Origin of the sequence: Hymenobacter psoromatis (assembly GCF_020012125.1) — a bacterium.
GTDB classification, from domain to species: Bacteria; Bacteroidota; Bacteroidia; order Cytophagales; family Hymenobacteraceae; genus Hymenobacter; species Hymenobacter psoromatis.
The window spans coordinates 2575427-2633097 of sequence record NZ_JAIFAG010000001.1 but is presented as its reverse complement, the minus strand read 5'-3'; the positions used below and the strand labels follow the sequence as shown (position 1 = coordinate 2633097).

General features: G+C 62.4%; 49 protein-coding genes and 1 pseudogene (2 of these 50 running past the window's edge). 22 read left to right on the top strand and 28 right to left on the bottom strand.

The window, feature by feature from the left end; translation table 11 throughout:
- Positions 1–814: the start of a TonB-dependent receptor gene (locus LC531_RS11480; protein ID WP_223650433.1), read on the bottom strand. It extends 1661 nt beyond the left edge of the window; only the first 814 of its 2475 coding nucleotides appear in the window; its start codon is at positions 812–814; the stop codon falls past the left edge of the window.
- 208 nt (positions 815–1022) lie between these two features.
- A complete protein-coding gene (locus LC531_RS11475; protein ID WP_223650432.1) occupies positions 1023–2072 on the bottom strand; it encodes an LLM class flavin-dependent oxidoreductase in 1050 nt (349 codons plus the stop codon).
- Between the two features lie 156 nt (positions 2073–2228).
- Between LC531_RS11475 and LC531_RS11470 the strand changes: the two genes are divergently transcribed.
- Positions 2229–2936, top strand: coding sequence for a dienelactone hydrolase family protein (locus LC531_RS11470; RefSeq protein WP_223650431.1), 708 nt, complete (start codon positions 2229–2231; stop codon positions 2934–2936).
- 137 nt (positions 2937–3073) lie between these two features.
- Positions 3074–4111, top strand: a complete 1038-nt coding sequence (locus LC531_RS11465; RefSeq protein ID WP_223650430.1) for an SDR family NAD(P)-dependent oxidoreductase — start codon at positions 3074–3076, stop codon at positions 4109–4111.
- 80 nt (positions 4112–4191) lie between these two features.
- Here LC531_RS11465 and LC531_RS11460 read toward each other — a convergent pair whose 3' ends face one another.
- From LC531_RS11460 to LC531_RS11450, 3 genes are all read right to left on the bottom strand, one after another.
- On the bottom strand, positions 4192–7863 hold the full coding sequence (locus tag LC531_RS11460; RefSeq protein ID WP_223650429.1) for an ABC transporter permease/M1 family aminopeptidase: 3672 nt from the start codon (positions 7861–7863) through the stop codon (positions 4192–4194).
- A 92-nt stretch (positions 7864–7955) separates the two neighbouring features.
- The gene (locus LC531_RS11455; RefSeq protein WP_223650428.1) at positions 7956–8843 is read right to left on the bottom strand and encodes an ABC transporter ATP-binding protein; all 888 of its coding nucleotides are present in this window, start codon (positions 8841–8843) and stop codon (positions 7956–7958) included.
- A gap of 248 nt (positions 8844–9091) precedes the next feature.
- Positions 9092–10699 (bottom strand): FAD-dependent monooxygenase, encoded by a 1608-nt coding sequence (locus LC531_RS11450; RefSeq protein ID WP_223650427.1) that lies wholly within the window; start codon positions 10697–10699, stop codon positions 9092–9094.
- Positions 10700–10812: 113 nt separating this feature from the next.
- Here LC531_RS11450 and LC531_RS11445 point away from each other — a divergent pair, with 113 nt between their 5' ends.
- Positions 10813–11766 (top strand): helix-turn-helix transcriptional regulator, encoded by a 954-nt coding sequence (locus LC531_RS11445; protein WP_223650426.1) that lies wholly within the window; start codon positions 10813–10815, stop codon positions 11764–11766.
- A gap of 123 nt (positions 11767–11889) precedes the next feature.
- Here the strand turns inward: LC531_RS11445 and LC531_RS11440 are convergent, their stop codons facing one another.
- The 3 genes from LC531_RS11440 to LC531_RS11430 form a co-directional block, all read right to left on the bottom strand.
- Positions 11890–13215, bottom strand: coding sequence for a TolC family protein (locus tag LC531_RS11440; protein ID WP_223650425.1), 1326 nt, complete (start codon positions 13213–13215; stop codon positions 11890–11892).
- 72 nt (positions 13216–13287) lie between these two features.
- On the bottom strand, positions 13288–16404 hold the full coding sequence (locus tag LC531_RS11435; RefSeq protein ID WP_223650424.1) for an efflux RND transporter permease subunit: 3117 nt from the start codon (positions 16402–16404) through the stop codon (positions 13288–13290).
- A gap of 129 nt (positions 16405–16533) precedes the next feature.
- Positions 16534–17601 (bottom strand): efflux RND transporter periplasmic adaptor subunit, encoded by a 1068-nt coding sequence (locus LC531_RS11430; protein ID WP_223650423.1) that lies wholly within the window; start codon positions 17599–17601, stop codon positions 16534–16536.
- A 159-nt stretch (positions 17602–17760) separates the two neighbouring features.
- Here LC531_RS11430 and LC531_RS11425 point away from each other — a divergent pair, with 159 nt between their 5' ends.
- A complete protein-coding gene (locus LC531_RS11425; protein ID WP_223650422.1) occupies positions 17761–18147 on the top strand; it encodes an MGMT family protein in 387 nt (128 codons plus the stop codon).
- 389 nt (positions 18148–18536) lie between these two features.
- On the opposite strand, the gene LC531_RS11420 is transcribed toward LC531_RS11425, so the two are convergent.
- A complete protein-coding gene (locus LC531_RS11420) occupies positions 18537–19487 on the bottom strand; it encodes a zinc-dependent peptidase (RefSeq protein WP_223650421.1) in 951 nt (316 codons plus the stop codon).
- A gap of 108 nt (positions 19488–19595) precedes the next feature.
- Here LC531_RS11420 and LC531_RS11415 point away from each other — a divergent pair, with 108 nt between their 5' ends.
- The 3 genes from LC531_RS11415 (at position 19596) to LC531_RS11405 (ending at position 21164) form a co-directional block, all read left to right on the top strand.
- Entirely contained in the window at positions 19596–19973 is a 378-nt protein-coding gene (locus tag LC531_RS11415; protein WP_223650420.1) for a hypothetical protein, read from the top strand.
- 200 nt (positions 19974–20173) lie between these two features.
- Positions 20174–20314 carry a hypothetical protein gene (locus LC531_RS11410; RefSeq protein WP_223650419.1) on the top strand — a complete coding sequence of 47 codons (141 nt, stop codon included), beginning with the start codon at positions 20174–20176 and terminating at the stop codon, positions 20312–20314.
- Positions 20315–20450: 136 nt separating this feature from the next.
- Entirely contained in the window at positions 20451–21164 is a 714-nt protein-coding gene (locus LC531_RS11405) for a DUF4396 domain-containing protein (protein WP_223650418.1), read from the top strand.
- Positions 21165–21295: 131 nt separating this feature from the next.
- On the opposite strand, the gene LC531_RS11400 is transcribed toward LC531_RS11405, so the two are convergent.
- Positions 21296–21502, bottom strand: coding sequence for a PID-CTERM protein-sorting domain-containing protein (locus LC531_RS11400; RefSeq protein ID WP_223650417.1), 207 nt, complete (start codon positions 21500–21502; stop codon positions 21296–21298).
- Between the two features lie 57 nt (positions 21503–21559).
- On the bottom strand, positions 21560–21748 hold the full coding sequence (locus LC531_RS11395; RefSeq protein WP_223650416.1) for a T9SS type A sorting domain-containing protein: 189 nt from the start codon (positions 21746–21748) through the stop codon (positions 21560–21562).
- Positions 21749–21813: 65 nt separating this feature from the next.
- Here LC531_RS11395 and LC531_RS11390 point away from each other — a divergent pair, with 65 nt between their 5' ends.
- On the top strand, positions 21814–22242 hold the full coding sequence (locus LC531_RS11390; RefSeq protein ID WP_223650415.1) for a hypothetical protein: 429 nt from the start codon (positions 21814–21816) through the stop codon (positions 22240–22242).
- 110 nt (positions 22243–22352) lie between these two features.
- Here LC531_RS11390 and LC531_RS11385 read toward each other — a convergent pair whose 3' ends face one another.
- Positions 22353–24269 carry an ABC-F family ATP-binding cassette domain-containing protein gene (locus LC531_RS11385; protein ID WP_223650414.1) on the bottom strand — a complete coding sequence of 639 codons (1917 nt, stop codon included), beginning with the start codon at positions 24267–24269 and terminating at the stop codon, positions 22353–22355.
- Positions 24270–24427: 158 nt separating this feature from the next.
- Between LC531_RS11385 and LC531_RS11380 the strand changes: the two are divergent.
- From LC531_RS11380 to LC531_RS11370, 3 genes and pseudogenes are all read left to right on the top strand, one after another.
- Positions 24428–25235: pseudogene (locus LC531_RS11380) on the top strand (serine hydrolase domain-containing protein).
- 72 nt (positions 25236–25307) lie between these two features.
- The gene (locus LC531_RS11375; RefSeq protein WP_223650413.1) at positions 25308–25880 is read left to right on the top strand and encodes a hypothetical protein; all 573 of its coding nucleotides are present in this window, start codon (positions 25308–25310) and stop codon (positions 25878–25880) included.
- A gap of 108 nt (positions 25881–25988) precedes the next feature.
- On the top strand, positions 25989–26297 hold the full coding sequence (locus tag LC531_RS11370) for a hypothetical protein (protein ID WP_223650412.1): 309 nt from the start codon (positions 25989–25991) through the stop codon (positions 26295–26297).
- A gap of 131 nt (positions 26298–26428) precedes the next feature.
- On the opposite strand, the gene LC531_RS11365 is transcribed toward LC531_RS11370, so the two are convergent.
- The gene (locus LC531_RS11365) at positions 26429–27667 is read right to left on the bottom strand and encodes a pyridoxal phosphate-dependent aminotransferase (protein WP_223650411.1); all 1239 of its coding nucleotides are present in this window, start codon (positions 27665–27667) and stop codon (positions 26429–26431) included.
- A 152-nt stretch (positions 27668–27819) separates the two neighbouring features.
- Here LC531_RS11365 and LC531_RS11360 point away from each other — a divergent pair, with 152 nt between their 5' ends.
- Positions 27820–28056, top strand: a complete 237-nt coding sequence (locus tag LC531_RS11360; RefSeq protein ID WP_223650410.1) for a hypothetical protein — start codon at positions 27820–27822, stop codon at positions 28054–28056.
- Positions 28057–28080: 24 nt separating this feature from the next.
- Here LC531_RS11360 and LC531_RS11355 read toward each other — a convergent pair whose 3' ends face one another.
- From LC531_RS11355 to LC531_RS11340, 4 genes are all read right to left on the bottom strand, one after another.
- Positions 28081–30051 (bottom strand): glycosyltransferase, encoded by a 1971-nt coding sequence (locus LC531_RS11355; RefSeq protein ID WP_223650409.1) that lies wholly within the window; start codon positions 30049–30051, stop codon positions 28081–28083.
- Positions 30052–30148: 97 nt separating this feature from the next.
- Positions 30149–30763: a recombination mediator RecR gene (recR, locus tag LC531_RS11350; protein WP_223650408.1), complete on the bottom strand. Its 615-nt coding sequence runs from the start codon at positions 30761–30763 to the stop codon at positions 30149–30151.
- 33 nt (positions 30764–30796) lie between these two features.
- The gene (locus LC531_RS11345) at positions 30797–31087 is read right to left on the bottom strand and encodes an ATP-dependent Clp protease adaptor ClpS (protein ID WP_223650407.1); all 291 of its coding nucleotides are present in this window, start codon (positions 31085–31087) and stop codon (positions 30797–30799) included.
- 157 nt (positions 31088–31244) lie between these two features.
- Positions 31245–32267 (bottom strand): aldo/keto reductase, encoded by a 1023-nt coding sequence (locus LC531_RS11340; RefSeq protein ID WP_223650406.1) that lies wholly within the window; start codon positions 32265–32267, stop codon positions 31245–31247.
- A 259-nt stretch (positions 32268–32526) separates the two neighbouring features.
- Here LC531_RS11340 and LC531_RS11335 point away from each other — a divergent pair, with 259 nt between their 5' ends.
- Both LC531_RS11335 and LC531_RS11330 read left to right on the top strand, forming a co-directional pair.
- On the top strand, positions 32527–33084 hold the full coding sequence (locus LC531_RS11335; RefSeq protein ID WP_223650405.1) for a hypothetical protein: 558 nt from the start codon (positions 32527–32529) through the stop codon (positions 33082–33084).
- Positions 33085–33224: 140 nt separating this feature from the next.
- A complete protein-coding gene (locus LC531_RS11330; protein ID WP_223650404.1) occupies positions 33225–34622 on the top strand; it encodes a cytochrome P450 in 1398 nt (465 codons plus the stop codon).
- 18 nt (positions 34623–34640) lie between these two features.
- Here LC531_RS11330 and LC531_RS11325 read toward each other — a convergent pair whose 3' ends face one another.
- The 9 genes from LC531_RS11325 to LC531_RS11285 form a co-directional block, all read right to left on the bottom strand.
- Positions 34641–34988 (bottom strand): hypothetical protein, encoded by a 348-nt coding sequence (locus LC531_RS11325; protein WP_223650403.1) that lies wholly within the window; start codon positions 34986–34988, stop codon positions 34641–34643.
- 373 nt (positions 34989–35361) lie between these two features.
- A complete protein-coding gene (locus LC531_RS11320) occupies positions 35362–35502 on the bottom strand; it encodes a hypothetical protein (RefSeq protein WP_223650402.1) in 141 nt (46 codons plus the stop codon).
- 57 nt (positions 35503–35559) lie between these two features.
- A complete protein-coding gene (locus tag LC531_RS11315) occupies positions 35560–37104 on the bottom strand; it encodes an aldehyde dehydrogenase family protein (RefSeq protein ID WP_223650401.1) in 1545 nt (514 codons plus the stop codon).
- A gap of 103 nt (positions 37105–37207) precedes the next feature.
- The gene (locus tag LC531_RS11310) at positions 37208–38575 is read right to left on the bottom strand and encodes an MFS transporter (protein ID WP_223650400.1); all 1368 of its coding nucleotides are present in this window, start codon (positions 38573–38575) and stop codon (positions 37208–37210) included.
- A 141-nt stretch (positions 38576–38716) separates the two neighbouring features.
- Complete coding sequence (locus LC531_RS11305; protein WP_223650399.1) at positions 38717–39376, bottom strand: beta/alpha barrel domain-containing protein; 660 nt, start codon at positions 39374–39376, stop codon at positions 38717–38719.
- A gap of 164 nt (positions 39377–39540) precedes the next feature.
- Complete coding sequence (locus tag LC531_RS11300) at positions 39541–40554, bottom strand: sugar kinase (RefSeq protein WP_223650398.1); 1014 nt, start codon at positions 40552–40554, stop codon at positions 39541–39543.
- Between the two features lie 194 nt (positions 40555–40748).
- The gene (gene uxaC / locus LC531_RS11295) at positions 40749–42194 is read right to left on the bottom strand and encodes a glucuronate isomerase (RefSeq protein ID WP_223650397.1); all 1446 of its coding nucleotides are present in this window, start codon (positions 42192–42194) and stop codon (positions 40749–40751) included.
- Positions 42195–42363: 169 nt separating this feature from the next.
- On the bottom strand, positions 42364–44013 hold the full coding sequence (locus tag LC531_RS11290; RefSeq protein ID WP_223650396.1) for a UxaA family hydrolase: 1650 nt from the start codon (positions 44011–44013) through the stop codon (positions 42364–42366).
- Positions 44014–44134: 121 nt separating this feature from the next.
- Entirely contained in the window at positions 44135–45667 is a 1533-nt protein-coding gene (locus LC531_RS11285) for a tagaturonate reductase (protein WP_223650395.1), read from the bottom strand.
- A gap of 420 nt (positions 45668–46087) precedes the next feature.
- On the opposite strand from LC531_RS11285, the gene LC531_RS11280 reads away from it, so the two are divergent.
- Positions 46088–47119 (top strand): LacI family DNA-binding transcriptional regulator, encoded by a 1032-nt coding sequence (locus tag LC531_RS11280; RefSeq protein ID WP_223650394.1) that lies wholly within the window; start codon positions 46088–46090, stop codon positions 47117–47119.
- A 173-nt stretch (positions 47120–47292) separates the two neighbouring features.
- On the opposite strand, the gene LC531_RS11275 is transcribed toward LC531_RS11280, so the two are convergent.
- Positions 47293–48156: a fumarylacetoacetate hydrolase family protein gene (locus LC531_RS11275; protein ID WP_223650393.1), complete on the bottom strand. Its 864-nt coding sequence runs from the start codon at positions 48154–48156 to the stop codon at positions 47293–47295.
- 191 nt (positions 48157–48347) lie between these two features.
- On the opposite strand from LC531_RS11275, the gene LC531_RS11270 reads away from it, so the two are divergent.
- Entirely contained in the window at positions 48348–49157 is an 810-nt protein-coding gene (locus LC531_RS11270) for a phosphatase PAP2 family protein (protein ID WP_223650392.1), read from the top strand.
- Between the two features lie 100 nt (positions 49158–49257).
- Here LC531_RS11270 and LC531_RS11265 read toward each other — a convergent pair whose 3' ends face one another.
- Positions 49258–49557: a hypothetical protein gene (locus LC531_RS11265; RefSeq protein ID WP_223650391.1), complete on the bottom strand. Its 300-nt coding sequence runs from the start codon at positions 49555–49557 to the stop codon at positions 49258–49260.
- Positions 49558–49868: 311 nt separating this feature from the next.
- Here LC531_RS11265 and LC531_RS11260 point away from each other — a divergent pair, with 311 nt between their 5' ends.
- The 6 genes from LC531_RS11260 to LC531_RS11230 form a co-directional block, all read left to right on the top strand.
- A complete protein-coding gene (locus LC531_RS11260; RefSeq protein ID WP_223650390.1) occupies positions 49869–50789 on the top strand; it encodes a DUF3078 domain-containing protein in 921 nt (306 codons plus the stop codon).
- Between the two features lie 110 nt (positions 50790–50899).
- Positions 50900–52879 carry a TonB-dependent receptor plug domain-containing protein gene (locus LC531_RS11255; RefSeq protein WP_223650389.1) on the top strand — a complete coding sequence of 660 codons (1980 nt, stop codon included), beginning with the start codon at positions 50900–50902 and terminating at the stop codon, positions 52877–52879.
- Positions 52880–53019: 140 nt separating this feature from the next.
- A complete protein-coding gene (locus LC531_RS22705) occupies positions 53020–53925 on the top strand; it encodes an EamA family transporter (RefSeq protein WP_262903279.1) in 906 nt (301 codons plus the stop codon).
- 179 nt (positions 53926–54104) lie between these two features.
- Positions 54105–54611, top strand: coding sequence for a hypothetical protein (locus LC531_RS11240; RefSeq protein WP_223650388.1), 507 nt, complete (start codon positions 54105–54107; stop codon positions 54609–54611).
- A gap of 520 nt (positions 54612–55131) precedes the next feature.
- Positions 55132–55575 (top strand): hypothetical protein, encoded by a 444-nt coding sequence (locus tag LC531_RS11235; protein ID WP_223650387.1) that lies wholly within the window; start codon positions 55132–55134, stop codon positions 55573–55575.
- Positions 55576–55684: 109 nt separating this feature from the next.
- Positions 55685–57671: the 5' portion of a type IA DNA topoisomerase gene (locus tag LC531_RS11230; protein WP_223650386.1), read on the top strand. Its footprint extends 584 nt past the window's final position; 1987 of the gene's 2571 nt are visible here — the first part of the coding sequence; its start codon is at positions 55685–55687; its stop codon lies beyond the right edge, outside the window.

Below are 57671 nucleotides of genomic sequence, written 5' to 3'. Positions count from 1 at the left end.
AGCCGTAGCTACCGGCGCGCATCTCCACCGAGCCGCCCCAGTTATAGCGCGGCTTCTTGGTTACCAGGTTGATAATCAAGCCGCCCGATACATTGCCGTAGAGCAGCGCCGCCGCGCCCTTCAGCACCTCCACCGACTCCAGGGTGCTGGCATCGGGAAAGCCCTGGGTATTGGAAAGCAGCCCGTTTTTGAAGATGCTACCCCCCCCGCCGCCGATGCCGATGCTGTAGCCCCGCGCCGAAAACGTTTCGGCCACGCCGCCGCGCTGTTGCGTCAGCGACACGCCGCTCACGTTGCGCAGCGCGTCGCCGAGGCGGTTTAGCTGCTGGTCGGCAATCACGGTGCTCGTCACCACGCCCACGCTCTGGGGCTGGTCGAGGGGCGCAATGTCGGCCTTGCTGGCCGTGGCCAGGCGGTTGATAGTGGTGGTGCCCGTCACGATTACCTCGCTCAGGTCGGCGGCGCTCTCGCTCAGGGTAAAATCGGCCCTGGTCGTCTGGCCGGCGGCTACCGTCACAGTCTGGCGTTGCGGCTGCAAGCCCACGTAGGACACTTGCAGCTCGTGCGTGCCCGGCTCCACGCCCGCGATGGTAAAAGAGCCGTCTTCGGCCGTATTGGCCCCTTTGCCGAGCGTCGGAATACCCACGCTCACGAACGCCGCCGGCTGCCCGTCGCTGGTGCGAATAACGCCCCGAATTTTCCCTGTGCGCTGGTTCGCCTGATTATTAGCAGCCAGGATAGGCAGCTCCTGCGCCTGGCCAAGTGCGGGCAGGACCACGCTGGCCAGCAGCAGAAAAGTAGAAAGTCGGAGCATTGTCTTATTTAGAATTGTTCAACATAGCGCAAAGGTCACGCTAGTGTTAGATGAATTCCAAATAAATTATGAATTTCAGGTGTGATTTAAAAACACATTTTATCCTCTGTTATTCAGTAAGTATTTAAGTGTGAGAAGGATAAAAATAAAAGAAGGCTTCATCTGAAACCTCCTTTTATTTAGAATCATACCAGATAGCACCCGCCAGCTAATCCATCTCCACCATCTCGGCCACTACTTGGGCGGTAGGTGCGAGGTTAAAGGATTCGGCTAGCAGCTCATACGAGCGCAGACGGTCGGCAAAATCGGCGGTGATGCTGGTCAGGATAAGCTCGTCTACTTCGTAGGCGGCGGCCAGCGCGGTGAGCTGCTGGTGCACTTGCGCGGGCGTGCCGCTCACCACGCGGCCCTGGTGGTGGCGCAGGCGCGCCAGCTCCTCAGGGGCAAACTGGTAGGCCATTGCCTCGGCGGCGGTGGGGTAGGGGCCGCGCACCCCCTGCTCGAAGCGCAGGAGCTGGATTTGCATGGCCTTGGCCAGGGCGTTGGCCTTTTCCTCGGTATCGGCGCAGAGCACGAACAGCGCCACGCTGGCGGTGGGCACCGCCAGCTCGGGCGAGGGCCGGAACTGCTGGCGGTACTGGCGCACGGCCGCCGGCCCGCCGTTGGGGTTGATAAACTGCGCAAACGTGAAGCCCATGCCCAGCCGCGCCGCGAAGTGCCCGCTCTGCCCGCTGCTGCTAAGCAGCCACAGCTCGGGCTGCGTATCAATCTGCGGAATGGCCTGCACGCGCTCGTGAATGGTTTCGGGCGTGCGGTCGTCGCGCAGATACGCCTGCAAGTCAATCAATTGCTCGATAAAATCTTCTTCCTTAAACTGGTTGCTGGGGTTGAGGGCATAGGCCGTGAGGCGGTCGGCCCCCGGCGCGCGGCCAATGCCCAGGTCGATGCGGCCGGGGTGCAGCGCCTCCAGCATCTTGAAGTTTTCGGCCACCTTCAGGGCCGAGTAGTGGGGTAGCATCACGCCGCCCGAGCCCAGCCGGATGTGCTGCGTGTGCGCGCCCAGATGGGCCAGCAGCACCTCGGGCGTGGGGCCGGCCAGGGTGGTCGTGTTGTGGTGCTCGCTCACCCAGAAGCGGGTGTAGCCGAGGCGGTCGGCAAGCTGGGCCAGCTCGGTGGTTTCGAGCAAAGCCTGGCGGGCGGTGGCACCGGGCCGCACCGGCGACTGGTCGAGCACGCTCAGGCGCAGGGAGGTTTTCATAAGCTTTTGATTTTCTGAAGGAAGGCCAGTTGTCATTGCGCGCAATACAGGCTTATCGGGACAGCCGGTTTTCGCAATGCCCAAAAAGCTAAAACATCGGCTTCCGCCGCCTTGTTTCCGGCCGTGGGCTTCTTTTCCCTACCCCCCTCTCTTTTTATGAGTACTCCTAATTTGCTGGTTCTAAACGTAGCCGACGGCACCCAGGCGCACGCCTACGTGGCCCAGCCCCAAAACCAGGCGGCCGCGCCCGGCATTATCCTCTTTCAGGAAGCCTTTGGCGTGAACCAGCACATCCGCGACGTGGCCGACCGCCTGGCCGCCGCCGGCTACGTGGTGGTGGCCCCCGAGTTGTTTCACCGCACCGCTGAGCCGGGCGCGGAGTTCGCATATGACAATTTCCCCAGCGTGATGCCGCACTACTCGGCCGTGACCCTGGAAACCATGACCCAGGATGCGCAGGCCGCCTACGACTGGCTACAAAGCCAGCCGAACGTGCAAAAGGATAAAATCGGCACTATTGGCTTTTGCCTGGGCGGGCAGGTGGCTTTCGTGGCCAATGCCAAGCTGCCGGTACAAGCCGGCGTGTCGTACTACGGCGGCGGCCTGCACACCCGCACCGACCTGGCGCCGGCTCTGCACGGGCCGCACCTTTTCTATTGGGGCGGGCTCGATGAGCACATCTCAAAGGACGACGTGAAGACGATAATCGATGCGGTGGATGCCACCGGCAAACCCTACGTCAGCACCGTTATTTCCTACGCCGACCACGGCTTCAACTGCGACGCCCGCCCGAGCTATAACAAGGATGCCGCCGCCGAAGCCTGGGCCATGACGCTGGCTTTCTTCAAAGAAAAGCTGGGGTAGGGAACGTAGAGACGCGACCCTTCGCGTTTCTCGTCGCTAGAACAATCGTTCGCGCGACGAGAGACGCAAAGGGTCGCATCTCTCGTAAATACAGGCCTAAACGCAACCTTTCGGCTCCCAAACGCATACAGAGGAGCATGAAAACTTCCCACCGTTCTTCTTCCTGGCTTTGGGCCGCCAGCTTTGGCGTAGCCGCCCTGGCCACCACCATTTGGCGCAATCGCCGGGGCTCGTATGAGCTGGCGGGGCGCACCGTGCTTATTACCGGCGGCTCGCGTGGGTTGGGCCTCGTACTGGCCCGCGCCGCCATGCGCGAAGGAGCCCGCGTCGCCATTTGCGCCCGCGATGAGCGCGAATTGGCCCGCGCCCGCCAAGACCTGCTAAACTACGGCGGCCCCGAAGCCAGCGTGCTCGCCCTGGCCCGCGACCTCACCAACGCCGCCGAGGTGCGCAGCATGGTGACCGAAGTCGAGAGTCGTCTGGGTAGCATCGACGTGCTGGTGAACAACGCAGGTATCATCATCGGCGGGCCGCTCGAAAACCTGGACGACCGCGACTTCGTGGACGCGATGGATACGCACTTCTGGGCCCCGTTTCACGCCATGCAGGCCGTGCTGCCGGGTATGCGGCAGCGCGGCGAAGGGCGCATTATTAATATCTCCTCGCTGGGTGGTAAGGTGGCCATTCCGCACCTGGCGGCGTACAGCGCCAGTAAGTTTGCCCTCACTGGCCTCTCCGAAGGCTTCCGGGCTGAGCTGAGCCAGTTCGGGATTTACGTCACCACCGTATGCCCCGGCCTGTTGCGCACCGGCAGCGTCGGCCACGTAGATGTGAAGGGCCAGCACGAGAAAGAATACGCCTGGTTCAGCATCGCCGACGCGCTGCCGGGCTTCACGATGAGCGCCGAGCAGGCCGCTCGCCGCATCTGGAACGCCTGCCGCCGCGGCGATGGCGAGCTGATTCTGTCCTTGCCCGCCAAGCTGCTGGCCGGTTTCCACGGCTTGATGCCCGGCATCACCACCGATGCCCTGGCCTGGGTCAACCGCGCCCTACCCGCCACCGGCGAAGGCGCTGCCGCCGACGAGCGCCGCCAGGGCTACGCGAGCGAAACGCCGATTACGCAGTCTTTTTTGACGAAGCTGAACCGGGAAGAAGCGGCACGGAATAACGAGTAAGGTGCGGGGCTTGCTCCCGCCCGGCGTTGAACGGAACAGGCGTAAATCGTTTAACGCCGGGCGGGGGCAAGCCCCGCACTCTACCGCACTGCTAGCGCCGGAGCGGCACCGGCCGTCACGGCCTTCACATTGTCTTGATAATGACGGTCAATGAGCTTATGATAAGGGTCAACGCCGGCTTTGGCGGGCTTTTCAGCTACCACAAAGTTGAGTACGGTGACGGGCTGAGTCAGCTTCACTTTCTGGAAAAATAGCGGCCTACCGCTGGCGTCGTAGTCCTCCGTTTTGGCTACCTGGTCGGGGCCGAAGATGCCGACGTCCACGTAGTCGCGCAGGGGTAGGGGCGTTTCGTTGCCGAGGCTGTCGGCGCGGGTTTTGGCGGCGCGAATGGTCAGGCGCACGTCGTATTTGCCATCGGAGCGCTTGGTGTACGTAGCCTCATCAAGCTGATTTTCAAAGAGCGTGATGGTCTCGAACATATCGTGCAGCAGGTACTGCATCGAGTCGGGCGTAGCCTTTCGGAGGTAAGTCATAAACTCGGCCGTGTTGGTATAAGGCCGGGTCTGGTAGCGGGTTTTAGCCAGAAACGCCTTAATGGCCCCGTTCAGCTTTTCCTCCCCGATGTAGTCCTGCAAGGCATAAAAGACCATGCCGCCCTTGAAATAATGGATGTAGGGCTGGTTTTCGACCAGCATCAGCGGTAGCTCCTTTTTGCGCTCGTCGCGGCGGCCCCGCAGGTAGCGTTCCAGCTCGGCGCGCATGGTTTTCTGCATTTGCGGGGCGGTGAATTCGTGCTGGCAGACCATCAGGGCCGAGTATTCGGCCAACGACTCGCTCAGCATGGACGAGCCCTGCACCTGGCCGCCCACCACCTGGTGGCCCCACCACTGGTGGCCCAGCTCGTGGTTAGTGATAAAGAATACGTTATCGGGCCGGCTGGCCTTCCGCAAATCCGTGATGAAGCCCGCGCCCTCCGAAGTCGGAATGGTGTTGGGGAAGCTCTGGGCGAAGTTCTTGTAGCGCGGAAACTCCTGGATGCGGACCTGCCGGTACTGGTAAGGGCCGAACTCCCGCGTGTAATACGTCAGGCCCTTTTTGAGGGCGTCGGCCATGCGCGGCACGTTGTAGGCGTGGGCGGGATGGTAGTAAATTTCGATGGCCACTTTCTGGCCGGTGGCGGGGTCCTGCCACTGGTCGCGCCGCACGGCGTAGCGGGCGCTCTGGATGGAGTAGAAGTTGAGCATCGGCGCATCCATGCGGTAGTGGAAGTAGCGCCGGCCGTTCGCTACCCACTCTTTTTGCAGGTAGCCGGGCACGATGGCCGTCTGGTCGGGGTCGGTGCTCACCGTGGCCTCGAAGCGGGCGTAATCGGCATCGTTGGTGAAGCCGCAGGTCATGAGCCCGCGCGGGTCGTTGAGGCGGGGCACGCGCTCCTTGGGCTTGAGCTGGTTGCGCTGGCGCACGTCGTCTTCTTCCAGTTCGCCATCGGGCTGGTAGCCGATGCGGATGCCGGTGCCGTCCAGGAAGGTGCCGTTGGCGGTGAGCCGGTCCTCGGGCGAGATGGTGGCCCAGCTGAACACTCCCTGGTCCTGGGGCCGCGAGCTGAAGCCGCGCGCCGCGTAGCTGACCCGCACGGCCAGGGGTAGGGAATCGCCGGGGGCCAGGGGCCGGGCCAGGCGGTAGAGGCGCACGCCGGCCACCGGGTCGTCGAGCAGCACCGTGGCCGGGCGGCCCGGCGTGAGGGTCGTTTGCACCGCCCGGCTCGGGTTGTAGTTCACGAAAAGCGTGTCGAGCGGCCGGCTTTCCTTGTTGAGCAGCATCAGCGCGGCCTGCATCTGGTAGTGGCGCGGGCTGGCGGTGGGGAAAATATTCATGGCCAGCTTGGTGGCGATAATCTTGGGTTGGGCCAAGTATTCGTAGCGCTTGTACTGGCGCTCGGCGCGGGCCGCGCGGGCCTCCAGGCCCTTCGGCGCGAAGTACTCGTTCAGCACGTTCGTATTATAATACACGTAGCCGCCCACCAGCACGGCCGCCAGCGCCGCGCCGCCCAGCGCCAGCCGCGCCCCGAGCCCGAAGCGCTGCCCGAACAAGCGCCCGCGCTGGTGCAGGCTGGTTTCGGCCCCGCGCACCCACAGCAGGTTGGTGAGCACGGCCAGCAGCAGCGCGCCAGCCATATAGTACAAATTAAGCCAGAAGAGCGGGGCCACGAAATGCCCGTAGCCGTTCATGTCGGAATAGGTGTAAGGAACGGTGCCGTCGTACTTCAGCAGCACATGATGCACGCCCAACGCGTCGGGCGCGATGTACACTACCACGTAGAAAAGTATCATTACCGTGTAGCCCACGTACTTGTTGTTAACAATGGTTTGCACGGCCATCGTAAGGGCGCACAACTGCACAATGTTGAGCAGTTGCAGCAGGAAATCCTTGCCGTAAAGCCCTAATTCTAAATGATGGTAGCCCCGGAAAAGCTGGATGCCCAGCCCTACCCCCACCAGCGCCGCGTAGAGCACCACCTGCGTGCCGATGAGCGCCAGCAGCTTGCTCACGAAGGGCACCCAGTTGGGCAGGGGTAGGGCGTCAAAAACCTGTTGCAGCTTGGTTTCACGCTCGCGCCATACCAGCTCGCCCGAGTATACGGTGATGATAATCAGCACGAACAGCCCGAAGCCGTTATTGACCAGGCTCAGCACCTCGTAGGTCACGGGCAGCTGCACCCGCTCGCCGGTGTAGCGGAAGTAGGCCGAAAACAGCACGTTTACGACCCCAAAAAAGACCAACGCCATAAAGGGCTTGGCCCGCACCACGTTCAGAAACTGCACCCGCGCCAGCTGCCCCAGCTGCCACAGCGCCGTGCCCGGCCCAAACACCACCGGCGAGCGCCGGATGCCTACCCCCGCCAGCGCCAGCGGGGCCGCCTCGGGCGCGGCCGCCCTACCCCGGCTTCGCGGTGCAGCCATGCGAAAAGTAGCGAAGCTCAGCGCCAGCAGCGCCAGCCCGACCCCCACCCACAGCAGACGGTTTTCGAGCATCGCGCCGCTGCCGAAGGGTAGGAGCTTGGTATTGCGCTCGGCAATGGACCAGTACTTGGTCACCACCGTGCGCGTATCGAGCCCAAACGGGTCGAGCAACGCCGCCAGGCGCTCGTTACTGAGGTTGGTGGTGACAACCAACGAAATCTGGTAGAGCAAAAACAGCACGATGCCGCCCAGGTACACCACCAGCGACGAGCGCGTGAGCGCATAGGCCGCGAAAAACACGCAGCCCGCGAAAAAGGCATTCACGAAGGCCCCGCCCAGCAGCGGCCCCAGGTAGGCATCGAGTCGAAACGGCCCGTACTTGGCCGGGTTCAGCCAGGGCATCACCGAACCGGCCATCGCGCCCAACGACATGCCGCTCATAATGAACCAGATAATCAAGAGCGAAGCCAGAAACCGCCCACCCAGATACGCCGACTTGCGCAGCGGCGTAGTGTAGAGCAAACCCGTAATCCCTTCTTTATCATCGCGATAAATGGGCGTGCCCATGATGGCCGCCGTGATGAATAAGGCCAGAAACGAGCCGCCCAGGTGGAAATTAGCCAGCGTATCGGGGGCATTTTTGAACACCTTGCCCCCGGTGCTGGGCCCAAAAAACGTTTCCTCGACGGCCAGAAACAGGAAGCCAATCAGGAAGAGAATACCAAAGTAGATATACGTGCTCGGCTGCCGCAACCGGTAGCGCAGCTCGAAGGTGAAGACATTGCGAAACATGGCGGAAGGGAATTAAAAATTATGAATTAAAAATTTACCGGGTGTCGCGCTGTCCCGGTGGAGATTGGCCGAGCACAATCCCTTTTTAATTTTTAATTCGTAATTTTTAATTCCCTTCTGGCCAAGCGGTGGAAATACACGTCCTCCAAAGTGGCCTCGGTGGGCTGAAACTGGCCGTTGATGGGCGCGTCGCTGAACACGCGCACGACCGGCTGGCCGGCTACAAGCTTCGAGGAAATTACCTCGTATTCGCTTTTGAGCTGCGCCAGGGCAGCTTTTTCGGTTTTGGTGCGGTACACTTTGCCGCGTAATTCGCCGATGACGTCGGCGGGCTGGCCGGTAGCTACTACTTCGCCGCCCGCGATGATGGCCATGTTGGAGCACAGCTCGGTCACGTCTTCCACGATGTGCGTGCTCAGGATGACGACCACGTTTTCGCCGATTTCGCTCAGCAAATCCAGAAAGCGGTTGCGCTCGGTGGGGTCGAGGCCGGCGGTGGGCTCATCCACGATGATGAGCTGCGGCGCGCCCAGCAGCGCCACCGCAATGCCAAAGCGCTGGCGCATGCCGCCCGAGTAGCCGCCCAGGTTTTTCTTGCGGGCCGCCCACAGGTTAGTTTGGTGCAGCAGCGCGTCCACGGCCAGCTTGCGCTCGTGCCCATCGCGGATGCCCTTGAGCGCGGCAAAATGGTCGAGCAGCACCTCGGCCGAAATGCTGGGGTAGAGCCCGAATTCCTGCGGCAAATAGCCCAGCACCCGGCGCACGGCGTCCTTCTCGGTCAGCACATTGATATCGCCCAGTGTGATGCTGCCCGCATCGGGCTCTTGCAGCGTGGCAATGGTGCGCATGAGGCTGCTTTTGCCCGCGCCATTGGGCCCCAGCAGGCCAAACATGCCGTTCGGGATGGTCAGACTCACGTCGTGCAGGGCGCGCACGCCGTTGGCGTAAGTCTTGGAGAGGTTGCGGATAACAAGTTTCATAGCATCAGGGGGTTAGAGTGAGCCCCAAATGTAAGCGCCTGATTGCTATGGTGGTTAGCTAAGTTGATTTTTGGTTTAGGGGCCCTCTCAAAAAACGGAAAATATAGCACGTTAAGCGGTGCCATCCTGCTGCTTCAAACGAAATTTACCATTTCTCTGCACGAAGGCCATCCATAAGAATATCCCTTATAGGGATGCCAGCTCGCACAGCGTGCGCCTCCGGTGGCCCCAGGGACGCAGCAAAGCAGTTAGAGGCAGAGCACCTGCCGCAAGTGGGTGGCCAAGTCGGCAGCCGTGACCGTGGATGGCAGGCGAGCCGCTAGGAAGCCGTCGGGACGTACAAGCAGTGCCTCATCGGGCTGTGTTTGCGTGAGTTGTTGCCAGGCCAGGCGGGCGGTGGCTGGCAACTCCTGCACCACCAGTAATCCATCGGCCGCCGGTGAGCAGCGCGCCCGCCAGGGAGCCGCCGCGCCGCTGGCGACCAGCCCAAACCGGCCCCGGCACCCGTCGAGCGTGGAGGCCGTGTGCGCGTCGTCGAGCCAGAGATGGGGCAGGCGGGTACCGGGCTGGCCCGCCAGGGGGAGGGCGTTGGCGGGCGTGGTGAGTTGATTATCAGCCGCCAAGATGGCAGCAGAACGATAGGTATAGTCGGGCAGGCCCAGTAGCGCCAGCCCGTGCTCTTTCATCTTGGCGGGGTCAATGAAGCCGTGGGAATCAGCCATATCTCCCGAGAGGTGCGCGAAGAAGGCACCGATGGGCTGGCGCTCGGGGCTATAAGTGGCCAGCAAGGCGGGGCCGGCCTGGCCGCGCAGCACGGCGGCCAGCTTCCAGGCCAGGTTGTGCACATCCTGCACCCCGGTGGCGGCCCCTTTGCCGGCGTACGGTGTCATAGTGTGCGCTGCGTCGCCCGCCAGAAACACCCGGCCAAACTGTTCCTGTTCCACGGTGCGCACGGCCATTTCCCAGGGCAGCGCGCTCAGAATGCGGAGCGGCAGTTCGGGCAGGCCCAGCACCCGGTGCAGGAGGTCTTGGAGCACGGGTCCGGTGAAATCGGCCGGTTGTTGGCCCTTTTCGGGGTAGTAGCGCAGGTGCAGGGACCAGCGGTCCGTATTGTTAATCGCCAGCAGGAAGCCGGTTACATCGGGCTCTTGCAGCAAAAACATGCTGAACTCACGACCCCGCACCGGCTCGGTCAAATCGGCTTCGAAATACACGTTGAGGTAGTGCCCCAGACTGCCCCGGCCGCTGGTGGCGGCGTGCACGGCCCGGCGGGTGGGGCTGTTGGCCCCGTCGGCGGCCAGCAGGTAGTCGGCCGTCAGGGTGTGCTCGGTGCCGGTGGCACGGTCGCGCACGGTGGCCGTGACGCGGTCGGCATCCTGTTCGAAGTGGAGGAGTTCGTGGTAGAAGCGCAGGTCGCCCCCCCGCGCCTCGGCCGCCTGGCGCAGCACCGGCTCGGCCAGGTCCTGGGTGCAGCGGGCCCCGCTTTCGGGGCTTTGGGCGGCCAGGCGCTCGAACACGGCCAATTGACTGGGATGGGTCACGCGCTCCGCGTTGGCGGGGGGCTGGGTGGCGAGGGCTTCGGCCAGGTTAGGGCCGCGCAGCACGCCCCAGGCCAGGGCCAGGGCGCGGCCGGCCTCGCGCAGGGCCACGCTGAGGCCCAGCTCGCGGAAAATCTCCATGCTGCGCAGGTCAAGACTGCGGGACTTGGGCAGCACAGACGTGCCGGGGTGGCGCTCAATCAGCAGGTAGTCGATGCCTTGCTGGTGCAGGCACAGTGCGGCCGTGAGGCCGGCAAAGCCTCCGCCCACGATGAGCACGGGCACATGAGGCGGAAGGGGAACGGGGGAAGCGGCCATAACTTTCCGGGGAAAATGGAGTTGGGGAAACGTCCTGCAAAGGTGCTCGGCCCACGGGCGGCAGCTGGTGCACAATCGGGAGTAATTTGTACCATCTTCGTGTTGGCCTGCCTATGGAACCTGCTTCGCCCCCTCCGTTTGCCGCCGGCTTTTGCCTGCCCGAAGGCCAGGAGCAGCACGTGGTCCTGCCGCTGGCGGGCTGTCAGGGCACGGCCCGGGTAGTAGCCGTTGGGGGTGTGGTACTCAACGAAACTCGCTTCGTCGCCGAGCACCCCCCGACGCCCTGGCAGCACGTCAACGAACGCCCCGTGGTGGAACTGAGCTTTATGCTGGCGGGTACGCTGCGCCAAAGCCAGACGGGGCTGCTGCACGAGCAGCTCTACGCCCCCGGCTACCACAACTGGGTCTTCAACCCGCAGTCCCTGGAACAAAACCACCTGCTCGGCACCGGTCAGTTCCGGCTGGTGACGGTGCAGGTGCCCGTCGCCCGGATGGTGAGTCTGCTCACCGACTACGTGCCCGAACTGGCGGACATGACCGAGCACCTTACGCAAGGCTTCCCCTTCGTGCGGCACGCCTCCGCGCTGGGCCTGCCCCCCCGCCTGCGCTACCAGCTCGATACCCTCTGGCATAGCCCCGAACCCCTTGGCCTCAAGCGCCTGCACTACGAAGCCGTGGTGCTGGAACTGGTGGCCCAGCAGGCCGCCTTGTGGCTGGCCCCCGGCCCGACGACGCTGCCGCCGCTCGGAGCTCCCGAGCGCGACAAGCTGTACTACGCCCGTGCCCTATTGTTGCGCCAACTGAGCGAGCCACCTTCCGCCGCCGCACTGGCCCGCCAGTGCCAGCTCAACGAGTTCAGCTTGAAGCGCGGCTTTCGGCAGCTGTTTGGTACCAGCGTGGGAGGCTTTGTCCAGACGCAACGGCTCGAAGAGGCCCGTCATCTGCTTCTGGGTGGCGGTCAAACTGTAGCCGAAATTGCTTACCAGCTCGGCTACGCCCACCCGCAGCACTTTCATCGTGCTTTCAAAAAGCAGTTTGGTTGTACGCCCAAACAACTCACGCGTTAAGTACGCTCTTTCCTTAACATGCTATATTTTCCGTTTTCTGAGAGGGCCCCTTTTAGAAATTACGTGAAATCGTCTGTCACTGCCGCGCTGCGCTCGCAATGACAAGCGCCCCTTACCCCCTCCTCACGGCGTGAGCAGCGCCGCTAGCTGCCGCAGGGTTATCTCGGCCGACTTCGCGGCGTAGCGGTAGTTGGTCAGGCGGTAGCCGGCATCCTCGAAGCTCTGCTGGGCCAGCTTCACATCTACCAGGGTGGAGAGGCCGGCGTCGAGGCGCAGCTGCACTAGCTTCAGCAGCTGGCGGGCCGTGGTATAGCTCTGCTCGGCGATGGCCACCGACGCGAGCTGCTGCTGGTAGGCCTCCCACGCCTTGCGGGCATTCAGCTGGTAGTTTTGCTGCAAGGCGAGGCGCTGCAGCTCCGCCGTTTTAGTATTGACGCGCGCCACGTCCACCAAGCGCTTGTTCACCCCCCCCGAGTAGATGGGTAGTGCCAGGCCCAGCCCGGCATAGGGTCCGTAGCTCTGGTTGAAAAGCGTGGTACCCACCGCGTTCTGGTTACGGGCAAAGTTGCTGCCCGCGTTCAGGCCGATGGCGGGGTAGCGATTAGCGCGGGCTACGCGCTCCAGCAGCTCATTCACGCGCACCTGGCGGTCAGCAGCCAGCAGGGCGGGGTTGCGCCCAAGTGAGGCTTCTATGTCGGCCCAGCGCAGCTGGCGGTCCACCGGAATGGAGTCCTCCACCGCGATGGGCGTATCCAAGTTCAGGGTGAGGGCGCGCAGCAGGTCGGCAATGGCCTGGCGGGCGGCCAAGGCCTGCTGCTGCTGGGTCTCGAGCTGCGCGTTGAGGTCGAGCTGGGCCTGAAACTTATCGGCATTATTGGCCAGGCCCACCGCCTGGCGGGCCTCAATAAGGCGCAGCTTCTGGCGCGACACCTCCGTGGAGGCCTCCAGCGTGCGGATATAGCGCTGCTGCTGCACCACGGCGTAGTACTTCAGGCTCACGTCGGCCAGCACGTTCTGCACCGTTGAGTTGAGCTGCAACTCGCTGATATTCTGCAGCTCATCGAGCCGCCGCCGGTTGGCCACCACGTAGCCGCCATTATAGAGCAGGTAGGTGCCCGCCAGGCCCGTCGTGTACTGCGTGCTGCGCGCCCCGGTAGCGGTGCGCGGGTCGCCGGTGTTAAACTTCTGCTGGGTATTGTTGATAACTACGTTATTACTGGCGTTCAGGGCCAAATTGGGCAGGCCGCCCGCGAAGCCCAGCGTATTTTGCAGGCGCTGCACCTCTATCGCGTTTTGCCCAATCTGCAAATCGAGGCTGTTTTTAAGGGCCGTTTGCAGGGCCTCGTGCAGTGTGAGCACGGGTGCGGGCGGGTCGGCCGCCGTGGCGGGTGAGGGCACGGTAGGCGGGGGGGTAGGCGCTTGCTGGGCTAAGCTGAACAGGCTTATCAAGAGCGCTAACAAACTAAGTAATACGGATTTCATGAATGCGTAACGGTGTTTTGGCGTGGGGGTGAGATGCCCCTACGCGGCTACTTCGGCCGGCTCGGGGGTAGGCACGGCTGCCTCGCCCACTGCCACCGGCTGGCGCTCCTTGGCAATAAAGGTATAGATGGCCGGAATGACCAACAGCGTGAGTACCAGCGAGAACAGAATGCCGCCCACGATAACGATACCCAGCGGCTTGCGGCTAGTACTGGCCGCGCCCAAGCTCAGGGCGATGGGTAGGGCACCGAGCGCGGTGGCCAGCGAGGTCATCAAAATGGGGCGCAGGCGCTGCTGGGCGGCCAGGCGCACGGCCTCGCGCAGGGGCAGGCCGGCGTCGCGCTGGTGGTTGGCAAACTCCACGATGAGGATGCCGTTCTTGGTCACGAGGCCGATGAGCATAATCATCCCGATTTGCGAGAAGATGTTGAGCGTCTGGTTCATTGCCCACAGGCTGAGTAGCGCGCCGGCCAGCGCCAGCGGCACCGTAATGAGAATAATGAGCGGGTCGCGGAAGCTCTCGAACTGCGCCGCCAGCAGCAAATAAATCAGCACCAGAGCCAGCACAAAGGCAAACGTAGTGTTGCCCGCGCTTTCGGCAAAGTCGCGCGACGAGCCGGTGAGGGCCGTTTGAAAAACGCTGGGGTCCAGCACTTTATCGGCAATGGCTTGCATGGCCTTCACGCCGTCGCCCACGGTTTTACCTTCGGCCAGTTGCGCCGAGATGGTAGCCGCCTTGAAGCGGTTGAAGTGGTAGAGTGTGCTGGGGTTCGAGTTTTCGACCTGGTGCACCACCGCCGACAGCGGAATGCTTTCGCCCCGGCTGTTGGTGACGTAGAGGCGGGTGATGTCGTTGGGTGCGCTGCGGGAGTTGCGGTCTACCTGGCCGATGACCTGGTACTGCCGACCATCGCGCAGGAAATACGCCATGCGCCGGCCCCCAAACGCGCCCTGCACGGCGGCTACCACGTCTTGCGTAGTCAGGCCCAAGTCTCTGATTTTGAGTCGGTCAAACGTTAGCTGCACCTCGGGCTTATTGAATTTGAGGTTAGCATCCACGTTCTGGAAAGTCGGGTCTTGCCGGGCGGCGGCCAGGAAGCGGGGTAGGGCTTCCTTGATGCTGTTGAGGTCGGTAGTTTGCAGCACAAACTGCACGGGTACGCTACTCTTCGAGCCCGAACCCACGGCAATGGTCTGCTCCTGCACCACAAAAATGCGGGCGTCGTTGAAGCGCTTGGTGGCTTTGGTCAGGTACTTAGCTATCTGGTCCTGAGTGCGCTTGCGCTCATCGGGCGGCACCAGGCCGGCGCGCACCTGCGAGGTGTTGGCGCTGCCGCCGGCGGGCGTGCGCGAAAAAACAAAGTCATTCTCGGGCACTGAGTCGTTCACGAAAGCCGCCACCTGGTCGCTGATTTTCTCCATCGCGCTAAAGCTCGTGCCCTCCGGGCCGGTTAGCACCAGGCGCACGCTGCTGCGGTCTTCGAGCGGGGCCAGCTCAGTCGGAATGCCTTTGCCAATAAAGAAAATGATGCCCGCGCAGGCGGCCACCACCAACCAGGCCAGCCCGCGCACCCGCAGAAACTTGCCCACAACGCGCCCGTACCAGCTTTCCATGCCCTGGAAGAACGGCTCGGTCCGGTCGTACAGCTTGCCGTGGCCGCTGCCGCCTCCCTTGCCACTTTCGCGGTGCAGCACCACGTTGAGCACCGGCGTAATGGTGAGCGACACGAACGCCGAAATCAGTACCGCGCCCGCTACCACTACCCCAAACTCGCGGAACAAGCGCCCCGTGAAGCCTTCCAGAAAAATGACGGGTAGGAACACCACCGCCAGCGTGAGGGAGGTGGCGATAACGGCGAAGAAAATCTCCTTACTACCCTCGCGCGCCGCGTCCTTGATGTTCATGCCCTCTTCGAGCTTACGGAAGATATTCTCCGTCACCACAATACCGTCGTCCACCACCAGGCCGGTGGCCAATACAATGCCCAGCAGCGTCAGAATATTGATGGTGAAGCCCGCCAGGTACATCACGAAAAACGTGGCAATCAGCGAAATCGGAATGTCGATGAGCGGGCGCAGGGCCGTGAGCCAGTTGCGGAAGAAGAAGAAAATAACCAGCACCACCAGCCCGAAGGAAATAGCCAGGGTTTCCATCACTTCGTCAATCGAGTTGCGCACAATCTTGGTGTTGTCCACAATTACCCGCATCTCAATGTCGGACTTATTCTCCTTCTGCACCTCGGCCAAGCGCTTATTAAATTCGTCGGCAATCTGCACGTAGTTGGTGCCCGGCTGCGGCACAATGGCCAGGCCCACGGCGTAGGAGCCGTTCAGCTTCCAGCTTTGCTCATAGTTTTCGGGGCCCAATACCACCCGCGCCACGTCGCCGAGGCGCACAATTCCCTTAGAATCTTCGCGCAGAATCAGGTTGCGAAACTGCGCCTCGGTGGTGAAGCGCGCCATTGTGCGGATGGTCAGCTCGGTGTTGCCGCCGTAGATTTTGCCGGCCGGCACCTCCACATTTTCGGCGTTCAGGGCCGCCTGCACGTTGGTGAACGACACCTGGAAGGCGTCCATCTTGGCCGGGTCGAGCCACAGGCGCATGGCGTAGCGCTGCTGCCCGAAGATGTTGATGGACGACACCCCGTTGATGGTCTGGAAGCGCTGCTGCAGGTTGTTCTCGGCAAAGTCGCTGAGGTCCATCAGGCTTTTAGTGTGGCTCTGCACGGCCAGAATGAGGATAAAGTCGGAGTTGGCGTCCGACTTCGACACCACCGGCGGGGCGTCAATATCCTGCGGCAGTGAGCGCACGCCCTGGCCCACCTTGTCGCGCACATCCGAGGCCGCAGCCTCCAAATCAACCCCCAAGTTAAACTCAACTGTGATGTTGCTGCTGCCCAGCGACGAGCTGCTGGTAATCGACTTAATACCCGGAATGCCGTTAATCTGCTTTTCCAGCGGCTCCGTTATCTGGTTCTCAATCACGTCGGCGTTAGCGCCGGTGTAGGCGGTATTGACGCTGATAATCGGCGGGTCGATGGCCGGGTAGTCGCGCAGGGCCAGAAACGCAAACCCTACCCCCCCGAAAAGCAGCAGGAGCAGGTTGAGCACCGTCGCCAGCACGGGCCGTTTAAGGGATAATTCTGAAATATTCATGCTTTAAATTATAAAACACCGTAAAAAGAACGTCATGCAGACCGAAGGGAAGTATCTCGCTCACCTCATCGAACGATTGGATTAGTACCGCACGCGAGATGCTTTCCTTCACTCTGCATGACGTTCTTTTTAATCCGCGGATTTCGCCTGCCGCACCTTCACCGGCTTGCCCGGCTGGGTGAATAAAACGCCGTTGGTTACCACCGAGTCGCCGGCCACGAGGCCGCTCACGATGGCAATCTGGTCCTGCTGGCGGTCGCCGGTGCGCACGTCGCGCATCGTGGCCTTGCCGTGTTGAACCACCACTACTTGGTCCGACTTATCACCGGGCATGATGGCGTTGGTGGGCAGCAGCACGCGGCGGCTGGCCGCGCCCGTGGGCACGCTCACGCGAGCAAAAGCGCCGGGGCTGGCCAGAGCGCCGGCCGGCAGCTGGGCGCGCACGGTCTTGTTGCGGGTGGTTTGGTTGACCTGGCTTTCCTGCGCGATAACCGTGGCCGGGTAGCGGCGCGGCGGGTTGCCGGCGAGCTGCACCGTCACCACCGAGCCGGGGTGTATCAGGCCGCCGTTAGCTTCGGGCAGCGTAAAATCGACCTTGAGCTTGGTGTCGGCCTGGAGGGTAGCGATGATGGTAGCGGGCGTGACGTAGGCACCGGGGCTCACCTGGCGCAGGCCCATAATGCCGGTGAAGGGCGCCCGAATGACGGTTTTGGCCAGCATAGCCTGGGTGTAGGCGGCATCGGCCTGGTTGCTGCGCACCTGGCTCACGGCCAGGTCGTAGTCGGCCTGGTTCACGCCCTGCACCTTCAGTAGCTTTTCGAGGCGGTCTTGCGAAAGGCGCGATACCTGTAGCAAGGCGTTGGTTTTTTGCAGATTAGCCTGCAAGTCGGCGTCGTTGATGCGGGCAATGATGGTTCCCTTGGGCACGCGGTGGCCCTCGGGTACGTGGAGGAAGGTGAGCCGGCCGCTCACCTCGGGGTGCAGCTCCACGTAGTCGTTGGCCACTACCGCGCCGTTGGCCTCGATAGAATCAGTTATGGCCGTGGGCCGGGCCACCAGCACATCGACCAGGGCGGGGCCGTTATCCTTTTTGCCGCCCTTGCCGCCTTTGGCGTCGTCGGGTTTGGCATGGCAGCCGGCCAGCAGGGCCAGCGCGGTGCTGGCGATGAAGAGCGGGGCCGCAGAAAAAAAACGCATAAACGGAATAAGGTGATACCCAGCAGCCAGCGCGCCTAAACGCGGGGTGGCCAGGTGGAAGGCAATCAACAGCGAGCCCAAAGGTCGGGTTCAGTGCGCGGGCGCAATGACGCGCCGCCCGGCCCGCGGGTTGCGCCGCCGGCCCCGTATTTTTAGCCCATGAAGAAGCCCGCCGCCCTGCCGCCCCCTACCCCCCCCGCCGCGCGCAACTACTTTGCCGACGTGCACGAGGTAGTGCGCCTGGTGCCGCCGGGCCGCATCACCAGCTATGGGGCCATCGCGCATTACCTGGGCGCCCGGCACGGCTCGCGGGCCGTGGGCTACGCCCTCATGGCTTCTAACCTCGACGCTGCTACCCACCAAAAAGAAGCGCCCGTGCCCGCCCACCGGGTCGTTAACCGGCTGGGGCAGCTCACGGGGCGGCACCATTTCCCTACCCCCTCCGCCATGCAGGAACGCCTCGAAGCCGAAGGCGTGCGCGTGGAAGAGGACGTGGTGGTGGAATTCAAGCAGTTGTACTGGGACCCGAGCGTGGAGCTGGGGTAATTTAAATCATCACTCTTAAAAAATAAATAAGGCCGTCAGACCGTCAGGCTTCGACAAGCGGACGCCAGCTGAGGATGACGGCCTTATTTGCGTTTCTCCTTATTGTTATTACTTACCCGCTGCTACCCCCGGCGCGGCCAGCGCCACGGTTTTGGAGTTCACGGTAATCTCGGCCAAGCGCTGGGCCACGGCGGGCGTCATGCTTTCCTGGTAGCGGCCGTGCAGGTACTGGGCGCACCCGCCAGGGCCAGCAGCAGCCAGGCAGCAGTTGTTTTCAGGGGCTAAAAGAGGTTGATTTTCAGCCGTTAAGGTAACGAAATGCCGGTTGAGTTTATTCTTTTTAGCAGAAAAAGTTGGATGCTGAGCCGTGTCTAAACTCGCCTACCCCCCTACGCCGCCTGCGCTAAGTGGCAGTCCTTGTACTTTTTGCCACTCCCGCAGGGGCAGGGCGAGTTGCGGCCCAGCGTCTGCTTCTTGGCGCGCAGCTGGCGCAGCCACTGGCGCGGGTCGAGGCGGCCGGGGCGGGGGGCGTAGGTTTGCTCGGGGTGTTGGTGCAGGGCCTGGCTGAGTAGGTCGAACAACTCGGGGTGGTATTCTTTTAACTTTTCGGGGCGCTCAAAAAAATACTCGTTCACCACGGCAAAAAACTCGGCCTCGTTGGTGCCCGCGTAGGCATCAATCTCGGAGTGGCCGGCCCGGATGGCGGCCAGCTCGCGTTGCATTACCTCGGCCCAGACCGGGCGCAGAGCGGGGGGTAGGCCGGCGGCCGGAATACCGTCAATCTGCCCATCGGCCTCGTCCACGAGGTGCGCAAACTCGTGCACGCCTACGTTGTGCCGGTCCTCGGCATCAGCGAAGCCTTGCACCAGCGCGGCGCGGCTCAGGCGCATGTACTGCGAGGTCTGGAAGCGCTGCACCGAGCCCAGCAGCGTGCCTTGCAGCGGCTGCACCTCCTGCTCGGACTTGGTTTCGAGCTGCCAGGCATCGGGCACTATCAGCACTTCGTGCAGGGTAGGGTACTCCCAATAAGGAAAGCCAAACACCGGAATGACGGCCGAGGCCGCCGTGAGTACCCGCGTGAGGTCATCTACTTCGGTCTGGATGCCGGTGAGGCGCGTGCGGGCCAGAAATAGCTGCATAGCCTGCTCGAAGCGCGTGTGCCCGGCCGCATCGAGGCCATCGTAAAAGGCCACGTTTTCGGTTAATAGCGTGCGCCAGGCGGGCGGGAAGGGGGTAGCGAGCGCGGCGCGGGCGCGGCGGCCATCGGCGGTGAGGTAGCGGTAGAAAACCGCCAGCAAGACCAACATCGTGAGCAACGTCAGCGCGAGGGGGAGAGACATGACCGCCTTAACGGCCCCCTGGCCCCGGTGGTTGGGCTGGGCGTTTGCCTTTTCGTGCGCAAATTTGTAGCCTTTCCTCTTCCATTCGACTTTCCCCTGCCTGCCCCGATGAACGCCGCCGACCTGAACGCCGCCCTGCTGGCCCTGATTGAAAAGAAAGCCGAGCTGCACACGCTCACCTACGACGACGCCCGCTACGATGACGTGGAGGAGTCGCTGCACGACCTCGAAGACGATTTTAACGACGACTACGGAACCGACCTGGAGGAAGCGCTCGAAAAAGTGCACCTCGACCTCAAATCCGATACCGACGTGCTGCTGCCCACTGCCTACCTGCCCGCCACCGACACCCCCCAGAAAGAGGACGGCGTCTGGGTCGATTCGGAAAAATACCCTGGCCGCGTGCGCCTCGTGTTGCGCGCCAATCCGCCCCGCTTCATCCTCACTACCAGCAAAGGCCAGGAGCACGAGCTGTGGAAGGCGTAGTCTGATAAAGAAGTAGGGTGCGGGGCTTGCCCCCGCCCGGCGTTGAACGAAGCTTATGCGAATCGTTTAACGCCGGGCGGGGGCAAGCCCCGCACCCTACTTCTTTCGCACCTTGCGAAGCAATAACAAATTAGCTACCCTAGTACGGGCCAAGCTCAGGCAACCGTTGGCGGCAAACGGATATCTTAGCCGAAGCAGCCTTGCTTCGGTCAGCCGGCCCTACCCCTGCCCATGCGCCTTGCTACCCGCTCGCTCGCTCCGCCGACGGCCTGTGCGTGCTGGCTCCCTTGGATATCGGCCAGGCCGCTTTCGACTTCGTGCAGACTCACCAGCGGCGGTAGGGTAGGGGGCCGGGCGGTGCACAATTTTGGCCGCTAAAGTATAACATTGGGATAGTTGGCGCGCCCGCCCCGCAACGGGGCGGCCAGGCGCGTAACAGGCCGTAAAGACAGCGCTTATGCCCGGCCCCGCGTTGTTATGCTCCATACCGTTGCCCTTATTTCCCTGCTTGTTGCGGGGCTGTGCGTCGTCATTATCGGCGTTGACATCCTGGCCGGCCACCGGCAAAAAATGTGGATTATGAACTACGTCTGGCTACTTACTCCGCTCTACTCCGGCGTGGTGGGCCTGTACGCCTACTACAAGCTGGGCCGCCCTATGAGCCACCCGCCGGGCCAAAAGCCCATGCAAATGGACCAAGGCGACTCCAAGCCGACGCACGCTAAAGCGGCTGGGAAGCCCCCCAAACCCTTCTGGCAGAGCGTGGTGGTGGGCGCGCTGCACTGCGGCAGCGGCTGCACGCTGGGCGATATCGCGGTGGAAACCTGCGTGCTGTTCGTACCGGTCAGCTTGTTCGGGCGTGCCATTTTTGGGGCTTGGGCGCTCGACTTTCTGGTGGCTTTTCTCTTCGGCATTGCCTTTCAGTACTTCACCATTAAGCCCATGAAAAACCTCTCGCCGGCCGAGGGGCTCCGGGCGGCTATCAAGGCCGATGCGCTTTCGCTAACCGCCTGGCAGGTGGGCATGTACGGCTGGATGGCCATTGCCACCTTCGTTATTTTCAAGCACGAGCTGAAGGCCAACGACCCGGTGTTCTGGTTTATGATGCAGCTGGCGATGCTGGCGGGCTTCCTCACGGCCTACCCCGTCAACTGGTGGCTGATTAAGACCAAGGTAAAGGAGGTGATGTAGCGGCAGAGGGGCGGCCAGCTGCCCCGCCCTGGTTGGCGCAACACAAAAAAGGCCGGCTCCCTGGGGTGGGAGCCGGCTTTTTCACTTTAGAAGCGGCTAGCAGAGTTGGTTTATAGCTTATAGAAATCAGGCTAAGCGGCCTTGCGGCGCTTTTGGCGCAGGCGGCGCAGGCCGTAGGCCACGCTGCCGGCCAGCAGCAGCGAGGCCCCGCCATCGATGGGCACGGCCGTGGGGGGTAGGGGGTTGGTGGTGGGTGGGCCGGTAGTAGGCGGGCCGCTTTGGGCCTGGGCCGCACCCACGGCTAGTAGCAGGGCGGCGGCTAGGAGAAGGTTTTTCATGAGACGAAAAGAAGGGAAAAGTGCGCCGAAGCCAACGGCCCCGGCGCGGATTTCAGGTTATTCAATGGTCAGGCGCTTGGTCACGGTGGTGTCGCCGGCGTGCAGGCGCACCAGGTATATCCCCGTAGCCAGCCCGGCCGTGGGCAGCGTGAGCGTGGTGCCGGATGCGGGCAGCGCGGCCGACTGGGCCGCCTCGGGCCTGGCGCTGGCCCGGCAGCTGCGCGCGCAGGGCAGCCCGCCGTTCATCTTCCTCACCGCCTACTCCGACCTGGGCACCATCCGGCAGGCCACGCGGCTACCTCATCAAGCCGGTGGGCGGCCCGGCCCTGTTTGCCGCCATCCAAACGGCGCTGGAGTATGCGGCCACCCGGCAGCCGGCCCCCGCGCCCTCGGCCACCGAGCGGCTGCCCGCGCCCGAGTTCTTTTTTGTGAAGCTGGGTGAGCGCACCCACAAGCTGTATTGGACCGAAGTGCAGCGCCTGGAGGCCGGTAAAAACTACGTGACGCTGCACCTGGCCGGCCAGCGCACCAGCTACCCCATCCGCGACTCCCTCACCTACGTGCTCGACCAGCTGCTGCCGCCCAGCCTGCACGCCCGGTTTTTGCGCGTCAACCGCCGCCTGGCCCTCAACGCCGCCGCCATCACCGGTTACGACGACGAGTGCGTGTACTGCGGCCCCGAGAGCTACGAAAACGGCCGCCTGGCCCAGCAGCAGCTGGAAAAGCTGCTGCTGCGGTAGCCACCTAGCGCGAACTTTCCAGTTCGTGCGCGAGTAATAGCGAGTAGAAGGGGCCACGCGGCACCCACGAGAATGCTCGCTTTGCTCGCGCACGAACTGGAAAGTTCGCGCTACACGAAGTCGCTCAATTCCAGCCAGCGTTCGCCCTTGGCATCCAGTTCCTTATCCACGGCCTGCAGGCGTGCCGGCCAAGTCGTTAGCTCCTGCCGCGAGCCCCGGCCGGCAGCGAGGCTGGTCACGAGCTGCTCCTTTTCGGTTTCCAGCGCGGCAATGGCTTTTTCTAATTGCTCAAACTCCTTTTTCTCGGCGAAGCTGGCGCGGCGCTTGGCGGGTTGGGGCGTGGGCGGGGGGGTAGGGGCCACGGCAGGCGCGAGCTTAGCGGCAGCGCGGGCGGCCTTGGCAGCTTTTTCCTCGGCTTCGAGGGTAGCCTCGGTTTCGCGCTCGGCCAGGTAGTCGCGGTAGTCGGTGTAGTTACCAGGGAAGTTGAGCACCGCTCCGCCCGGCTCCAATATAAACAGGTGCTCAGCCAGGTTATCCAGGAAATACCGGTCGTGGCTCACGATGAGCAGGCAGCCCGCAAAGTGCAGCAGGAAGTCTTCCAGGATGTTGAGCGTGCCCAAATCCAGGTCGTTGGTCGGCTCGTCAAGAATGAGGAAGTTCGGGTTGCGCACCAGCACGCGCAGCAGCTGCAAGCGGCGCTTTTCGCCGCCGCTGAGCTTGTTCACCAGTGTGTATTGCTGGGCCGGCGGAAACAGAAACAGCGTCAGAAACTGGCTGGCCGTGAGCACGTCGCCGTTGGCCAGCTCCACCACTTCGGCCACTTCCTTCACAATGTCAATCACGCGCTGGGTGGGGTCAAATTCCAGCTCCGTCTGGGTGTAGTAGCCAAATACGGTGGTCTGGCCCACGTCCACGGTGCCGCTGTCGGGCTTTAGCTTGCCCGTCAGCATGTTGAGCAGCGTAGACTTGCCCGCGCCATTGGGCCCCACCAGCCCGATGCGGTCCTTTTTCTTGAACACATAGCTGAAATCGTCCAGTACCACTTTGTCGCCAAACTTCTTGTTAAGGTGCTCAGCTTCAATGATTTTGCCACCCTGGCGCGTGGTCTTCACGCTCAGCTCCAGCTGCTGCTTGCTGAGGTTGGTGCTGGCTTTTTCCTTGGTGATGTAGAAGGCATCGATGCGCGCCTTTTGCTTGGTGCCGCGCGCCTGCGGCATCCGGCGCATCCACTCCAGCTCCTTACGAAACAGGTTGCGGGCCTTCTCCACCTCCACGGTTTCACGCATTTCGCGGTCGGCCTTTTTCTCCACGAAATACGAGTAGTTGCCCTGGTAGCGGTACATCGTGCCCTTGTCCAGCTCCACGATTTCGTTGGCCACTTTATCCAGGAAATACCGGTCGTGGGTCACCATCAGCAAGGTCAGGCTGGGCGAGTTGAGGCGGTTTTCGAGCCACTCGATGGTGGCCAGGTCGAGGTGGTTGGTGGGCTCATCGAGGAGCAGCACGTCGGGCTCTTCAATCAGCACGCGGGCCAGGGCCACGCGCTTGCGCTGCCCGCCCGAGAGCTTGCTCACGTTGCGCGTCAGCAGCTCGCCCAGGATGCCCAGCTTGCCGAGGATTTGCTGCACCTGCGACTCGTAGTCCCAGGCGTTGAGGGCGTCCATGCGCTCCATCACGCGCTGCAGGTCGTCGGGGTTGTGATTGGGGTCGTTCACGACGTGCTCGTAGTCCTTCACGGCGCGCAGCGTGTCGTTCTGGCTGGCAAAGATGGTTTCCTCCACCGTCAGGCTTTCGTCGAACACCGGCTGCTGGCCCAGGTAGGTCACGCGCATGCCCTGGCGGCGCGTTACGAGACCCGTATCGGGGTTTTCGAGGCCGGCCAGCACCCGCATCAGCGTGGTTTTACCGGTGCCATTGATGCCCACAAAGGCAATGCGCTGCCCCAGTTGCAAGCCAAAATTCAGGTTCTGAAACAGCCAGCGGTCGGCGTAATTCTTCGAGATATTCTCGGCGGATAACAAGTTCATAAGTCTTGCAAAGGTACGGCGGGGGTAGGGTGCCGACGGGCCGCCACCGCAACTATTGCGACAACGTGCCCTGCGGGAAAATAAAGTAGCTTCTCCCAGTACCAGCGAGCCACGGGGATAATATACATTTGAGGGAATTCTACCCTCCTAACTTTCTCATGCTAAGAAAACTACTTCTCGTGTTGCTGCTGGCTGTAACAGCTGGCAGGCCTACCCAGGCGCAACGGGCCAGCCACGTTATCAGCACCCTGCCCGAACTGACTGACTCTATTCGGCGCGTGATGGCGCAGGAGCACATTCCGGGCTTAATGCTGGCACTCGTTACCCGTGACTCGGTGCTGTACGCGGGCGGCCTGGGGGTAGCCAATGTGGTTACGAACCAGCCCGTTACGGCCCATACGTTATTTCGCATTGGCTCGGTTACTAAGACATTTGTGGCGGTGGGCCTGCTGCAACTGATAGCGCAGGGTAAGCTGCACCTCCGCGACGAGGTGCGCAAAATTGCCCCCGAGGTGCCCATTGATAATCCCTGGGAGGCCACCGACCCCGTGCGCGTGGTGCATTTGCTGGAGCACACCGCTGGCTTTGATGATATGCACCTCAACCACTTTTATAACACCACCGCCACCGACCCGCGCGGCGTGGCCGGCGTGGCCGTGTTCCGGCCCGAGCTGCGCTGCCGCTGGCGGCCCGGTGAGCGAATGTCGTACGCCAACCCCGGCTGCGCGGTGGCGGGCTACCTGCTCGAAAAATTCAGTGGCCAGCCCTACGCAATACCTGGCCCAACACCTGCTGCGGCCCCTGGGGATGCCCGACGCGACGGCTACCCTATGCCCGGCCGGCAACCCGCAGCTGGCCCAGGGCTACGCCTATGCAGATGGCCGCTACCGTGCGCTGGCTCCACTACCCATCTACCCCGGCCCCGCTGGCTCGGTAAGCGCCTCGGCGGCCGATATGGCGGCCTAGGCGCAGTTCTTCCTGCGTGATTTCCGGGCTCCCGGCGGTGCAGCGCTGCTGCCACCCGGCAGCCTGCACGAAATGGAAACCGAGCACAGTTCGTTGGCCGCCCGCGCGGGACTGGGCGGCTACTATGGCCTAGCCAATGCGGCCGTGACTACCGGAGGCAAAGCCTTATTTCGGGGTCATAATGGCGGCATTGCGGGCTTCAGCTCTTCCTTCGCCTATTGCCGGGAACTGGGCGTGGGCTACGCTTTATCCAATAATGGTGGTCAATCACTAGCGCGCATCGAGAAAATGGTGCGGGAGTTCTTGGTACGTCGGGCCCCTGCGCTGCCCGTACCGCCGGTCGCTCCGCTTGACGTGGCCGCAGTAGCGCCCTACCTGGGCCACTACCGGAGCGCCGCCCCGCGCCAGCAGTTAGGCGGCTTTAAAGAGTATCTGCTAGGCGGTTTCAGCGTGGTGCGGCGCGGGTCGGTGCTCGTCATGCAGCCCTTACTAGGCACTCCCGATACCCTGCTGCCTACCGGGCCGCTCACGTTTCGGTGGCGCACCGCCACGCTGCCGGGCGTTGTTTTTACCCGCGACCACGACGGGCGGCGCGTAGCTATCTCGGCCCGTACCTACGGCGTACAAGCTGGGCTTTGGTGGTAGCTGCCGCCTACGTTGCTGGCCCTGAGCGTGCTGCTGGTGATTACGGCCAGCCTCGCGGGACTGGTTTGGCTGGTATAGGCGCTGCGCCGGCGGCTGCCCCCGGCGCAGGTGCTGCCGCGGGTGCTGCCGCTGCTGGCCGTGCTGGCCCTGGTAGTCACCGTCTGGGCTTTTAATGGGGTAGTCAGCCACGTGGAGCGCCCCGACCACCTGAACGCGGACACAGTGCTGGTCTTTGCCGGGCCACTGGCCTTCAGCGGGTGCGCGCTGGCCGGGTTGGGTCTGTTGCTCTACCGGTTTCGCCAGTTTCGCAGCCGGCTGGTGGCCTGGTACTTGCTGCTCACCTACGGGGGGCTGGGCTTTCTGGTAGCGGTGCTGGGTACTTACGGCTGGCTGGGAATGCGGCTGTGGAGTGCTTGAGTGCTCAGCCAGCCGGCGGCAATGCTGCAAGGCTTACCACCGTTAATTACTCTTTGTCATAAGAATTCCAACATAAGAAAGCCCGGCCGAAATTTTCGGCCGGGCTTTCTTATGTTCTACTAATCAAGCTCTTACTTCAATTCCCCCAGGCTGCGCTTGATGCGCGCAAACGCCTCAGTCAGCTTCTCATCGGCCGCGGCAGTGCTGAAGCGGATGCAGTCGGGCGCGCCAAACGAGTCGCCGCTCACGGCCGACACGAAGGTGTCGCGCAGCAGGTACAGCGCCAGGTCCGACGAGTCGCGAATGACCGTGCCATCGGGCGCGGTGCGGCCGAAGAAGGCCGACACGTTGGGGAAGATATAGAACGCGCCGTCGGGGGTAGGCGTGATGAGGCCCGGAATGTCTTTTACCAGGTTCAGCACGAGGTCGCGGCGGCGCTGGTAGGCGGTCACCATCTCATCGGCCGAGGCCCTACCCCCCTGCAACGCGGCCAGGCCGGCGCGCTGCGCAATGGAGCAGGTGCCGGATGTAATCTGGCTCTGCAGCTTGTCGCAGGCTGCTGCGATGGCGGGGTGCGCGGCCAGGTAGCCCAGGCGCCAGCCCGTCATAGCGTAGCCTTTGGAGAAGCCGTTGATGGTGATTACCTGGTCCTTAACCTGGTCAAACTGCGCCAGGCTCACGTGCTCATCGGTGAAGTTGATGTACTCGTAAATCTCGTCGGCGATGGCAAAAATGCCGGGGTGGCGGGCCAGCACCTCCGCAATGGCACCCAGCTCGGCGCGGCTGAACACGGCACCCGTAGGGTTGCAGGGCGAGGAGTACATCACGGCCTTGGTGCGCGGCGTAATGGCGGCCTCAAACTCGGCGGCCGTTGCCTTATAATCGTTGTCGAGCGTGCCCATAACGGGCACGGGCACGCCCTCGGCCAGCTCAATCTGGGCGGCATAGCTCACCCAGTAGGGCGAAAAGATGATAACCTCGTCGCCGGGGTTCACCAGCGCCATAATGATGTTGCTGAGCGCCTGCTTGGCCCCAGTGCTCACCACAATCTGATTGGGAGCGTAGGTTAATTTGTTGTCGCGCAAGAGCTTATCGCAGATTGCCTGGCGCAAGTCGAGGTAGCCCGGTACTGGCGTGTAGAAGGTGTAGCCGTCGTCAATCGCCTTCTTAGCGGCATCCTTGATGTACTGCGGGGTCTGAAAATCGGGCTCGCCGAAGCTCAGGTTAATCACGTCCACGCCCTGGGCGGCCAGCTCGCGGCTTTTCTTCGCCATCGCGATGGTGGCCGACTCCTGAATCTGGAGAATGCGGTCGGAGAGATAGGCGGTCGGGTCGGCCGGCGCGGTAGCCGCAGAGTTGCTGGGAGCCATATTCTTAAACGATAAAAGAAGGTGCGAGTCGCAAAAGTATTCGCAAACCGCTGGTTCTTGTGCACCTAATCCGCGTAAAAGCAACAATTGTGGCTATCCGGGCCTTCTGCGTTACCCAATAAGTCACCAAAGTAGTCTTCGCTGAATCATTCATGCCAACCACCGACCTGCCCGCCACCAAAATACTCACGTTTCTTTCCGAGGTACCCAAAGCCGGGCCGCCGGTTGCGCCCGTACCCTTTACCAAGGCCGAGCTGCTGGGGTTTAAGGAAGTAAAAGAATGGCTGGCCAAAGGCTACGAGCTGGATAGCTTCGAGAACAAGCTGTCGCCTAAAAACCCGGCGCAAGTAATTCTGCTGGTGATGCTTACGCGCAGCGCCGGCAGCTAGCCTTCGCTGCAAATAGTGCGCTCCCTACCCCCCCAGTCTGCGCCAGCCGCGCCACACTACCTCCAGGTCAAAGCTGGGAGCATAGTCCTGCGCGTAGAGCCGCTCTAGCCGGCAGCGGGTTTCGGAGGAGAGCAGCTCGGCGGTGGCCGCCACATCGGCCGGCGAAAGCACGGCGGGGTAGCGGCTGGCTTCGGGCAAATAGCGCAGGCCCACCCAGCTGCGGCGGCCGCGCAGCACCTGGGCCACGTGGGGCAGCAGGCCGCCGGGGCAGCGCTGGCCCCAGAGCAGCAAGGGGCTCATTCCCAGCACTATCCCCGCAATTACCAGGTCGAGCAGGCGCTTGTTGCGGCGCTGGGCGGGCTGGCCCAGGCGCCACGAATGGTCGAGGGCGTAGTAGTCGCCGGGGGCATCTTTGTGGCTGCTGCCGATGATGTACTGGCTGCCCGTCGGCAAAATCTTGAAGGCCACCGGCGGCTGGGCCGGCAGCCGGGCCATGAGGTCAATAATCTGGCTGGCGGGCAGGTCCTGCCCGCAAAAAATTAGCTCGGTAAGGCCGTAGATGCGCAGCAGCGCGGGCAGCTCGGCCACCGTGCCGAGGTGGTCAGCTACGGAGGGGGTAGGAGCATAGTTGGCAGGCCAATCGGGCGTGATGAAGCCAATGATTTTGGCGGGCACCTGGGCCTGGGCCAGCAGCTGGCGCACGCGCTGGCTTTCGGCGCGGCTGCCCACGATGGCCAGGGTTTTGGGGCGGTTCTCGCTCAGGCGCAGGCTGCCGTAGCGCAGCCAGTGGCTGAATACCCGCCGGCCCACCAGCGCGGCCACCGCCCAGGTGCCGCCCAGCACAATCAGCGCCTTCGAAAAGCGCCAGCTATCGAAGAAGTTCGACACGGCCGAAATGAGGACCGTGCCCACCGCCACGCCCCGCACCACGCGGCTGGCGCGGACCGGCGGGTCGTAGCCACCGCTCAGCCAAACGGTTGTGAGCCAAACAATAATGTAGAGCGGCACGGCCACCAGCATGTACTGGGGGGGGTAGGGCAGGGGCACGTACTTGTGGTTGCGCTCCCAGTAGATTTTGAGGGCAAACATGCCGGCGAAGAGCAGGCCCGCATCGAGCAGCACCGGGGCGGCGGCAATGGCCAGGCGCTGGGCCACCGCCGCGCCCGCCCGCAGCCAGATGGCCGCGTTTATCAGCACCGAAAATAGCCCGGCCTGACTCGTGGCGAAGTGCTTACGGGCAAAAATGACCATCGCCCGGTAAAATACAAACACGTAGTTGACGCTCGTGCGCTTGGTGCTTTCGCCCTTGTAATGGAGAATGCGGACGCCGGGAAAATACCAGTTTTGCCAGCCGCCGCGCGTGAGCCGGTACGAGAGGTCGATGTCCTCGCCGTACATAAAATAGTCCTCATCGAGCAGCCCTACCCCCTCCAGCGCGGCCCGGCGCAGCAGCATAAACGCCCCGCTGAGCACATCCACTTCGTGCGCCTCCTCCTTGTCCAGAAAGCCCAAATGATAGCGCCCGAAGGTGCGCGAGCGTGGGAAGAGCCGCGCCAGCCCGAATATCTTATAAAAAGCTACCGCCGGGGTAGGGAGGCCGCGCTTGCTTTCGGGTAAAAACTGGCCCTGACCATCAAGCATTTGCACGCCCAGGCCGCCGCAGCGCGTGTGCGCATCCATAAAATCGCAGCAGCGCCGGAAGGTGGCTTCCTCCACCAGCGTATCGGGGTTCAGCAGTAGCTGGTACTGGCCCGTGGCGCGGCGCAGGGCTTGGTTGTTGGCCTTGGAAAAGCCGGGATTATCCTGGTTCTCCAGGAGAATGACCTCCGGAAAGCGCGCCTGCACCATTGCCACCGAATCATCGGCCGAGTGGTTGTCCACCACGAATACCTCCACTGGCTCGCCCAGCGCCGCCGCCGCCGCTCGCACCGAAAGCAGCGTCTGCTCCAGAAAGTAGCAAACGTTGTAGTTGACGATAACGACGGAGAGCTTCACCACAGGAAGGCGAAATTACGGGGCCGGTCGTCATTGCAAGCGCCCACTCATCTTGTCATTACCGCGCTGCGCTCGCAAGGAAAACTGGTTTTATACCCTACCGCGTTTGGCGCTGGCGCTCCACGATGCTGCGGCCCAGGGTGATTTCGTCGGCGTATTCCAGCTCGCCACCCATTGGGATGCCGCGGGCGATGGTGCTGATATTCAGGCTCTCAAAGTCGCGCAGGCGGCGCGAGAGGTAGAAGGCCGTGGTGTCGCCCTCCATCGTGGGCGAGATGGCCAGGATAATCTCGCGGATTTCGGAGTCCTCGGCCCCGGCGCGCGCCACCAGCGAATCCACCTGTAAGTCGGCCGGCCCTACCCCCTCGATGGGCGAGATAACGCCGCCCAGCACGTGATACACGCCCTGATACTGCCCCGTATTTTCGATGGCGATGACGTCGCGCACATCGGCCACCACGCACACCAGCGCGTGGTCGCGCAGCTTATTGGCGCAAATGCTGCATTCCTCGCTGTCCGAAATACTATGGCAGGTGCGGCAATATGTAATATCGAAGCGCATTTTGGCCAGCGCCTCGGCCAGGTTGGCGGTGGTGTCGCTCTCAGCCTTGAGCAGGTGCAGCGCCAGGCGCAGGGCGGTTTTTTTGCCGATGCCGGGCAGCCGCGACAGCTCCACTACCGCGTTTTCAATGAGCTTGGAAGGAAAATCCATTCTGGAAATAAAACCGCCCTAACGATTAGAAAATCAAACAATATCGGCCGAAATGCCGCGGTCGTGAATGGCGGAGCAACGGGGCTCCAACTCCTCGAAGGTGCCGTTTTTAACCGCGCACTTGCCCTTATAATGAATAAGTAGCGTGCACTGCTCGGCCTGCTCGGGCTCGTGGCCGCACACCTCAATCAGCGTCTGAATAACGTGCTCGAAGGTGTTCACGTCGTCGTTGTAGACCATGAGCGTGCGCAGTTCCTGCTCTTCTTCGAGCAGGAGCACATCGTCCTGGTAATCAATCTGCGGGCGGGTAGCGGGGAAAGCCATAACGCAAAAATACGGCGGCCGGGGCCGACGGTCATTCGGAAGTATCGGTTGATAACCCCGGCGGCGGCGGTTTCGTTTCGTGCAGAAACACAGAAAAAGCCCGGCCGCCCATGCCCGGTAGGCGCGAGCGGCCGGGCTGGCTGGTCCCTACCCCCGCTTACGAGGGCTGGCGGTCGCCGGAAGTGAGGTCCAGCATCCAGCCGGGATACTCGGGGGCGAGCTGGCTTACCTCGGCCAGTTCCTTCAGCTCGTCGGAGGTGAATTTTACGTCTATCGCCGTGAGGTTATCTTCCAGCTGGTCCATTTTTTTGGCCCCAATGATAACCGTGCTGACCACCGGCTGGTGCAACAGCCAGGCCAGCGCCAGCGCAGCCACGGTGCTGCCCTTGGCCTCAGCCATTGGCCGTAGCTTATCAATAATATTGAAAGCGAGGTCTTTATCAACGGGCGGAAAGTCGAAGCCGCTGCGGCGGCCTTCGCCTTTTTGGTTTTCGCGGGTATATTTGCCGCTGAGAAAGCCGCCGGCCAGCGGGCTCCACACCAGGAGGCCCACTTTCTGGTCGAGCAGCAGTGGCACCAGCTCGCGCTCCAAATCGCGCCCTGCAATGGTGTAGTAAGCTTGCAGCGACACGTATTTTTCGAGGCGCTCGTGCCGCGACACGCCGAGCGCTTTCATCAGCTGCCAGGCGGCTACGTTGCTGGCCCCGAGGTAGCGCACCTTGCCGCTGCGCACCAGGTCGTCGAGGGCGCGCAGGGTTTCCTCCCAAGGCGTGAGCGGGTCGAAGCTGTGGGTTTGGTAGAGGTCGATGTAGTCGGTATTCAGGCGCTTGAGGCTGGCCTCGGCCTGGGCCATAATATGCTTGCGGGTGAGGCCCGCATCGTTGGGGCCGTCGCCCATTTTGCCGCGCACCTTGGTAGCCAGCACGATGTCGTAGCGGTTCACGCCCAGGTTGCGCAGGGCCTGGCCGGTCATTTCCTCCGACTGGCCCTCGGTATAAATATTGGCCGTATCAATAAAATTGATGCCCGCGTCGAGCGAACGCTTGGTGAGGGCATCCGCCCCGGCCTGGTCTACCCCGTTGATGGCGGCAAAGCGGCCGCCGGTGCTGCCAAAGGTCATCGTGCCCAGGCAAAGCTCGGATACTTTCAGGCCCGTATTACCCAACAGATTGTACTTCATGGATTTTGGGAAAAAGAATGAGTGCCGCGCTGAGGCCGGCCCTACCCCCTGGCGAGCGGCCAGGGCCAGAACCCGCGCGGCATGGAGGTAAACGGCTCAGTAGCCGGGGCGTTGCGGCCCGGCGTGGGGGTAGGGGCCGGCCGACGTAAATTTCCGGCCCGGCTTTGCCGGTATTTTTGAGGAAAACGCAGGAGGCGGGCGCCGAAAGTGACCAGAGTAAAACCCGCATTCATCCCCCCGCTTCTTCATTGACAACTACATGCCCGTTCCTTCCGCCGATTTTAAGAAAGCGCTGGCTCGCCTCTCTGACAAGGAGCTGGCGGCCCTGCTGCTGCGCGCCGCGCGCCGCGATGCCGAGCTGCACGACACGCTCCGCTACGAGCTGCTGCCCGACGTGACGCTGGCCAGCATCTACGAGGCCAGCGCCGACCGCGTACACGAGTTGTTCAACGTGGCCGTGACGGGCCGCCTGCTCAACCGAAGCCTGGTAAAAGCCCTGCGTGCGGCCGGTCAGGAAGCCACCCGCGCCCGCCGCGTCACCAAGAGCAAGCAGCTCGAAATTGACCTCGGCATGTATACCCTGCGGCTGATTTTTGACAATTATACCGGGCAGTTTGATAGCGTCTACCAGGGCTTTTTTGTGGGCACGGCCCGGCTGACGCTGCGCCTGACTAAATTGATTGTGAAAGACTTGCACGAGGACTTGTGGCTGGAATACAAGTCGGAGCTGGACGACTTTCTAACCCAGCTGCACGGCCGCAAAAAGAGCCGCGAGCTGAAATTTGAATTGCCGCGGGAGTTGGTGTTGGAAGATTAATTAAACCATTTGCCCTTGCGAGCGCAGCGCGGCAATCTTTCCTGCACATTTGGGTTATGAATCCTGACGTGAAGGAAAGATTGCCGCGCTGCGCTCGCAAGGACAAACGTTGTTCTCCTCACCCTCCTACCCCCTTCCCCTTGAAAAACTGGCCCCAGGTTCCGCGGATTATCACTCTACGTAGTTCGTTGAAGTCGGCGCGCGACCCCATTGGCACGCTCAACCAGGCGCTGGCCCACTACGGTGATACCGTGCGCTTATACCTGGGCGGCGTGCGGCCCTCGGTGGTGACCCGCGACCCAGCGCTGGTGCAGCACGTGCTGCAAAAGAACCACCGGCGCTACCACAAATCGGACCTCACGCATGGGCTGCTGCGCTACCTGGGCCGGGGCCTGCTGACGAATGAGGGGGCCGACTGGCTGCGGCAGCGCCGGCTCATTCAGCCGGGCTTTCACCGGCAGCGGCTGGCGGGTCTCACGCGCCTCATGCGCCAGGCGGCCGACGAGTGGGTAGCGAGTGTAGAGGCGCAACTCGCTGAAAGCAAAGGGGTAGTGGAGCTGGATGCCCACGCCGCCACTACGCGGGTGGCCTTCTGCATCGTAGCGCGGTCGGTGTTTGGCGATAGCCTAGCCGATAGCGAGCTGGCCCAGCTCAGCGACTGGCTCACGGCCATTCAGGCATTTTACATCAGCACCATCCGTCAGCCGTATTTGCGGCCCTGGCACTGGGCGCGGGGTAATTATGGTCGCCACGACCGGCTAGCTACCCGATTGCGCGAGCTGGTGCGCGGGGCTATTGGCCGGCATCAGGCGGCCCTGGCGGCGGCCCCCGCCGGTACGCCCCCGCCCGATGACCTCCTGCAAATGCTACTCGATGCCCGCTACGAGGACGACGGCGCGGCCATGAGTGAAAACCAGCTGCTCGATGAGCTGAACATCCTGCTCGTGGCCGGCCACGAAACCTCAGCCAATGCCCTGGCCTGGGCCTTTGCGCTGCTGGCCCACCACCCCGCCGCCCAGCAGCAGCTGGCCCACGAAATAGCCCGCGAGCTGCCCGCCGGCCGGGAAGTAGAGTTTGAGGACCTGCCCCGGCTGCCCTACGCCCTGCAAGTGGTGCAGGAAACCCTGCGCCTCTACCCCCCAGCCTGGATAATGGACCGCGTAGCCACCGAGCCCGACGAGTTTCAGGGGGTAGCCATTGCCCAAGGCACGCTGTTTTCGCTCTATCTCTACGGCCTGCACCACCACCCCGGCCTGTGGCCCGAGGCCGAGCAGTTCCGGCCCGAGCGCTTCGCGCCGGGGGCCGTGCCCGCACCGCCCACCTACGCCTACCTGCCCTTTGGTGGCGGGCCGCGCCTGTGCGTAGGCAACCAGTTTGCCCTCACCGAGCTGCAGCTGGTACTGATTCAGGCGGTGCGCCGTTTCGAGATAAACCCGGTAGGGCCGGGCCTGCCGGGGCTGAGCCCGCTCATTACGCTGCGGCCCGGCGAGTTACGGCTGCGGTTCAGCCGCCGGGAGGGGGTAGGGGAGAGCCAGTAGAGGCGCGGGCCGTAGCGCCTAGCGGGTGGCCAGGCTGCGCAGGTTGGCGGCTATCTCGGCGCGGTTCTGCAGGTGCTGGTAGTAGGCAAACTCAGTGGGGGTGAGCACCTGCTCCAGGCACTGCGCCAGCCGCTCGGGCGTGCGGGTCAGGCGCTGGTGCTTTTGCACCGCCTGCTGCACAACTACGGCTCGCTCTTGCGGTAGCTGGAGCGTGGCGGCCAGGTAGCGTACCAACGGGCTGGCCTGAATGCCGCCGCCGCTGATAACTCCAACGCTCGGTGTAGGCCGCTCGATGTCATGCGAGGAACTGGGCCCCGAATGCCCGTAAAAAGTCAGCGATACGAGCAGGGTAAGTAGTGTATTCATCAGCGTAAAAAAGAGTAGGGAAGAGACTAAGTCGGCCAATAACTGCTTGCGCATTTTGTTTGACCGATTCAAAGGTACAATAGGCTTGTTGTTATTTCCAATTCAATTTTATCATTTGTAAGTACAATTTTTTTCAAGCTCTTTTTTTAGGCGAGGCAGCCTCATAAAACGCGCTAGGATGGTGGCCGGCTGCCTAGTATACCCGGCATAGGTCGGGCACGTTGTAAGAGCGCAGCCCGCCCGGTAGCACCTCCGAATACTCATTCGTAGCCGCTGAGTTTCCCAGCAAATGCTCGAATGGCAGTGGCCCGCCGCTCATCTGCACCTAGTCACTTTGCGACTGGTAAATGCGCGGCTTATACTACTGGTGCACCTATTGAAGCAGGTAGGTGAGCAGCGTAGCCGACGCTTTCCGGTCGAGGGCGGGGGTAGGGGCCTGGGCGTAGGCGCGAAAAGCGGCCAGGATGAAAAGCAGCGCGACTAGCTTGTTCAGTACGGGCGGGTGGGGTAGCAAGCAAAAGGGCCGCTTTCCAGCTGGAAAACGGCCCCGATACATTTTAGAATAAAATACCTACGCCTTTTCCGGCAGCAGAATCGCGTCGGGGTAGTTGCCGAGCACGGGTTGGCCGTGGCTGCCCTGGGTCACAGCCTCCACCAGCAGCTTGCCTCCCACGAAAGCGCCTTTCCAGCTTTCGCCCAGGCCGCCGAATACTTCCTCGCGGTCACCGCGCGAGCGCAGCTTGTTGATGCCCACCTTGAAGGCGCGCAGCTCCTTGCCGGTGCGGGTGGCCCACTGCTCATCGTCTGAGCCGAGGGCCGTTACCAGCGCGCCGTTCGAAATGTTCATCTCGCCCACTAACTCCTCCACGCGGTCTACCAGCACCACCGAGTCGATGGGGCCGAAGGGCTCCTTGAAGTACAGCTCGGCCTGGCGGGGTAGGCCCACCAGCGCGCGCGGGGCGCGGTAGGCTGAGCGGTCCTGGCCGGGCAGGAAGAGGCTGTCATCCAGCTTGCCTTCGTAGAACGGGATGGCCCCGGTCTTGAGCGCATCGGCGTAGAGCCGGTCGAGGTCCTCGGCCTGGTGAGCATTAATAACGGGCCCGAAGGCCAGGTCGGGCAGCTTGTCGCCGGCCTTGTCCACGAGGGTAGGGTTGCCGATTTTGAGGCTGCTGATGGCCTTGGTGTAGGTTTCGAGGAATTCGGGGAACAGCCGGCGCTCGACCACCCAGCGCACGTAGGCGGTGCAGCGCTGCTTGCCGTAGTCGTAGCCCTTGGTGAGCTGGTCGGCCAGGGTGTCCCACTGCGAGTAGTTCCAGATGCCGTAGGTGTTCACGCCCTCCATCTCCAGCATGTAGCGCTTGTCTTGCGAAGCCAGCGCATCGGCGATGTTGCGGCCGTTGTAGCGCCCACCCACGAAGCTGAGGCAGTCCACGGCGGGGTCCTTCACGAGCACGTCGCTCAGCTCGCCGCCGGGGCCGCTCACCAGCGTCACGGGCAGGCCGGCGCGGCGCGCAATGGCAAAAGTCAGGCTCAGCGAGATAAAGCCGCCGTCGGTGGGGGCCTTGGCAATCACCGAGTTGCCGCACAGCACCTGCACCAGCACCGCGTGCATCAGCACCGACATCGGGTAGTTCCAGGAGGCAATGTTGCTGACCACACCCAGCGGCTTGCGGTCGCCGAGCATGCCCTCGATATTGTCCACGTACCACTGCACGCCCTCCACGGCGCGGTCAATGTCGTTGAAGCCCAGCTTGTAGGTTTTGCCAATTTCCCATATGAGGAGCTTGCTAACCAAGTCGATGTGTGGGCGCAGGTGGTCGAGGCAGTCCTGCACGCGGCGCTTGCGCTCGTCGAGGTCGGTAGCGGCCCAGGCGGCGGCTTCGGCCTTGGCGGCGCGCACGGCGCGCAGGGCCTGGTCGTGCTGCAGCATGGGTAGCGAGCCAAGGTCGGAGCCGTCGATGGGCGAGTGGAAGGGCTTAGGCTGGCCCGGCTCCTGCCACTTGCCTTCCAGCAGGTTGAGGTAGCCGCCATCGGCGGTAAAGATTTCGGGAACCGCCTGCTTGAGGTCAGCGACGAGCTTGCTGAACTCGACTTCGGGCGCAATGATTTTGGGCATGAAAAAAAGAGTGTTGCCGGTGTAAATGGCAGGTGTTGGTGAAAGAACAGACTACACAACAACCCGCCCGGCCAGAGGTTGGGGCGGGGGTAGGGAGGTGTTATTACCCCCGCGCGGAAGTAGGCTCGTCAAGCGTGATAGGCTCCATGCGCGGCACCAGTGCGAATATCAGCACCCAGGCGAGCAGATACGCCGCGCCGCAAATCAGGAACATGATGAAATACGCGTGGTCGAGCCGGCCAATAGCTTCGTAATGCACAAACAGGCGCTTCTGCACCAGGGCCGTGAGCGCAATGCCGCCCATGCCGCCTGCGAAGCCGCCAATGCCCGTGACCGAGGCCACCGCCCGCTTCGGAAACATATCCGATACGGTAGTGAAGATGTTGGCGCTCCAGGCTTGGTGGGCCGCCGCCGCAATGCCAATTACCAGCACCGCCAGCCACATATTCATGGTTCCCAGCCACTGCGCAAACACAATTGGAAACACGCAGAACGCAATCACCAGCATGGCCATCTTACGCGCCTGGAAGGCCGGCATGCCGCGCCGCATAAAGCCCAGCGGCAGGTAGCCGCCGCCCACGCTGCCGATGCTCGACAGCACGTACACGGCCGCTACGGGCAGCGCAATGGCCGTGCCCGTGAGGTGGTATTGCTTGGTCAGAAAGTCGGGCAACCAAAACAGGTAAAACCACCAGATAGGGTCGGTAATGAACTTGCCGATGACGAAGGCCCAGGTCTGGCGGAAGCCCAGCAGGGGCAGCCAACCCACCTTGGGCTTCTCTTCGGTTACGCCTTCGGCCGGCAGGCCCACCGGAATATCGGCGTTGATGTAGTCAAACTCGGCCTGGCTCAGGCGGGTACTGTTGGCCGGCGTGTCATAAATGAGCATCCACAGCACCAGCCACACAAAGCCCAGCGCGCCCGTAACCAGAAAGGCCGACTGCCAGCCCCAGTGCTCCGCCATCCACGGCACCGAAAGCGGGGCGATGATGGCCCCCACGTTGGAGCCCGAGTTGAAAATGCCCGTGGCCAGCGCCCGCTCACGCTGCGGAAACCACTCGGCGGTGGTCTTGATGGCGGCCGGGAAGTTGCCAGCCTCCGTCAGCCCCAAAAAGCCCCGCGCTATCCCAAAGCCCAGCGTGCTGCTCACCAGCGCGTGGCCCATCGCGGCCACGCTCCACAGCGCCGTCGAAAGCGCATAGCCGATTTTGGTGCCCAGTTTGTCAACAATGCGTCCTACCCCAATCATGCCCACTGCGTAAGCCAGCTTAAAGGCAATCTCAATATTGGCGTAATCGCCCGAATTCCAGTCAAATGCCTTTTCCAGATACGGCTTCAGCAGCGAGATAACCGCCCGGTCGAGGTAGTTGATGGTGGTGGCGAAAAACACCAGCGAACAGATGGTCCAACGGTACCGGCCGATAACCAACGTGTCGGTGCCCGGCGGCGAGCTGCGAAGGATGGGATTCATAGGGTAGTGAGTAATGGGCAATGGGTAATCGCCTGTCCTTGCGAGCCTGCGAAGCAATCTTTCCTGGTCGTCTGCTCCTCGCCAGGCAAGTGGCGCGCCTCTAAAGGAAAGATTGCTTCGCAGGCTCGCAAGGACAGGCGATTAGTAGGTGCCAGACACCTTGCTCCGTAAAAACTGCATTAGCGGGGCTACGCGGGCCGTAATGGCAGCCGGGTCGCCTACCCCCTTAAAAAGCTGTGAACCGATGCCCACCACGTTCACGCCCGCGCCAAACCACTCCGTGAGGCTGGCTTCGGTGGGTTCGACGCCGCCCGTCACCATGAGCTTGGTAGTGGGCATGGGGCCGCGCAAAGACCTGATGTAATCGGAGCCCACGAAGTTGCCGGGGAATATCTTGACGATTTGCGCGCCGAGCTGCGTGGCCGCGTGTATCTCATTGAGCGTCATGGCACCGGGCAGCCAGGCCACGTCATGGCGCTGGCAGACGGCGGCCACGTCGGCCGTTGTCACGGGCTGCACCACAAAGGCCGCGCCGGCCGCGATGAAGCGCTGGGCATCGGCCGCCGTGTAGATGGTGCCGATGCCCAGCACCAGGTCGGGGCAGTCGGTGGCAATCAGCTTGGCCAGCTCCTGAAACACCTCGAAGGCATTGGCCCCGCGGTTGGTAAACTCGAAAACGCGCACACCGCCCGCGTAGCAGGCCCGCACTATTGATTGCGCGTAGGCCGCATCGGCGTGGTAAAAAACCGGCACCAGCGGCGCTTGCAGCGTGCGGGCGATAACTTCTGAGGAGGAAAGCATAAAGTAAGCAGAAATGGCATGGGGCAAAAAGAACGTTATTCCGAGCTTGCCGAAGAATCTCGCTCGCGCCGCTTGCGAATCGTTCGGGTGTCGTTCAATAATGCGAATGAGATTCCTTGGCAAGCTCGGAATGACGTTCTTTTTGGCGCTTTAATACTTGAAAGTCAACGCAGCAAGCGCCCCGTCAGGTTGCCCTGCATAAGGTGCTCGACTTCGGCCGGCGTCACCAGGTTGATATCACCGTGAATGGTGTGCTTGAGGGCCGAGGCGATGGTGGCGAACGAAAGCGCGTCGGCCTGGCTCTCGTAGGTGTTGGAACCGTAGATGAAGCCCGAAATGAATGAGTCGCCGCCGCCAATGCGGTCCACCACGGGCGAGATGTCGTAGAACGGCGTCTCCAAAAACTCGCCTTGGTCCCACAGCAGGCCGCAAATGCGTTCGTGCGAGGCACTCTGCGTCTGGCGGCGGGTCGCAATCACGCGCTTGATGTGGGGGAAGCGCTGGGTCAACTGCTGGCTCATCGAGCTGAAGCCGTTGTCCGAATTGGCCTCGGCCTTAATGCCAAACAGGTCGTCGGCATCGCCCTCAGTACACACCACGATATCGCAGCCGGCCACGAGGTCGGGCATCACGTCCTGCGCCCGCTGGCCGTACTGCCACAGGTTGCGGCGGTAATTCACGTCGGCCGAAACGGTGAGGCCCAGCCGGCGCGCGGCCGCAATGGCATCGGCCGTGGCCTGGGCGGCGGCGGCCGAAATGGCGGGCGTAATGCCCGTCCAGTGCAGCCAGCCGGCATCTTTTAGAATCTCCTCCCAGTTGAAAGCCTTCGGGTCGAGGTGGGCAAAGGCCGAGTCGGCGCGGTCGTATATGATGCGGCTGGGCCGCAGCGAGGCACCCACTTCCAGAAAATATAATCCCAGGCGGTGGCCTTCGGTGAAGAGGCAGTGGCTCGTGTCCACGCCGTAGCGGCGCAGGTGGTTGGCGGCCGCGTGGCCCAGCTCATTGGCCGGGAAGGCCGAAACGTGGGCGGCCGGCACGCCCATTTGGGCGAGGGCGGCGGCCACGTTGGCGTCGCCGCCGCCGTAGGTTATTTCGAGGGTAGCGGTCTGCGGCAGCCGGTAGTTCAGCGGCGGCGAGAGCCGCATCATTACTTCGCCGAAGGTGACGACTTGCTTCATCAGGGAAGGGAAATTGGCGAGCGCTTAGCCTTCTTTGCAGGGGGTAGGCCAGGCGCTAGCCACGGGAATAGGAATTGAAAGGGAGGCCGTTAAGATGCTGGAAAAACGTAGTCTACTCCACTTTTTTAATGCAAACGATACCGATAGTCAGCTTCGCGGTCACCTATTAGGCAAAATAAAACTCTAGTAAACAACTAGTTAGCGCCAAAATATTCCGCACTTGCCGGCGCGGCGGCCGGCGCAAAGCCAAAGTAGTCGCGGGCGTTGCCGTAGCTGATTTTTTCGACCAGCTCACCCAGCCAGGGCAATTCCTCGGCGGGCAGCTCGCCGTTTTCCACGTCGCGGCCCAGCAGGTTGCATAAGATGCGGCGGAAGTACTCGTGGCGCGGAAACGAGAGGAAGCTGCGCGAGTCGGTGAGCATGCCCACGAAGCGGCTCAGCAAGCCCATGTTGCTGAGCGCGTTGAGCTGCTTTTCCATGCTGTCCTTCTGGTCCAGAAACCACCAGCCCGAGCCAAACTGCATCTTGCCGGCCACCGAGCCATCCTGAAAGTTACCAATCATGGTGGCAAACAGGTCGTTATCGGCGGGGTTGAGGTTATAGAGAATCGTTTTGGCCAGCTTGTCCTGGGTATCAAGTCGGTCGAGGAAGCGCGACAGCGCCCTACCCTGCTCAAAATCGCCAATCGAGTCCCAGCCCGTGTCGGGGCCGAGCTGGCGCAGGGCGCGGGTGTTGTTGTTGCGCAGCGCCCCCAGGTGGAACTGCTGCGTCCAGCCCTTCTCCCAGTCCAGCTCGGCCAGGAAAATCAGCATGGCCGACTTAAACTGCTCTACCTCAGCGGCGCTCAGCGCCTGCCCGGCGCGGGCCTTGGTGAAGATGGCCGCTACCTCCGCCTCCGTATAATCGGCGACGTAGAGCCGCTCCAGGCCGTGGTCGGAAAGCCTACCCCCCTGCGCGGCGAAGAAGTCGTGGCGCTGGCGCAGCGCCGCCTGCAAATCGGCGTAGGTTTGAATCCCTACCCCCGCCGCGGCACCCAGGCGGTCGAGGTACTGGTTGTAGTCGGGCGCCTCGGGCGTCATGGCCTTGTCGGGGCGGAAAGTGGGCAGGATGCGCGTGCCGAAGTCGGTGGCCGCCAGCGCCTGGTGGTATTCCAGCGAGTCGGCGGGGTCGTCGGTGGTGCACACGGTCACCACGTTCATCTTGCGCAGCAGGCTCTGCACCGCGTATTCGGGGGTTTGCAGCAGCTCGTTGCATCGGTCGTAGATGCGGCGAGCACTGTTCTTATTCAATAATTCGGTGATGCCGAAGTAGCGGCGCAGCTCCAGGTGCGTCCAGTTGTAGAGGGGGTTGCGCACGGTGTAGGGCACCGTTTCGGCCCACTTCTCAAACTTCTCCCAGTCCGAGGCGTCGCCGGTCACGAAGCGCTCATTTACGCCATTAGCGCGCATGGCGCGCCACTTGTAGTGGTCGCCGTAGAGCCAGACTTGGGTGATGTTCTCAAACTGCCGGTTTTGGGCAATCTGGTCGGGCGGCAGGTGGCAGTGGTAGTCAATAATGGGCTGCGGCGCGGCGTGAAAGTGGTAGAGCTGGCGCGCGGTGGCCGAGTGCAGCAGGAAGTCGTCGGAGAGGAAGGGAGTCATTTCAATTATCAGTTATCAGTGAGCAGTTATCAATTGCTGGAGGAGGCAAAAAGAACGTCATGCTGAGCTTGTCGAAGCATCTCGCGTGCAGCACTAACTCAATCGTGAGGACGAAACGAGCGAGATGCTTCGACAAGCTCAGCATGACGTTCTTTTTTATCCTTAAAGACTACAAAGAAACGCCGCGCTTCCACGGAATAAAGTCGGTCTGGCCGTGCCTTACTGCGCTCACTTCCAAGCCGCTGGCTACCTGGATAACGTAGTCTAGGATGCGGGCGCCGGCCTGCTCAATGGTTTCGGCGCCGTCGATAACGGTGCCGGTGTTCACGTCGATGATGTCGGGCATGCGCTCGGCCAGCTTGGTGTTGGAGCTGATTTTGACGACCGGGGCGATGGGATTGCCGGTGGGCGTGCCCAGGCCGGTGGTGAAGAGCACCACGTTGGCGCCCGAGCCGACTTCGGCGGTGGTGCTTTCTACGTCGTTGCCGGGCGTGCAGAGCAGGTTGAGGCCGGGCTTGGTGACTAATTCGGGGTAGTCGAGCACGGCCACTATCGGCGACGAGCCGCCCTTGCGGGCTGCGCCCGCCGATTTCATGGCGTCGGTGATGAGGCCGTCGCGGATGTTACCGGGCGAGGGGTTCATGTCAAAGCCCGAGCCCACCGCGATGGCGCTGTCGCCGTAGGCTTTCATCAGCGAGGTGAAGCGCTGGGCCGTTTCGTGGTCTACCGAGCGATTCACGATTTCCTGCTCCACGCCGCACAGCTCCGGAAATTCGGCCAGAATGACCGAGCCGCCGAGCGCCACCAGCAGGTCCGAAACGTGGCCCACGGCCGGGTTGGCCGAAATGCCCGAAAAGCCATCGCTACCCCCGCATTCGAGGCCGATGGTGAGCTTACTGAGCGGCGCGGGCTGGCGCTGCTGCTGGTTGGCCTGCATGAGGCCGGCAAAAGTCTGGCGCAGGGCCGTGCTCACGAGGGCTTCCTCAGTGCCGATTTTCTGCTGCTCCAGCACAAACAGCGGCTTGCTGAAGTGCGGGTCGCGCTTGGCAATCTCGTCCTGCAACATGCTCACCTGCGCGTTCTGGCAGCCCAGGCTCAGCACCGTGGCCCCGGCCACGTTGGGGTGCGTAATGTAGCCGGCCAGCAGGCCGCACAGGCTCTGCGCGTCCTGCCGGATGCCGCCGCAGCCGCCCTCGTGGCTGAGAAACCGAATGCCGTCCACGTTCGGAAACGGCTTCGCCTTCTGGTGGCCCATTTCGGCCGAGTGCAGGTCGGTGGCTAATATTTCCTCTACCGACTTGCCGGCCCGCAGCAGCTCCAGCAGGGCCTGGGTCTGGGGCTGGTAGCTTTTGCGGCGGGCGTAGCCCAGGTCGTTCACCAAAGCCTCTTCGAGCACCTGAATGTTGCGGTTCTCGCAAAAAACCAGCGGAATAACCAGCCAGTAATTGGCCGTGCCTACCCGCCCATCGGGCCGGTGAAAGCCCATGAACGTGCGTCCCGCAAACTGGCTCACGTCGGGCGGGGCCCAGCTGTGCGGGTGCTGGCCCTCCTGGTACAACTCGGTGGCGTGCTTGATGTTGGCCGTCGTCAGCAGGCCGCCCTGGCCCACGGGGGCGGCCATGCGGCCCACCAGCACGCCGTACATGGTCACTTCGTCGCCGGGCTGCAAGGCTTGCAGGGCCAGCTTGTGCTTGGCCGGTATCTGCTCGGTGGTGGTTACGGTCAGCCCGTCCCAGGTTACGGGCGTGCCGATGGGCAGGTCGGTGAGGGCGACGAGCACGTTATCGGCGGGGTGAATTTTAGCAACTAAATGCTTCATAAGTACTTAACAAGTAGCAAGAAACAGTCAACAATTGCGTAGGTGATAAACTGATGAGAGCCTACCCCACCGCGCGGCCGCCAATAGTTGTTCATTGCTCCTCGCTAACTGCTCCTTGATATTAAACCGCCACCCGCTGGTTTTTATTCAACATGGCAGCTAAAGTAGCCGCCGCGCCCACTTGTTGCAGCTGCAACAGGTAGCGCGTCACGGCCTCGGCAAAGCCGGGTAGGGCCGTGAGGTCGGTATCCCACAGGCTCACGTCGCTCAGCACCTGCTGCACCAGTTCAATGGGCGCGCGGTGGGCCCACAGGTCAGCAAAAAAACCGGCCTGCTCGTCCTGAATCAGGTATTCCTGGCCCTGCGCCCCGCCGTACCAGTGGCCGCCGTCCTGGCGGGTGCCGCGCATAAACAGCAGGTAGGCCGCGAAGCCCAGCGCCACGTATTGCGGCACCGCCCCGAAACGCTTAGTGTAATGCAGCAAATCGGGCACCACGCGCAGCCGCAGCTTGGCCGAGTAGTTGAGGGTGATGGCCAGCCAGCGGTGCTCCACGGCGGGGTTGCGGAAGCGGTCGAGCACCTGCATGCCGAAGCGCTGGCCCACCTGCTCCTCAAGGGGGTAGGGAATGCCGGGCAGCAAATCGGCCAGCATCAGGTGGCGGATGTAGGCCAGCAGGTGGTCGTCTTCCATCGCCTCGCGCACGGTGCCTACCCCCCCCAGCACGGCCAGCCCGCAGGCCAGCGAGTGGGTGCCGTTGAGCAGGCGCAGCTTCAGCTCCCGAAACTGGTTGATGTCGGGCTGCACGATAATGCCCGCGTCGGCCTGCTCAAAACTCAGCACCGCCCGCACCCGCTCGCTGCCCTCAATGGCCCACAGCCGGTACACTTCCGACATGGTCAGCAGCTCGTCGGTGTAGCCCAGCTCCTGGGCCAGTTCGGCGGCGGCCGCGGCGGCGGGCGCGCCCGGCACAATGCGGTCTACCAGCGAGTTGCAGATACTATTAGCCGTTTCGAGCCAATGCAGAAAGCCAGGGTCGGGCACCTGGTTTTCGGCTAGCGTGCGCAGAATGCCGTGCAGCCTGGTGCCGTTTTCGGGGATGAGCTCGGTGGGCACGATGACCAGGCCCCTATCGGCGGCACCAGCAAAGGCTTCGTAGCGGGCCAGCAGCACGGCCAGCAGCTTGCCCGGAAACGAGCGTGGCGGCGCGGCGCGCACATCGTCGGCTTCGTCGAGCACAATGCCCACTTCGGTTGTGTTCGAAAAGACGATTTGCAGCGCGGGGCTGGTGGCCACTCGCAGTACGTCGGCCCACTGGCTCTTGGCCGAGAGCACCCGGCTGATGCTGGCGCACACCACGTTCTGGCTCACGTTCTGGCCGTCTTCCACGCCGCGCACGCACACCGTGTACAGGCCATTTTGGCGGGCAAAGGCGGTGGCGTCGCCGCCATCGGTGCTTTTCACTACCACCACCCGGCCATTAAAAATGCCCTGGCGGTTGGCTTGGTCAACGAGGAAATCGGGGAGGCCGCGCAGCAGCACGCCAGTCCCAAACTGGAGCACCTTCTCGGGCAGGTTGAGCAGCGCGGGGGGGGGTAGGGAAACGCCGGGCGCGGCTACCCCGCCGCGTACCAGTTCTTCGGATAAAACAGACATGCGGGCGGGGCTGAACTAGTAAGGAGAATAGGTTTTTACGAATCAGACCTTTATAGTTTAGCGCAGGGCAAAAGCACCAACTGCACAGCTAGCGTTTTTGCTCGGTGGCCAGGGCGGCTGAAAACAGCGAATAAGCTCATAAAGAAGGGGTAGGGCGGGTGAGATTTTGGAAGGAAGAAAAAGCGGGCCGTCGCGCCGGGAGCGTTAGCCAGGTCGAAGTTTAGCCATCAAAGCTCCCCAGCTAGCCATGCGGACCCGTTTTTATTTGTGCAATCGTTATCGGCAACGGTTACACGTTGCCTGGTGGCTACCCATATTGAATAGGCCGCCTACCCCCTCGCATGCAGCCAGCGGTTATCTTTAGCTGCGAAAGCCAACGCCTGGTTTTCGGTGAAAGATTGAATTTTAACAGGAATTCACTTGGGACCTGCCACGCTCAAAGACATTGCCAAGGAGCTGAACATCTCGGTATCGACCGTGTCGCGGGCGCTGCGCGACAGCTACGAAATCAACTCCGAGACCAAGCGGGTGGTGATGGAGTGCGCCGCGCGCCTGCACTACCGCCCCAATCCCATCGCCCTCAGCCTGAAGGGCGGCAGCAGCAGCAAGGCCATCGGGGTGATAGTGCCGCAGGTGGCTAATTATTACTTTTCGCAGGCCATCGATGGGATTGAGGAGGTGGCCAACCAGCGCGGCTACGACGTGCTCATTTTCCAGACCCACGAGGCCTACGACCGCGAAGTGGCCAACCTGCGCCAGGCCCTGGCCCGGCGCGTCGATGGCCTGCTCATCTCGCTAAGCAGCGAAACCAACGATGTGAGCCACTTGCAGGAATTGCAGCAGCAGGGCACGCCCATCGTGCAGTTCGACCGGGTGTCGGCGGCCCTGGACACGCCCCGCGTGGTGGCCGGCAACTTCGACGGGGCGTTTGCCGCCACCCAGCATCTGCTGCAATCGGGGCGGCGGCGCATCGCCCACCTCACCATTCAGCCCTGGCTCAGCATCACGCAGGAGCGCCTGGCCGGCTACCGCGCCGCCCTGGCGCAGGCCGGCGTGCCCTATGATGAGCGCCTGGTGCGCTTCGGCACCTTAGGCCCCGGCGAAATGGGGCCGCTCGTGGAGGAGCTGCTGGCCCAGCGGCCCGCCCCCGACGCCTTTTTCACGGCCAGCGACCAGCTGGTGGTGGGCTGCCTGGCCGCCCTGCGCCAGCGCCGCGTGCGCATCCCCGACGACGTGTCGCTCATCGGCTTCACCAACCTGACGGTGGCCGACCTGCTGTCGCCCCCGCTGAGCACGGTGGTGCAGCCGGCCACCGAAATCGGCCGGGTAGCCGTAGGCCAGCTGCTCGACCTGATTGAGAAGAAGCACCACGCGAACCCGCCCGCTACGCTCACCATCCCGACCACCCTGGTGCTGCGCGAGTCGTCGGTGCGGCCGGCGGTAGTGGCCTAGGCCGCCAGCGTGGCCGGGCCGGTCGCTACTGACTCAGGCCGCGTTTTCGCCCACCAGGTGCACGTGGTTTTTGCCCCTGGTCAGCGTCTCTTGTCCCTTGATACGTATTTGGTTTAATGATGATAGGCAGCGCAGTCGGCGAGCACGGCACCGAAGGCAACCAATACCAAACTTCAGTCGGTGGCGGCGGGGTAGGCGCGCACCACTTGCCGGGCCGTGCCCAGGCCCGTGATGCCCAGCTCCAGCACGTCGCCGGGGGCCAGGTAGCGCGGGGGCTGCTGGCCGCCGCCTACCCCGGCCGGCGTGCCGGTCGATAGGATGTCGCCCGGCAGCAGGGTCATAAACTGGCTGACGTAACTGATGAGGTAAGGCACGCTGAAAATTAAGTTGGCGGTGCTGCCTTCCTGCTGCGGCATATTGTTGAGGGTCAGCCAGATGCGCAGGGAGGCGGGGTTGGCCAGCTCGTCGGGGGTAGCGAGCCAGGGGCCGAGCGGGCCGAAGGTGTCGCAGCCCTTGCCCTTGTCCCAGGTGCCGCCGCGCTCCAGCTGGTAGGCGCGCTCGCTCACATCGTTGTGCAGCACGTAGCCGGCCACGTAGCTCAGCGCGTCGGCCTCCGCCACGTAGGCCGCCCGCCGGCCTATCACCACCGCTAGCTCCACTTCCCAATCGGTTTTCACCGAGCTGGGGGGGAGCACAATGTCGTCGCAAGGCCCGCTCAGAGCCGAAGGCGCTTTCAAAAAAATGACCGGTTCGGTAGGTAGGGGTAGGGCCATTTCCTGGGCGTGGTCGGTATAGTTGAGGCCCGCGCACACGATTTTGGAGGGCCGGGCCACCGGCGGCCCCAGCCGCGCGGCGGCGGGCACGGGTAGCAGCAGCTCGCGCTGCACGTCGAGGTAGGCCGCCAGGCGGCGCAGGCCGTCGCTGGCAAAAAAACGCTCGTCGTAATCTTCCCCAAAAGGGCTGAGGTCGTAGCGCTGGCCGTCGAGCACGATACCAGGCTTTTCGTGGCCGGGCTGGCCGTGGCGAATAAGGAACATGAGAGGGAATTAGGAATAAGTAGTGCAAGAACGGCTTGCGGACGAAGGAAGCCTTGCTCCAGGCAACGTTACCACCCTAGCGGCCGTCAGAAATGCATCAGGATTGCCGGGTAGGTTTGCCGGGGGCAGCAAAAAGACGCAGTTTGCGTAGAGCGCAGTCTGTTATCAAATTAGTGCTGATGTCTTCCTTTATGCTTGCTACCCGCGCCGGCCTGCTGGCCTTGCTGCTGCGCAGCGCGGCGCCCGCGCTGGCCCAGGTGCCCCTCCGGCCGGCCCCGCCTACCCCCGCCGATACCACCCACAAGTATGAGAGCCCCGCCGGGGTACCCGCGGCGGCCCACCAGCCGTTTCTCAAGAGTAAGGTGTTTCGGGCGGCGGCCATTCCGGCCCTGCTCATTGGCTACGGGGCGTACACGTTCAACGGCCACGGTTTTTATACCAACCAGGAGGCGCAGCGCGATATTCACCGGCTATTTCCTGCCTCCCAGACCCGCGTGGCCGACTACCTCATCTTTGTGCCCTACCTGGAGCTGGGGGCGGTTGAGCTGTTTGGGGTAGAGGGCCGCAATGACCGCCTCAACACGCTGCTGCTCATCGCCAAGAGCGAGGTAATTATGCTCAGCAGCACGTATATCGTAAAGGCGCTGAGCCACGAGGAGCGGCCCGACGGGTCGGATAACCTTTCGTTTCCGTCGGGCCACACGGCGCAGGCGTTTTTGGCGGCCAGCATCGTGCATACCGAGTTTCGGGACAAAAGCCAGTGGTACGGCATCGGGGCTTACGCCGTGGCTACCAGCGTGGCGGGCCTGCGCATGATTGTGGACAAGCACTGGCAGAGCGACGTGGTGGCCGGCGCGGGCTTCGGCATCCTGAGTGCCCACCTGGCCTACCTCACCCACCGCAACCGGTGGGGCCGCAAGTCCATCGGCCGCGACGTGAGCATTATGCCTACTTATTATGGCAGCGCCCCCGGCCTGAGCCTCACCTGGCGGCCACGGTAACCGCGCGGCAAGCTTCAGCCGGCCGTGGGGCGTTTGGGCAGCAATTGGGGGGTAGGGAAGCCACCTTGGGGCAACGCGAATTTAGCTACCTGGCCGGCTACTACCAGCCCCTGGGGTAAGGCTTGGTCGCGGGGGGTGGGCTGGCCAGGGTAGGCAGGTTCAGGATGGGAGCCCGGCGATGGGGCCGCCTCACCAGCAGCTGGCCTTTGCTACTCACCCACATAGTGGGTAGGCTACCGGCGGGTACTTTAGGCTGGCGCGGCGCGCGCCAACTAAAAAAAATCAGGTATAAGATGGCTAGTATCGGCCCGAACGCGATGGTACTAAGCAGGCGTAAGTGCCAGTACTGAGCGGAGCTGAGGGCTCCGTGATGGAAGAGAAAGTTAAGGAACGTCTCCATGCTTACTAGTACACGCGGGCGGTGGCTTTCGTGCCCCCACGAGAGCGGCTATTTTATTTTCTCGCGGCCTGGGTAGCTGGTTGTTGCCAGCACCTAGCGATGCGCCCGCAGGCCCGCAAAATTACGGAGCCGGTTCTGCGCTTTGGTAAGGGCTGCCGATGGCCGAAGCCACGAGTCAGCCCGACTACGAAGGTAGGCTCAGTCAGCTAAAGCTGCGCTTGACTGAAAAGGTTGATAGTAACTTATCCTCAACCAGTAATTTCGCGGTGCGGTACCGGCTGGAAACTTAACGGTCCGGAATCCGTCAGCTTATGAAAAAACTTCTTATACTGCTGGCTGCCTTCGGCCTGGCCGCGCTGGAAAGCCAGGCGCAGGTAGTGCCCCCGGTGCCGGCTCCCGCGCCTACCCCCGCCGACACGGCTTGGCACACCAGCCTCAAGGTGGGCCTCAACCTCAACGAGTCGCTGCTCTCCAATAACTGGAAGGGCGGCGGAGCCAGCTCGGTGGGCCTCAGCGGGCTCTTTAATGCCCAGGCGCACTACCGGCAAGGGCCGCGCAGCTGGGACAACGAGGCCGATTTTCTGTACGCCGCCCAGTATACGCGGGGGCAGAGCTACCGCAAAACCAACGACCGCCTCTGGCTCGATACCAAGTACGGCCACGCGCTGTCGGCGCATTGGAATGCCTTCGTGTCGCTGAACCTGCTCTCGCAGTTCGCACCCGGCTACGACTATACGGAGGCTACGCCGCGCCTGCTATCTGACTTTCTGGCTCCTGGCTACCTCACCAACGCCTACGGGTTTGAGTACCGGCCCAACGCGCGGTTTTCGCTACGCCTCTCGCCCTTCGCCCCGCGCCTGACCATCGTGCGCGACCCGGCCCGTTTCCAGACCCTACCCACCGATGTGGTGTACGGCGTGAACCCCGGCCACAGCACCCGCTGGGAAATTCTGGCGGCCCAGATTTTGGCCGAGCTGGAGCAGCCCCTGGGCCCGGCCGCCAACTTCAAGGCGCGCTACCTGCTCTTCACCAACTACGGCAGCTTCAGGGCCCAGGACATCAACCAGCGCCTCGACCTCACCCTTACGGCCAAAGTGTACGGCCTGCTGAGCGTAAATTTTCAGAGCACCGTGCTCTACCAGCACGACCAGGACTCCGGCATTCAATTCAGCCAGGGCCTGGGCCTGGGCTTGCTGCTGACGCGCCAGAAGCCGGTCGCGCCCGCCAAGTAGGGGTAGGGAAATCAGTTGTCCTGGCGAGCATGTTTTGTATTAAGAAAGAACAAACGTCTTCGCCAAACTAACCCGGCGGGGTACCTTTGCGGCCGTTTTACCTGCCGCCTATGCCCCGATTCTTACTACTTGCTGCGAGTGTGGCCCTGCCGCTGGCCGTTCGTGCCCAACAGCTAACCGTGCCCGCCGACACGGCCCGCCGCCTGGGCGAAGTAACCGTGTACGCCACCCGCCTCGGCCAGCTTGCGGGCCAAACCGGCCGCTACGTGACCGTGGTGCCCGGTAGCACCCTGAGCCGCTACCCGGTGGCCTCGCTCGACGACCTGCTGCGGCTGCTGCCCAATATCGAAATTCAGGGCCGGGGCAGCTTCGGCACCCAGTCCGATATTACGCTGCGCGGCTCGACCTTTAATCAAGTCCTGATTTTGCTGGATGGGATGCGGCTGAACGACCCGCTGACCGGGCATTTCAACGGGTATTTTCCCATCTCGCCGGCCGAGATTGAGCAGATTGAGGTGGTGCGCGGCCCCGGCGCGGCGCTCTACGGCCCCGATGCGGTGGGCGGCTTCATCAACATCGTGACCAAGACCTTCGCCGCTACCCACCGGCCCGACGGCACCGAGTTGGCGGGCACTTTCCTGGCTGGGGAATATGGCCTGAAAAGCACCAATGCCGGCTTTTATGGCCAGGACCACGGCCTGCGCCTGGCGGGCGGCATCCTCAACAACACGGCTAGCGGCCAGCTCCTCGACCTGCCCGGCGGCGGGCGCAACGACTTCAAGCTGAACACTTATTCGCTGTCGGGCGCGTATCAAATCACCGAGAAATTCAGCGCCGCCGCCCGCGCCAGCTTCGATAGGCGCGACTACAACGCCCAAAATTTCTACACGACCAACAGCGGCGACCGCGCCCGCGAAACCACCACCCGCGACTGGTACCAGGGCCAGCTGCGCTACCAGTGGAACGAGCGCGCCCGCACCGAGCTGTCCATCGTGGGCACGTCGAGTACCGACTTCTACGTGTATACGCCCACCACGGCGGCCAGCGACCACCTCATGCACTACCTCAACGTGCAGGGCCAGCATCAGCTGCAATTGTCTGATAAGCTGCGATTTACGCTGGGCGGCCAGGCCGACCGCCGCGCCGTGCAAAGCAACGACCGCGGCGACCACACCGTGTGGCACGCCGGCGCCTTCGCGGTGGCAGCCATCGCGCCGAGTCCGGGCCTGAATATCACGGCCGCCCTGCGCCTCGACCACGACCAGAACTACGGCACCGAAGTAGTGCCGCAGCTCAATGCCAGCCAGCAGGTGAGCGAACGGCTGACCGTGCGCGGGGCGGTGGGGAGGGGCATTCGGGCACCCAATTTTACGGAGCAGTACAACTCGGCCATCCGGCCCGGCGTGGTGCCCAGCGGCTTCAACGTGGGCAGCCCCGGTCTGCGCGCCGAGCGTACCTGGAACTACGAGGCCGGCCTCGACTACCAGCCCCGGCCGGCCCTGACGCTGCGCGGCACCTACTTCAACCGCTACGGCCGCAACCTGATTGACTACGTGGCCGCCTCGGGCAGCCAGACAATTGAGACGACGGGCTTCACCAACCTCAACCCCAACGCGACGTATCGCCTGGCCGAAAACCTGTTTGCGGTGACTACCCAGGGCATCGAAACCGAAGTGACGAGCCGCGCCCGGCTGGCCTCTACCCTGCGCCTCGATGGCAGCGTGGGCTATACCTGGGTGCACCTGGGCGTGGCCGGCGACGTGCAGTCGCAGTACCTCTCCAACGTGGCGCGCCACCTGGTTTCGGGCAATTTGAGCCTTGTTCATCAGCGGTTTACGCTGAGCGTGGGCGGCCTCTATAAAGTGCGCGCCGCCCAGCAAACCGTGCCCAGCGCCAGCACCAACCTGGCCGTGCTCACGCCCAGCTACGCCGTCTTCAACGCCCGCCTGGAGTTGGCCCTGCTGCCCGAGCGCGTGTGGCTGGTGGGCCAGGCCCAAAACCTGTTCAACGCCCACTACTCCGATTTGCTGGGTGCCCCCATGCCTACCCGCTGGCTCATGGCTGGCGTGCGCGTGGCGCTGAAGCGGTAGTGAAAAATAAGAGTTAAGGAGAACGGTCATGCTGACGAAGGAGGCATCTCGCTCACATCCTTGAACGATTGAATTTACTACCCCACGCGAGATGCTTCCTTCGTCAGCATGACCGTTCTCCTTAACTCTTAACTCTTAATTTGAAACCCGCCCCGCGCTTTCTACTTATCGCCGCCTTCGCGGCCGTGTACTTGCTGTGGGGCTCCACCTACCTGGCCATTAAATATGCCGTTGCCACGATGCCGCCTTTTCTGCTGGCGGGCAGCCGCTTCGTGCTGGCGGGTAGCATCCTGATGCTAGTCAGCCGCGCCTCGGCCACCTACGAACGGCCGACGCTGGTGCAGTGGCGCACGAGCCTGATAGTAGGTGCTATGCTGCTGGCGGGCGGCAACGGCCTGGTGGTGCTGGCCGAGCGCACGCTGCCTTCCAGCCTGGCGGCGCTGCTAATTGCCAGCGAACCGTTCTGGATAGTGCTGCTGAGCTGGTGGTGGCTGGGCCAGGCGCGGCCCAGCGGACGGGTAGTGCTGGGGCTGCTCCTGGGCTTCGCGGGCGTGTATTTGCTGGTGGGCGAGCAGCTGGCGGCCGGCTCGGGCCGGGCGCAGCTGGAGGGGGTAGGGCTGGTGCTGCTGGCGGCATTTAGCTGGGCAGCGGGCTCCATCTACGGGCTGCGCGCGCCGCGGCCCCGCTCGCCGGTGCTGGCCTCGGGGATGCAGATGCTGGCCGGCGGCGCGCTGCTGCTGGTGCTGAGCACGGCCACCGGCGAGTGGCGCGGGCTGCGGCCGGGCCAGTTTGGGGCGGCAGCGTGGCTGGGCTGGGGCTACCTGGTGGTGTTCGGCTCGCTGGTGGCCTTCACGGCGTATAGCTGGCTGTTGCAGCACGCCCCGCCGACGCGGGTGGCCACCTACGCCTACGTCAACCCCGTGGTGGCGGTGCTGCTGGGCTGGGCTTTGCTGGGTGAAAAAATGACGGTCCAGATGCTGGTGGGCGCGGCCGTTATCGTGGGCTCGGTGGTGCTCATCACCACCCACCAGAAAAAGGAGGGGTAGGGCGGGGCCGCAAGCTTTATTGTTGGGCGTGTCAGACTTCAGAATGAGACATTTTAAAAAATTAAAAATTGTAAATCAAGGGTTTATAGGAAAATAATCAGACTTCAGCGTTTTTTTATTGGGTTAGGTGATGTGAAAATGACTGCCGTATTTCGCAGAATAAATTTTCTCCCTAAGCTATGAAATACTTTTTCTTATTAATAGGCTTGCTGCTAGCCTTGCAGCCGGTTGCCGCGCAAGAATCCCGCCCGGCTTCCCCGCCCGATTCACCTGGCGTGTTGCTCCCTACCCCCCCGGCGGAATCCGATACGGTAGCGGCGCTACACCGGCTATTTGTGGCCAAGCGCCGGACACGGACTTACGTACTGGCAGGCACTGTTATCGCCGTGGTAATGGTAGCCATCGTAGTAGCATCGCAACCCGAAAAGCACGGTGGCAGCGGCGGCGGTTTTGCTCTCAGCAATGGTCCAATATTTAGCTCTGCAGACCAAGCTGGATTTGTAGTGGGTTTTCTGGGGGTGCCGCTGCTGACCACTGAATTGCTGGTCTACGGTAATTTTAGCCGCCGAAACGAAGCGCAGGCTCTAGTAGACTTTCGTGCCCACCAACTTTCGAAACACATCAAGCGTAAGCTCAAGGCCAAGCATTTTTGCCAAAATTTAACAGCCGACTTCCAACCAAACTGAGTAGACAAACTCGACCTTTTCGCACCATATTTTTGTTGATTGCCGAGCGCGCCGCCCGCATCTGCATAAACCTGTAGCTCGGTAAGATTACTGGGCCCTGCTGCCCGAAGCCCTCACGGCCCAGATGCTGGCGGGCGCGGCCGTTATCGTGGGCTCGGTGGTGCTCATCACCACCCACCAGAAAAAGGAGGGGTAGGGGAAAAGCTGATTTTATTATTGGATTTGTCAGACTCCTGAAAGAAATAGTTTAGGAATCAATAATTTATAAGGAAGCTGTTTAGGAAGTACAGGTAAACGGCACTCGGGGCGGGCTGCCGGCTTTTGGGCTGGCTGTCCGCTCTTTACCAGCACGAGCGGCGCGAATGGCGAGCGGACAGCCGGCCAAAAGCCGGCAGCCCGCCGCAAGGCTGACTTCCTAAACAGCTTCAAGATAAAAAGACAGAGTTTAAGTAACTTTTTTTGGGTTAAGTAATGTGAAAATGACTGCCGTATTTTGCAGAGTAATTTCTTTCCTTAAGCTATGAAATATTTTTTTCTGTCGATAGGATGGCTGCTAGTTTTTGGCCCGGCGGCCGCGCAACAAGCCCGACCAGCCTCCGCGCCCGATTTGCTTGGCGCGGCGCTCCCTACCCCCCCCGCGGCACCTGATACGGCGGCGGCCTTGCATCGGCTGTTTGCGGCAAGGCGGCGCAATATCAGCGTAGCGCTACCGCTTACGGTAGGTGCTGGAGCGGGGCTTTTTTTGGCAGTTGCTCATACTTCTGACGCAAAAGAGGGCTTAAATTGGACGTTGCTGGGCGTGATTACAGTAGGGTTCACAATTGGCGAGCTAGCTTCCATACCGAGGTATAGCAAAAGGCGTGAGGAGATGATGGCTGAAGATTTTAAGAGACATCGCTTGCCTGCCTCATGGCGGCGAGAGTTAAGGCAATGGTATTTCAAGCCGACGAAAACTATACCCTAAGACCGTTGGCTCCTTAAAGCCGACCTTTTCGCCACGTATTTTTGTTGATTAAAGCCAGCCCGCGCAGCGGGCGTATCCGCGAAATTCGTTTAATCCGTTTGAATCTGCGATGAAAGTTTGCCTGGCCGAAAAGCCCAGCGTGGCCCGCGAAATAGCTCAGGTTATCGGGGCCGACCGGCGCATGGATGGCTACTACGAGGGCAACGGCTACCAGGTCACCTGGACGTTTGGCCACTTTTGCCAGCTCAAAGAGCCCGACGACTACCGCCCCGAGTGGAAGCGCTGGAACCTGCACGACCTGCCCATGATACCCGAGCAGTTCGGCATCAAGCTCATGCGCCGCGACGAGGGGGTAGTCAAGCAGTTTAACACCATCAAGCGCCTGCTCGACGCGGCTACCGAAGTCATCAACTGCGGCGATGCCGGGCAGGAGGGCGAGGTCATTCAGCGCTGGGTGATTCACGAGGCCAAGTGCCGCAAGCCGGTGAAGCGACTCTGGATTTCGTCGCTCACGGAGGAGGCTATCCGGCAGGGTTTCAACAACCTGCGCGATGGGAAGGAGTTCGATAGCCTCTACCAGGCCGGGCGCAGCCGGGCGGTGGGCGACTGGCTGCTGGGCCTGAACGCGACCCGGCTTTTCACCCTCAAATACACGACCTACCAGGACAAGCAGCTGCTCAGCATCGGGCGGGTGCAGACGCCGACCCTGGCTTTGCTGGTGGATAGGCACCACGAAATCAGGAACTTCCGGTCCGAGCCGTACTGGGTGCTGAAGACGCAGTACCGCGATACCACCTTCACCCGCATCAACACCGAGGCCGAACAGAAGCAGGCCCAGGACGCGCCCGATGAGCAGAGCCGCCTGCGGGCGCTGGGCTACTTCGTGCAGGAAGAGGAGGCCACTAAAGCCCTGGAAGCCGTGAAGCCCGCGCCGCTCACCGTCACGAGCGTCGAAATTAAGAAGGGTAGGGAATCGCCGCCGCGCCTCTTTGACCTCACCAGCTTACAGGTGCAGTGCAACAATCAATTAGGTTTATCAGCGGAAGACACGCTCAAAATCGTGCAGGCGCTGTATGAGAAGAAAGCCGTGAGCTACCCGCGCGTCGATACTACGTTTTTGCCGGATGATATTTACCCCAAAATCCCCGGTATTCTGCGCGGCATCGGGTACCAGAATCTGACGGGCTTTTTGCTGGAAAGAAAGATTCCGAAGACGGTTAAGGTCTTCAATAACAATAAGGTAACCGACCACCACGCCATTATTCCGACGGGTAGCGGCGGGCCCAGCGGTGGCATGGAGAGCAGCGTGTATGACATCATCACGCGTCGCTTCATTGCTGCCTTCTACCCCGACTGCGAGGTGAGCAACACCACCGTGCTGGCCGAGGCTGCCGACTACCTGTTTCGGGTGCGCGGCCGCCAGATTCTCAGCCCCGGCTGGCGCGTGGTCTACGGCGACCCGACCCAGCAAACTGCCCCTAAGCCTACCCCCCCCGCCGGGGCCAGCCCCACCGGGGCCGAGGAGAACGACGACGTAGTGAGCACGCTGTTGCCCAGCTTTGCCAAGGGCGAGAGTGGCCCGCACCAGCCGCGCCTGGAAAGCAAGATGACCCAGCCGCCCAAGGACTACACCGAGGCCAGCCTGCTGCGCGGCATGGAAACGGCGGGCCGCAACATCGACGACGAGGAGCTGCGCCTGGCCATGAAGGAAAGCGGCATCGGCCGGCCCAGCACCCGCGCCGCCATCATCGAAACGCTGTTTAAGCGCAACTACGTGCGGCGCGATAAAAAGCGCCTCCTACCCACCCCCACGGGCATCGAGCTGATTGGGTTGATTGGAAATCCCACCCTGAAATCGGCGGAGCTGACCGGCCAGTGGGAGCAGAAGCTGCGCCAGATTGAGCGCAATGAGCTGCCCTCGGACCAGTTTTTGGAAGAGCTGAAGGGCCTGGTGCGCGAGATGGTGCAGGAGGTAAAAACCGACCGTGGCGGCCGCATGGTGTCGTCAGTGAAGAGTGAAGAGGTAGGCGGGAAGACCGAGCAAACGGCGAGCAGAAATACTGCCGTTTCAATTGGCACGCTGGTTACCAAAAATA

Bases quoted from the DNA above. Each gene is read 5' to 3' on its own strand.
- LC531_RS11420 (WP_223650421.1), bottom strand. From the start codon at position 19,487: ATGTCTCTCCCCCTCGCGCTGACGTTGCTCACGATGTTGGTCTTGCTG.
- LC531_RS11265 (WP_223650391.1), bottom strand. From the start codon at position 49,557: ATGGAGACGTTCCTTAACTTTCTCTTCCATCACGGAGCCCTCAGCTCC.
- LC531_RS11460 (WP_223650429.1), bottom strand. From the start codon at position 7,863: ATGTTTCGCAATGTCTTCACCTTCGAGCTGCGCTACCGGTTGCGGCAG.
- LC531_RS11415 (WP_223650420.1), top strand. From the start codon at position 19,596: ATGAACGCCGCCGACCTGAACGCCGCCCTGCTGGCCCTGATTGAAAAG.
- LC531_RS11430 (WP_223650423.1), bottom strand. From the start codon at position 17,601: ATGCGTTTTTTTTCTGCGGCCCCGCTCTTCATCGCCAGCACCGCGCTG.
- LC531_RS11360 (WP_223650410.1), top strand. From the start codon at position 27,820: ATGCCAACCACCGACCTGCCCGCCACCAAAATACTCACGTTTCTTTCC.
- LC531_RS11340 (WP_223650406.1), bottom strand. From the start codon at position 32,267: ATGAAGTACAATCTGTTGGGTAATACGGGCCTGAAAGTATCCGAGCTT.
- LC531_RS11475 (WP_223650432.1), bottom strand. From the start codon at position 2,072: ATGAAAACCTCCCTGCGCCTGAGCGTGCTCGACCAGTCGCCGGTGCGG.
- recR (WP_223650408.1), bottom strand. From the start codon at position 30,763: ATGGATTTTCCTTCCAAGCTCATTGAAAACGCGGTAGTGGAGCTGTCG.
- LC531_RS11375 (WP_223650413.1), top strand. From the start codon at position 25,308: ATGGAAACCGAGCACAGTTCGTTGGCCGCCCGCGCGGGACTGGGCGGC.
- LC531_RS11235 (WP_223650387.1), top strand. From the start codon at position 55,132: ATGAAATATTTTTTTCTGTCGATAGGATGGCTGCTAGTTTTTGGCCCG.
- LC531_RS11465 (WP_223650430.1), top strand. From the start codon at position 3,074: ATGAAAACTTCCCACCGTTCTTCTTCCTGGCTTTGGGCCGCCAGCTTT.
- uxaC (WP_223650397.1), bottom strand. From the start codon at position 42,194: ATGACTCCCTTCCTCTCCGACGACTTCCTGCTGCACTCGGCCACCGCG.
- LC531_RS11450 (WP_223650427.1), bottom strand. From the start codon at position 10,699: ATGGCCGCTTCCCCCGTTCCCCTTCCGCCTCATGTGCCCGTGCTCATC.
- LC531_RS11470 (WP_223650431.1), top strand. From the start codon at position 2,229: ATGAGTACTCCTAATTTGCTGGTTCTAAACGTAGCCGACGGCACCCAG.
- LC531_RS11385 (WP_223650414.1), bottom strand. From the start codon at position 24,269: ATGAACTTGTTATCCGCCGAGAATATCTCGAAGAATTACGCCGACCGC.
- LC531_RS11335 (WP_223650405.1), top strand. From the start codon at position 32,527: ATGCCCGTTCCTTCCGCCGATTTTAAGAAAGCGCTGGCTCGCCTCTCT.
- LC531_RS11275 (WP_223650393.1), bottom strand. From the start codon at position 48,156: ATGTTCCTTATTCGCCACGGCCAGCCCGGCCACGAAAAGCCTGGTATC.
- LC531_RS11310 (WP_223650400.1), bottom strand. From the start codon at position 38,575: ATGAATCCCATCCTTCGCAGCTCGCCGCCGGGCACCGACACGTTGGTT.
- LC531_RS11395 (WP_223650416.1), bottom strand. From the start codon at position 21,748: ATGAACGGCGGGCTGCCCTGCGCGCGCAGCTGCCGGGCCAGCGCCAGG.
- LC531_RS11290 (WP_223650396.1), bottom strand. From the start codon at position 44,013: ATGAAGCATTTAGTTGCTAAAATTCACCCCGCCGATAACGTGCTCGTC.
- LC531_RS11240 (WP_223650388.1), top strand. From the start codon at position 54,105: ATGAAATACTTTTTCTTATTAATAGGCTTGCTGCTAGCCTTGCAGCCG.
- LC531_RS11435 (WP_223650424.1), bottom strand. From the start codon at position 16,404: ATGAATATTTCAGAATTATCCCTTAAACGGCCCGTGCTGGCGACGGTG.
- LC531_RS11260 (WP_223650390.1), top strand. From the start codon at position 49,869: ATGAAAAAACTTCTTATACTGCTGGCTGCCTTCGGCCTGGCCGCGCTG.
- LC531_RS11445 (WP_223650426.1), top strand. From the start codon at position 10,813: ATGGAACCTGCTTCGCCCCCTCCGTTTGCCGCCGGCTTTTGCCTGCCC.
- LC531_RS11305 (WP_223650399.1), bottom strand. From the start codon at position 39,376: ATGCTTTCCTCCTCAGAAGTTATCGCCCGCACGCTGCAAGCGCCGCTG.
- LC531_RS11405 (WP_223650418.1), top strand. From the start codon at position 20,451: ATGCTCCATACCGTTGCCCTTATTTCCCTGCTTGTTGCGGGGCTGTGC.
- LC531_RS11400 (WP_223650417.1), bottom strand. From the start codon at position 21,502: ATGAAAAACCTTCTCCTAGCCGCCGCCCTGCTACTAGCCGTGGGTGCG.
- LC531_RS11455 (WP_223650428.1), bottom strand. From the start codon at position 8,843: ATGAAACTTGTTATCCGCAACCTCTCCAAGACTTACGCCAACGGCGTG.
- LC531_RS11425 (WP_223650422.1), top strand. From the start codon at position 17,761: ATGAAGAAGCCCGCCGCCCTGCCGCCCCCTACCCCCCCCGCCGCGCGC.
- LC531_RS11345 (WP_223650407.1), bottom strand. From the start codon at position 31,087: ATGGCTTTCCCCGCTACCCGCCCGCAGATTGATTACCAGGACGATGTG.
- LC531_RS11300 (WP_223650398.1), bottom strand. From the start codon at position 40,554: ATGAAGCAAGTCGTCACCTTCGGCGAAGTAATGATGCGGCTCTCGCCG.
- LC531_RS11315 (WP_223650401.1), bottom strand. From the start codon at position 37,104: ATGCCCAAAATCATTGCGCCCGAAGTCGAGTTCAGCAAGCTCGTCGCT.
- LC531_RS11255 (WP_223650389.1), top strand. From the start codon at position 50,900: ATGCCCCGATTCTTACTACTTGCTGCGAGTGTGGCCCTGCCGCTGGCC.
- LC531_RS11325 (WP_223650403.1), bottom strand. From the start codon at position 34,988: ATGAATACACTACTTACCCTGCTCGTATCGCTGACTTTTTACGGGCAT.
- LC531_RS11285 (WP_223650395.1), bottom strand. From the start codon at position 45,667: ATGTCTGTTTTATCCGAAGAACTGGTACGCGGCGGGGTAGCCGCGCCC.
- LC531_RS11365 (WP_223650411.1), bottom strand. From the start codon at position 27,667: ATGGCTCCCAGCAACTCTGCGGCTACCGCGCCGGCCGACCCGACCGCC.
- LC531_RS11270 (WP_223650392.1), top strand. From the start codon at position 48,348: ATGCTTGCTACCCGCGCCGGCCTGCTGGCCTTGCTGCTGCGCAGCGCG.